This window comes from Candidatus Pelagibacter communis (assembly GCF_001179985.1).
Lineage (GTDB): Bacteria > Pseudomonadota > Alphaproteobacteria > Pelagibacterales > Pelagibacteraceae > Pelagibacter > Pelagibacter ubique_J.
Window position 1 is genome coordinate 172,560 of the sequence record NZ_CVSI01000058.1, and the last position, 57,671, is coordinate 230,230.

Sequence of the window (57,671 nt, forward strand, 5' to 3'; positions counted from 1 at the left end):
TACTTCAGGAAGATATGATATCTCAACAAGTGTTACTAAAACACCTAAAAGAGCAGAAGTTGCAGGCTTTACTGACACTTACTATAAATATGGAACAGTGCCCCTTGTTCTTAAGAAAAATTTAAAAAAATTCCCAACTTGGGACTCTTTAAATGATAGTAAAGTAACGATTGCAACTACACTTGGAACTTCACAAGAAGAAAAAGCAAAAGAATTTTTTCCAAAATCAAAACTAAATTCCGTTGAAGCACCTGCAAGAGATTTTCAAGAAGTTTTAGCCGGTAGAGCAGATGGAAATATAACCAGCTCAACAGAGGCTAATAAATTAGTCATTAAATATCCTCAATTGGCAATTGTTCCAGATGGTGAAAAAAATCCTGCATTTTTAGCAATGATGGTTGGTAAAGGTGATGATAAATGGAAAAATTACGTTAATGAATGGATAAGTAATAAAAAATCGTCTGGTTTTTTTACAGAACTTTTAGCAAAATATAATCTAAAGAGCTTATAATAAATTAGATATTAATATTTAATACTTTATAAATATATGTGTGAAAAATATTATTTTTCTAATATTTATATTATTATTTCTTAATTCTTGTTCTAAACAAGAGTTAGACTGGTTAATTTTATCTCCAAATAATGTAGATGGATTAACAAATCTGAAATTTCTCATAAGTGGATTTACAACAACAATATACATATCCTTAGTTTCAATATTTATCTCAATAATTCTAGGTCTAATAATTGCAATTCCATCATTAGCAAAAAATAAATTTCTTACTTATATAAATATTGGCTATGTAGAAATCATTAGAGCGATACCATTATTAGTTTTAATCTTATGGATTTATTATGGTTTACCAATAATGACAGGTATAAGTTTTAGTCCATTTGTGTCTGGTATTATAGCTTTATCAATAAGTGAAAGTGCTTTTCAAGCTGAAATATTTAGAGCTGGAATAAATTCAATTAAAAAATCTCAATGGGAAGCTGGTAGTTCTCTTGGGTTCTCTTTTTTTAAAAAATTAAGACTCATAATATTACCACAAGCTATTAAAAATATACTTCCTGCTATTGGTAATCAATTTGTATATGTTTTAAAAATGTCATCCCTTGTTTCAATTATAGGAATTGGTGATTTAACGAGAAAAGCAAATGAGCTTGTTGTTACAACTTATAGACCATTAGAAATTTATACTTTTTTAATATTTGAATATCTAATTTTAATTTTAGTAGTTTCTTATTTTGTAAGAAAATTTGAAAAAAAATTAGCAAAGTCTAACTAGTTTTTTTAAATACTGAATTAAAAAAAGATCCAATAAAGATTAATATGCAAAATCCCATAAACCAATTAGTGAACAACAAAGTATAGAAAATATCTTCATATGATCCATCTTTAATATTTATTACATACCATAAACATAAAAATGGTAGAGCTGTTAATCTTAAGATACCAAGGTATAAACTATATATTGGCCTTTTTACTGATTGAAATAAGGCTGTTGTTATAAAGAAAGTAGGATAAATGGGACCTATCAAAGCTGCAATTTTTAAATAAATTGTACCATAACTAATTGTATTCAAATCTTCTGTGAATAAACTTATGAGAAATGATGCATTAAAATAAATTATGATACCTGCTAATGTCATAAAAGAACAACCAAATTTGAGAGCTTTTAAATATAATTCTCTAATTCGCTCATAATTTTTAGCTCCAAAATTTTGACTTGAGATAGAAAGTACAGCCGTATTTAATCCAATAACTGGTAACAAAAAAACTTGTTCAATTCTTAAAGCAGTACCATAACCAGCTGCAGCCAAATCGCCAAATTTTCCTACAAAATATAAAACATTAAACAATCCAACACCAATTAAAAGCATACTAAACATAACTGGAACAGATTGAAATATTAGGTTTTTAAAGTAAAAAATTTTTGGTTTAAAGCATTCAAAAAGTAGATACTGTTTTAATTTACAACAATAAACTTTGTAAATTAAATAAGTTGCACCTAAAAATTGGCATATAACTGTTGCTATGGCAATTCCAGAAATACCAAAGGCAGGTATAAAACCATATCCAAATATGAATATAGGATTTAAGATTATGTTTAAAAAAAAGGTAAAAACCAAAACATTTCTGTAACTCTTTGTATCTCCTTGAGCATTTAGAGTGCCATTTAAAGATGTTTGTATTAAAACTAAAACAGTGCAGTAAAATATTATATCCAGATACTCTCTTGTTAATAAAATATTTTCTAAACTAGAACCCATTAGTCCCAATAAAAAATCTGATATATTTAAACCAACATAGGTAACTAAAAGAGAAACGAAAACAGCATATAGAAAAGATTGCCCAACAAACATTGATGCTCTTTTTTCATTCTTTTCACCAATTGAATTTCCGATTAAGGTATTTGTAGCAGCGCCTACTCCAACACCAATTGCAATTATGATAAAATATATTGGAAAAGATTTAGCCAAAGCACTAAGAGCTTCAGGTGATATTTTACCAGCGAAATAGGTATCAACTAAATTATAAAAAGTTTGAAATAATGATCCAATACTAGCAGGAACTGTTACTTTTCTTAATAATGGCCAAATGGGATCTCTTAATAAATTAATTTTTTTATACATATTATTTTATTTTTCAATTTGATAAAAATATTTTTGACCTTTCTTTTTAGATAGGTTGATTTGTTTTTGTCTCATACGAAATCTTTGTTTTTGTTTATCAGTTAATTTATGAAAACAATTAGAACAGCTGACTCCTTCCTCATATTGCTTGTTTTTTTTTTCTAATTTCGTAATAGGTTCTCTACAACCAGCACAAACTTTTAAATTACCAGGTTTTAGACCATGTTTTACCGATACTCTATTGTCAAAGACAAAACAATCACCTTTCCATAAACTTTTTTTTTTATCAATTTTATTTAAATAATTAATGATACCTCCATTTAATTGATAAACATTTTTAAAACCTTTATTTCTCAAATAAAAACTTGCCTTTTCACATCTAATACCACCGGTACAAAACATACCTATGTTATTATTTTTTTTTAGTGATTTAAAATATTTTGGAAAGTCTCTAAAATTATTAAGTTTTGGATTTATTGATCCTTTAAAAGTACCAACTCTAAATTCAAAACTTTTTCTGGTATCAATAATGACAGTGTTTTTTTTTTTAATAAAATTATTCCAATTTTCAGGATCAATTTGATTATCAATAATTCTTTTTTTTAATTTAATACCAATAGGAACAAGTTCTTTTTTAATTTTAATTTTACCTTTGTGAAAAGCTTGATATTTATAATGTGATAAATTTTGGCTATCAAAGTTCTTTAAATTTAAAATTTTTTTTATATTTTTTCTTATTGAAATATATCTATCAATTTTAAAGTTTATTGTTCCATTTACACCTTCAGGGGATAATATTATAGTCCCTCTAAAATTTTCTTGTTTTAGATAATTATCAAGTAATTCCTTTTTCTTTCTAAGATTTGTAATCTTTTTAAATTTGTAAAAACCAAAAATATTATACATTATAATTTTCTACAAATTGATAAACCATCACCAATTGGTAAAATGATATTTTCTACTCTATTGTCTTTATCGATATGTGAATTAAATTCCCGAATTTTAATAGTAAGTTTGTCATTTTTATTTTTGTCTATAACGTCACCGTACCATAAAACATTATCTGTTATAATTATCCCTGATTTTTTTAACATTTTTAAAGATTTTTCAAAATAATTTATATAATTTTCCTTATCAGCATCAATAAATACTAAGTCAAAAACTTCTTTGTTTTCAAGAAGCTCATCTAGTCCATCACTGGCATTTTTTAATAAAAGATTTATTTTGTTTTCAAGATTAGCTTTAACAAAAAAATTTTTAGCTATTTCAGATGTTTGTTTGTTTTTGTCTATAGCTATTAAATTTGAATCATTATTCATAGCTAATCCCATTGTTAAAGCGCTTAAACCTGTAAATGTTCCAATTTCTAAAATTTTTTTTGGATTATATAATTTTATTATAAGGTGTAATAGATGGCATTGACTTAATGAAATTTGCATTTTTTTCTTTTCACCCAAAGTTTTGTTATATTTAATAATCTCCCTCTGAATCGGATTGAGTTTATAAGAATGATTGTTTATATATTCTTCGAGTTCGTTTGTAATCTTAATGTTAGAACCCATTTTACTTAAATTTTTTTTTCAAAATTTCATTAACAAGTTTTGGATTTGCTTTACCATTTGAATTTTTCATAACTTGACCAACAAAAAAACCAAATAATTTGTCTTTTCCTGATTTATAAGCTTCAACATTTTTTGGGTTTTCGGTGATTACTTTATCAATTAAATTTTCTAATTCCTTAGGATCACTTTGTTGTTTTAAACCTTTTTCTTCTACAATAGTTATTGGATCTTTATCTCCATCTCTCATTATTTCAAACACAGATTTAGCAATCTTGCCTGAAATAGTTCCATCTTTGATTAAATTAATTAATTTTGATAAATTTTTTGAGGAAATTGGACTTTCTGTTATTTCAATATTTTTTTCATTTAATAATGCAAATAACTCTCCTGTTATCCAGTTTGTAGCTAATTTTACATCAGAGTTTTTTGAAACTTCCTCAAAATATTTTGAAATTTCAATGTCTGAAACTAGTATATTTGCCTCATAAGGTGATAGTTTAAATTTTTCAATAAATCTTTTCTTTTTTTCATCAGGAAGCTCAGGAATATCTTTTTTTATTTGATCTATATAATTATCATTTAATTCAAGCGGTAAAAGATCCGGATCTGGAAAATATCTATAATCATGTGCATCTTCTTTAGATCTCATAGATCTTGTTTCATTTTTTTTGGTATCAAATAATCTTGTTTCTTGATCAATAGAGCCACCCTCTTCAATTACGTCTACTTGACGATTAGCTTCGAAATCTATGGCCATTTGCATAAATTTAATAGAATTGACATTTTTAATTTCACATCTTGTGCCTAGTTTTTTATCTCCTTTTTTTCGAACAGAAACGTTTACATCAGCTCTTAATGAGCCTTCTTGCATATTACCATCGCAAGTTCCTAAATATCTCATTATCGATCTTAATTTTTTAATATATGCATTTACTTCATCTAAAGATCTTAAATCAGGTTTGCTAACTATTTCCATTAAAGCTACACCTGATCTATTTAAGTCAACTAATGTGCTTTGAGGATCTATATCATGAATACTTTTTCCTGCATCTTGCTCCAAATGAAGTCTTTCAATTCCAATATTTTTTTCCCCATTCGGCATATCTAATGTAACAGAACCCTCACCCACAATTGGATTTTTATATTGAGAAATTTGATAACCTTGAGGCAAATCAGCATAAAAATAATTTTTTCGATCAAATATTGATCTTTTGTTAATCTTAGCTTTTAATCCAATACCTGTCTTAACAGCTTGTTTGATACAATGTTCGTTAATTACTGGCAACATTCCAGGGAATGCTGCATCGACCAAGCTAACTTGAGTATTAGGTTCTGATCCAAATTTTGTTGATGAAGTTGAAAATAATTTAGACTCAGATAAGACTTGTGCATGAACTTCAAGACCAATAATAACTTCATATTTGTTATCATTTCTTATTATTAGATATTCACCATTATTTTTACTCACTTAATCCACCAATCAGTTATATTATTTTTAAAGCTTATATTTTTTTCTAAAGCAAATGCGATATTTAAAATACTTTGCTCATCAAATGCCTTTCCAATAACTTGTAAACCTAGTGGGTAACCTTTTTTGTCATGACCCGCTGGAATTGATATAGCAGGTAAGCCTGCAAGATTAATTGGAACTGTGAAAATATCATTCAAATACATTGATACTGGATCGTTTAATTTTTCTCCAATCTTAAAAGCAGAGCTTGGTGTAGATGGAGTTAATATAGCGTCTACTTTTTTATAAGCCTCATCAAAATCATTTTTGATTAGTCTTCTTACTTTTTGAGCTTTTAAATAATATGCATCGTAATAACCTGATGATAAAACATATGTTCCAATCATAATTCTTCGCTTTACTTCATCACCAAAACCCTCTGATCTTGTTTTTTCGTACATGTCTATAAGATTTTCACCTTTTGATCTAAAACCATATTTTACACCATCGTATCGAGCAAGATTTGATGAGGCTTCTGCAGGAGCTACAATGTAATATGTTGGTAAAGCATAATTGGTATTAGGTAAACTTATTTCAATAATTTGACCTCCATTTTCTTTAATAATTTTTATTCCTTTTTCCCATAGCTCATCAATTTCTTTTGGCATTCCATCAACTCTATATTCTTTTGGTATGCCTATTTTTTTTCCTTTAATATTCTCATTTAAATTAGTTAAATAATTTTCTCTTTTGAAATCAACAGAAGTTGAATCTTTTATATCGTAAGTACTCATAATTTCGAACATCAAAGAACAATCTTTGACATCATGAGTCATGGGTCCTGCTTGATCCAAAGATGATGCAAATGCTACTATACCATACCTGGAGCAACTACCGTATGTTGGTTTTAAACCAACTGTACCGGTAAAGGACGCTGGTTGTCTAATAGATCCACCTGTATCTGTACCTATTGTTGCTGGAGTTAATTTTGCAGCCAATGCTGATGATGATCCACCAGAAGATCCACCAGGTACTAAATTCTCAGATACTGGATTTTGAACGTTCCCAAAATAACTTGTTTCATTAGAAGAACCCATTGCAAATTCATCACAGTTTAACTTTCCAATTATAATACCTCCTTCATCTAGAATATTTTGGGTTACTGTTGACTCATAAGTTGGAACGAAATTTTCAAGAATTTTACTTCCGGCTGTAGTTCTAATATTTTTTGTACAAAACAAGTCTTTTACGGCAATAGGTATACCAGGTAATTTTTTTTTAAAGTCTGGTTTTTGATCAAATATTTTTGCTTTTTTAATTGCATTTTCATAATTTTCAGAAATATAAGTATTAAGTTTTTTTGATTTTTTCGATCTTTCAATAAAAGCAATAGTTACCTCGGTTGACGATAATTCTTTTTTTTTAATTTTGTCTACAAGTTCAACTAATTTTAAATCTGTTATATTGCTCATCATTCAACTACCTTAGGCACAACAAAAAAATCTTTATTTTTGTCTGGTGAATTTTTTAAAATATCCTCACGAATATTTTCAGATTTTATCTCGTCTTTACGTAGTTTTAATGTAGTTTCAGCAATTGAGGTTAATGGTTCAGTATTTTTTGTATCTAATTCATTTAATTTTTCAATAAAAGAAAAGATTGAATTTAAATCTTTGCCTAATTTTTTAGCTTTATTATCATCGATTGAAATCCTAGATAATTTAGATATGTGCTTTACTGTTTTAAGATCAATTGTCATATGATATGAATATCAAAAACTATCATTAAATCTGAAAAATACAATATGATCACTATTGAGAGTCTTAAGAAAAAAATTGACATTAATGCGAGATTAATTGGTTTGGATTTAGGGTCAAAACGTATAGGTGTAGCAATTTGTGATGATAGAAGAAAAATATCTACTCCATTTAAAACAATAGATTATAAGAATATGCAATATCTATTGGATCAATTAACAAACATTATTTATGAAAATAACGTGTCTGGAATTATAATTGGATACCCAATTAATATGGATGGCAGTTTAGGAAGAGCAGCTCAATCTGTTACCGATAAAGCAAATATGATATCGAAAAACTTAGAGATTGATGTTGTACTTTGGGATGAGAGAATGTCAACCAAAGGTGCTTTTAATATCTCTAAAGAATTAGACGTTAATGTAACCAAAAGAGAGAAAAAAATTGATGAAAACGCTGCATCATTCATTTTACAAGGGGCAATCGATTATCTTAATAATTAAGCTTGCATTAAACATGCTTTGAAGTTATAGAGTTAGTTTTAATGGCCAATTCAAAAAATGCTGTTAAAATTTCTAAAAAACATCTTTTAGGTATTCAGGATCTATCAATCTCTGATGTAAAGACTATTCTTTCAGAATCAAAAAACTTCATAGCTTTGAACAAAAGCAAAAATAAAAAAATAGATATCTTGAGAGGTAAAACACAAATAAATTTATTTTTTGAACCATCTACTAGAACTCAAAGTTCATTTGAGCTTGCTGGAAAGAGATTGGGTGCTGATGTTATGTCAATGAATATAACTAATTCAGCAATTAAAAAAGGAGAAACTTTAGTAGACACTGCAATGACTTTAAATGCGATGCACCCTGATATTATTGTTGTAAGACATCAAGACTCAGGTGCCTCAAATTTATTGTCACAAAAAGTTAACTGTGCGGTATTAAATGCAGGCGATGGCAGAAGAGAACATCCCACTCAAGCTTTGCTTGATGCTTTAACAATTATGGAAAAGAAAAATAAAATAGAAGGTCTTAAAATTGCAATTTGTGGAGATATACTTCATTCAAGAGTTGCTAGATCAAATATTTATTTATTAAATATGTTGGGTGCAGATATAAATATAGTTGCACCATCTAATTTGATGCCAAAAGATCTAGAAAAATTTGGTGTCACCACTTTTACAAATATGAAAGAAGGAGTGAAAGATTGTGATATTGTGATGATGTTAAGATTACAAAATGAAAGAATGACAAGTTCATTTCTCTCATCAAATAGAGAGTATTATGAATATTATGGGCTTACACCAGATAAATTAGAGAAAGCAAAAAGTGATGCAATAATTATGCACCCTGGTCCTATGAATAGAGGAATAGAAATAGATACAAAATTAGCTGATGATATTAATAAAAGTGTAATTAAAGAACAGGTTGAATTAGGTGTTGCTGTAAGGATGGCCTGTCTAAAGTTATTTTGTGAATGATGAAAAAACAATATTTTTTAAATGCAAAAATAATAGATCCTAAAAACTCTATAGATGAAATTGGCGGTTTGATTATTGGTGAAAATGGAAAAATTGAAGCAATAGGTAAAAAAGTAAATCAGAATAATATTCCTTCAAGAGAAAAATATGTAGATCTTAAAGAAAAATTTATATTTCCTGGTCTTGTTGATATGAGGGTATTTGTAGGTGAGCCAGGCTACGAATATAAAGAAAATTTCAGAACATTAAGTAATGCAGCGCTAGCTGGGGGTGTTACATCAGTAGTTACAATGCCTAATACTTCACCTGTTATAGATAATGTTTCTATGGTTGACTTTCTTAAAAGAAGAGGAAGAGATAAATCAAAAATTAATATATTTCCAACCGCAAGTTTAACAAAAAGTCTGGAAGGAACTAATATGAATGAATTTGGTCTTTTAAATAAAAAAGGAATAATAGGTTATACAGATGGTACGCAAACTATTCAAAATACAAGATTAATGTCCAGAATTATGAGATCTGCTTTTGATTTAGATGCATTAGTAATACAACATGCAGAAGATAATGAATTATCAAAAGATGGACAAGTAAATGACGGGATAATCGCAACTAAACTTGGTCTTCAAGGCATACCTGACTACGCAGAAAAAATTATTATCGAAAGAGATTTGACTTTGCTAGAGGATTTCAATTGTAGATATCATATAGCTCAAATATCATCAGAAAAGTCTGTTGAAATAATTAAAAATAGAAAAGAAATTGTAAAATTTACAACTGGTGTTTCAATTAATAATTTATCATTAAACCAAAATGATATAGGAGACTTTCGTACTTTCCTTAAATTATCCCCTCCTCTAAGGACAGAAGAGGACAGATTGTCTCTAATAAAGGGTATAAACCAAAATTTGATAGATGTAATTGTCTCAGATCATAAACCTGAAGATGAGGAGTCAAAAAGATTAACATTTTCACAAGCTGCAACAGGTGCCTCTGGTATAGAAACTCTTTTACCACTTGCATTAGAATTATTTCACAACGGATCAATAAAATTAAATAAGATAATTGAGTGTCTGACATGCAACCCTGCTAAAATTTTAAAAATTAATAAAGGAAGTCTTTCTGTAGGAAGTGATGCAGACTTTTGTATTGTTGATATATACAAGCCATGGGTAGTTAAAAAAGAAAAAATGATATCAAAATCTAAGAATACTTGTATAGAGGACAAAAAACTACAAGGTAAAGTATTAAGCACTTTTATTAATGGAGTAGAGTTATTTAAATGTTAAATTTAGAAATTACTTTTATTATTATTATTTCTTATTTATTTGGCTCTATTCCATTTGGGCTTATCTTAACTAAAATTTTTATCGGTAAGGATATTAGAAAAATAGGTTCTGGAAATATTGGAGCGACTAATGTTTTAAGATCAGGAAATAAACTTATAGGATACTTAACATTAGCTCTTGATATTTTAAAAGCTGTAGTGCCTATTTTGTTTATTAATTTTTATTATAATGATCAATTATACTTAGCTTCTTTATCAGTTTTTATAGGTCATGTTTTTCCGGTTTGGCTTAAATTTAAAGGTGGTAAAGGTGTAGCGACTTATGTTGGAATTTTATTTTGTTTAAATTATTTGTCAGGAATAGTGTTTTGTGTAACTTGGTTATTAATTTTTTTTATATTTAAATACTCTTCTTTAAGTTCAATTGTATCAAGTTTTTGTATACCTATTTTTCAATTTTTTTTAATTTCAGATCCCTTTTATTATTTCTACTTTATAATGTTCATAATGATTTTTTATACACATAGAGAAAATATAAAACGCCTAATAAATAAGACAGAATCTAAGACAAAAATTTATTAATTTGACTATCTAGGTCTTTAATGTACTTTTATTATAATGAATTTAGTCATTGTTGAAAGTCCAGCCAAAGCAAAAACAATAAATAAATATTTAGGTAAAGATTATACAGTTCTTGCAAGTTACGGTCATATAAGAGATTTACCATCTAAAAATGGATCTGTAGATCCAGAAAATAAATTCAAAATGATATGGGAAGTAGATAGTTTTTCGAAAAAATATTTAAAAGAGATTACAGATGTTGCAAAAGACTCTGATAAAATTATTTTAGCTACCGACCCTGATCGTGAAGGAGAAGCAATAGCATGGCATGTCAAAGAATTTTTAGATGAAAAAAAAATACTTAAAGATAAAAAAATTGAAAGAGTAGTATTTAACGAAATCACAAAAAAAGCAGTTATAAATGGCATAGAAAATCCTAGATCACTTGAAGGTCAACTTGTTGATGCTTACATGGCAAGAAGAGCTTTAGATTATTTAGTAGGTTTTAACATTTCACCAATATTATGGACTAAATTACCAGGCTCTAAGTCAGCTGGTAGAGTTCAATCAGTAGCTTTAAGATTGTTAACTGAAAGAGAACATGAAATTGAGGTATTTAATCCAGAAGAATTTTGGACAATAAATGTAAATTTTATTACTTCTTCAAAAAATATTTTAACTTCATCAATATCTGAATTAAACGGAGAAAAAATTGAAAAATTTAGTTTTAGAAACAAAGAAGATATAAATAGTGCCATTTCAAAAATTAAGGAAAAAAAATATTTAATTAAAGATATAACTTCAAAAATATATACAAGGAACCCGTCAGGTCCTTTTACAACTTCAACTCTCCAGCAATCTGCTTCAAGTAAATTAGGTTTTGGTGCTTCAAGAACAATGCAAATTGCACAAAGACTCTATCAAGGTATTGAGATAGACGGGGATACCAAAGGTTTAATAACTTATATGAGAACTGATGGCACTAATATATCCAAAGAAGCTATTCCATTATTTAGAAAATATATAGAGGAAAATTATGGTGATGATTATCTTCCCGAGCAAGCCAATAATTATTCTGGTAAAAAAGCAAAAAATGCACAAGAAGCACATGAAGCAATAAGACCAACGGAAATAAAAAATTCACCTGAAAGTATAAAAAAATATTTAAGTACAGATCAGTATAAATTATATGATCTTATTTGGTCTAGAGCTCTATCATCTCAAATGCAGCCAGCTAAATTCGATAGAAAAACTATATTAATTACCTCAGAAGATGGGAAGAACATATTAAAATCTAGTGGTTCAACTATAAAATTTGATGGGTTTTTAAAACTTCAAAAAATTGATGAAAATGATGATGAAAAAATATTACCTGAAGTATCTAAGGGACCTATCGAAATAAAAGAATTTAATGATGAGCAACATTTTACACAACCACCTCCACGATTTTCAGAAGCAAGTTTAGTTAAAAAATTAGAGGAATTAGGAATTGGTCGTCCTTCAACATATGCAAGTATTATCTCTGTTATATCTAATAGAGGATATGCTGATATAGTAAATAAGAGATTTTTCCCAACCGATAGAGGAAAATTACTATCTGCCTTTTTGGAGAAACTGTTTTCAAGATATGTTGACTATGATTTTACTGCTAAACTTGAGGATCAATTAGATGATATCACCTCTGGGAAAGAAAATTGGATAAAAGTTTTAGATCAATTTTGGATAGATTTTAATAAGAATGTTTTAAATGTAAAAGAAAAGAGAACACGAGAAGTACTTGATTTATTAAATGAAAGTTTGGGAAAGTTAATATTTGATACAGATGAAAATGGTAAAATTGATAGAAAATGTAAGGTTTGTCAAACAGGAGAATTAAGTTTAAAAAATAGCTTTAGAGGAGGTGCATTTATTGGGTGTTCTGGTTATCCAGAGTGTAAATTTACAAGACCTCTTTCTAAAATTAAAGCATCACAACAAGTGAATCTAGCAGAACCTAAATTAATAGGAAAAAATGATATCGGAAAGGAAATATTTTTAAAAAATGGAAGATTTGGTCCTTATTTGCAATACGAACTAAGCGATGAAGAAATAGAAAATATTAAAAAAACGAAAACTAAAACCAAAAAGAAAAAGAAAGAAGAAAGTAACTATAAAAATGTATCAATACCAAAAGGTTTAGATATAGAAAATGTTGATCTTGATAAGGCAAAATATTTATGTTCACTTCCCAAAATAATTGGTAAACATCCAGATTTAGAAAAAGATATTACAATAAATGTTGGTCGATTTGGTCCATATTTGAAATGCGATAATAAATCTGCAAGATTAGAAAGTATTGATGAATTGTTTAATATTGGATTAAACAGAGCAATAACTTTAATATCAGAAGCTAAGCCAGGTAGAATTTCATCTTCTATTATAAAAGATTTAGGTGAACACCCAGAAGACAAAAAACCTGTTAGAATTATGAAGGGTCAGTACGGACCTTACATTAAATACAAATCATTAAATGCTACAATTCCTGAAGAGAAAGATCCAGCTGAAATAACAATGGAAGAGGCATTGATTTTGATTGAGAAAAGAAAAGAATACGATAGAAGTAAAAAGAAAAAAAAATAAATGAGTGCTGATAAAAAATTAAAAGAAAATAAGATTGTTTTACCTGAAGCACCAACACCAGTAGGATCATACCTAGCAAGTAAAATTGTTGGAAAATTATTATATATTTCAGGACAAATTTCTATGAACTCAAACGGTGAGTTAATAAAAGGTAAGTTAGGTAAAGATTTAAATACAGAAGAGGGATATAAAGCAGCAGAAAGATGTGCGCTAAGTATTTTAGCTCAAGCAAAGAAAATATTATCTGGAGATCTAGATAAAATCAAATCTTGTGTAAAAATAGTTGGTTTTGTTAATTCGACAAATGATTTTATTGAACAACCAAAAGTAATTAATGGCGCGTCTGATATGTTGGTGAAAATTCTCGAAGATAAAGGAATGCATACTAGAGCGGCAGTTAGTGTTAATAGCTTACCGTTAGGTGTTGCGGTCGAGATTGATGCAATTTTTGAAATAAAATAACTATCTTCCTATACCAAAATAGTTAATACCTTTTTTTTTCATTGATTTTGGAGAATATAGATTACGCATATCAAACACCTTAAAATTGCTCTTTTTAATTAATTTTTTAAAATTTAAAGTTTTAAATTCATTCCATTCAGTGTGAAGAATTATTAAATCTGATCTAAGGCATGCTTGAGATACATTTTTACAATATTTAACTCTTTTAAATTTCTTAAATTCATTTTTTTTACCTGACGGATCAAAATAATTGATAATAGCTCCCTTTTTTAATAATTTTGGTATCATATATAAACTCGATGCTTCTCTCATATCGTCAGTGTTAGGCTTAAAAGTAACTCCTAAAAAAGTTATTAATTTATTTTTTAGATTATTATTTAAAATTTTGTATACTTTTTCTGTTAATAATTTTTTTCTATCTTCATTTGATTTAATTACAGCTTTTATAATTGATAAATTTGATTTGAACTTATTTGAGGTGTCTATTATTGCTCTAGTATCCTTAGGAAAACATGAGCCTCCGTATGCCGGGCCAGCTCTTAAAAATCTATCCCCTATTCGTTGATCTGAACCCATACCTTGAGAAATTTCTTTAATATCAACATTTGTTTTTTCACAAAGATTTGCTAATTCATTGATATAGGATATCTTTGTAGCTAGAAAAGCATTTGATGCATATTTAATTAGTTCAGCTCCACGTCTTGAGGTTCTAAAATATCTGCTTGTCTTTTTAACTATAGGTAAATAAAGGTTCTTAAGATATTTATTTGCCTTATTACTATCAGTTCCGACTACAACTCTATCAGGGCTCAAAAAATCTCTTATTGCCTCACCCTCTCTTAAAAATTCAGGATTAGAAACAACATCTACCAATTTTTTTCTTTTTTGTTTTATCAAAATTTTTTCAATTTTATCACCAGTAGTGACAGGTACTGTGGACTTTGTGATAACAACTTTGTATTTTTTTATGAGTTTTTTTAAATTATTGGCAACATTAAAAACATATTTCAAATCAGCCGAGTTACTATTTTTTTTAGTGGGAGTACCAACACAGATAAATATAATATCAGAGTTTTCTACTGCCTCTTTTAAATTATTAGTAAAAATTAATCTTTTTTGTTTATAATTGCGCTTTAGAATTTCCTCTAAACCAGGTTCATATATGGGCACTATTCCTTTATCAAGAGCATTAATTTTTTCAATATCATTATCTACGCAATAAACAGTATTTCCAAGATCTGAAAAACAAACCCCACTAACCAAGCCAACATAACCTGTTCCTATCATACACAGTTTCATAACTTTGATATTTCTATTCCTGATTTGATATACCCAGACATACTTCCACAATCTAAATATTTACCACGGAATTTATGTCCAATAAATTTATCCCCGTCGTTTATCAATTTTTTAATTGCATCTGTAATATGAATTTCACCACCTTTACCTGGTTTAAGATTTTTTAATTTAGAAAATATTTTTTTTGGAAGAATATATCTACCTATTACTGCATTTGTAGAAGGTGCTTTTTTAATAGTTGGTTTTTCAATTACATCTTTAATAAAAAAATTATCCTTATTAAGTCTTTTGGATACCGAATATATGCCCCATCTACTTACATTGTTTTTTTTTACTTTCATACTCGCCATAACGGAACATCTATTTTTCATGCTAATACTAATCATGTCTTTTGAACAATTTTTTTTTACGATTAAATCATCTGGTAATAACATTAAAAAATATTTATCTTTTATAAATTTTTTTGTTTTAAGTACGGCATCACCAGTACCCAAAGGTTTGTTTTGATATACAAATTTTATCATCTTTTTATATTTTAGGATTTTTCTATACTCGTTAATTATTCTTTTATCACCCTTTTTTTTAATGATTTTTTTGTAAAAATTATCCTTATAAAAATAATCTTTTATCATCATTTTGTTTTTGGAAATTATAAATACAACTTCTTTAATTCCAGCATCAATACATTCATCTAATATATATTCGATACCAGCTCGACCATTCATTGGTAATAATTCTTTGGCAAAAACGCTTGTTAATGGCAGGAGTCTTGTACCAAGACCAGCCAAAGGTATTATTGCTTGTCTAATCATAAATAACTATTATTAGTGGAGTACCATAAATGATTATTTTTAAAAGCATTAATAAACTTAATAAAGAAGTTAATTTTAAGGCAGATATTGGTTTTGTACCAACTATGGGAGCCCTACATGAAGGACACGTGAGTTTGATAAAAAAATCACAAAAAAAATGCAAGAAAACATTGGTGAGTATATTTATTAACCCTGCTCAATTTAATAATAAAAAAGATTATAATAAATATCCAAAAAATATTCAAAATGATCTTAAATTGTTAAATAATCTCAAAGTGGACTATGTTTTAATACCTAGCATTAAAGATGTTTATGGAAATAAAAAAAAAAGGAAGTTTAAAATTAGCAAATCGAATAAAATATTATGTGCAAAATATAGACCAGGTCATTTTGAGGGAGTTTTAAGTGTAATTAATCAATTCATCAAAAAATTGAAAATAAATAAAATATTTTTAGGTGAAAAGGACTATCAGCAATACATACTAATTAGAGAATTTTTAAAAAAAAATTCGAATGTAAAAACCATATTATGCAAAACTATTAGAATGAATAATGGACTTGCTTATTCATCAAGGAACGTATTATTAAATCAAAAATCTATAAAAGAATCCGCTTTGCTTATTTCAAAAGTAAAAAAATTATTCATCCTGTTAAGAAAAAATTTAAATAATAAACTTATAATAAATAATTTTATAAATAAAAATAAACAATTTAATATCGAATATTTAGAATTAAGAAATAAAAATAACTTAAGTAAAAAAATAAATAAAAAAAACGTAAAAATTTTTATAGCTTTCTATATTCAGGGTATAAGGTTAATTGACAACTTTTAATTATAAAAAAAATAAGCGCCTATTCCTAAAAACGAAAGAAAACCAATAACATCTGTAATTGTTGTTACAAAAACACTTGATGCTATTGCAGGGTCTATATTAAATTTCTTAAGTGTAACTGGTATCAAAATTCCAAATAAACCAGCTACAATCATATTTAAGATCATAGAGACAGAAATAATTATAGATAATATATAATCTTTAAACCATAGCTGTACAATTAACGCACTGATAATTGCAAAGATTATTCCATTTAGAACTCCGATATTAAATTCTTTTAAAACAATCTTTAAAAAATTACTGTCTGTTAAGTCGTTCGTAGCAATTCCTCTTATGGTTACAGCTAAAGTTTGCATGCCTGCATTACCACCCATTGAAGCAACTATAGGCATCAAAAAAGCTAGGGCAACCATTTGTTCTATAGTTGCACCAAATTTACTAATTACCCATGTTGCAAGAAAAGCAGTAAATAAATTTAATAATAGCCAATTAAAACGTCTTTGAGTTTTTTTAATAACTCCATCTGTAATCTCTTCATCACCTACCCCTGCCAATCTTAAAGTATCTTCTTCTGCTTCCTCTTTTAAAACAGTTAATATGTCATCACTTGTGATCATCCCTACTAATTTTCCATTTTTATCTATAACAGCTGCTGAATTTAAGTTATAGTTTTCAAATAACCTTCCAACTTCTTCTTTGTCCATTTCTACTGGTATTGTAACTTGCGACTCAAGCATTATATCAATCATTTTTGTTTCTCTTGAAGTTCTCAAAACTTTAGATGAAGGAACAGTTCCGAGTGGTTTAAATTCATTGTCTATAATGTAGATTTCTAAAAATTGATCTGGTAAATCTTTATTTTCTCTAAGATAATCAATTGTTTGACCCACAGACCAGTTGCTAGGAATAGCTGTGAATTCTCTTTGCATAATTCTAGCGGCAGTGTCTTCGGGATAACTTAAACTTTCTAAAAGCACAAATCGGTCTTTAGGAGGAAGAGAAGATAGAATTTGGTTTTTATTTTCTTCTTCTATATTTTCTAGTATTTTAATAGCGTCATCTGACTCTAAATTTTTTAGTATAAAAACAATAGACTCAGAAGACAGCATTTTTACTATCTCGGATTGAATATTTTCATTTAATTCAACGAATATCTCAGGATTGATATTAAAATTGTTTAACTTAATCAAATTTTCACGATCATTCTGATTTAAATGTTCGATAATATCAGCAGCGTCAGCAGGGTGCATTTCCTTAAAGGAATTTGATAGAAAATCGACATCATTATTTTGAATTTTTTCTACAATAACTTTTATATATTCTTTATTAAATTCAAAATTTACTTTTTGATCTTTATTTTTTTTCAAAGTGGACATTTTTTTACTATTTAAAAATTTATTAGAACTATTAATACAAAATACATATAATACAATTTTTAAATGGATATAGAGATCAAAAAATCAATAAAACCGGTATATTATAAAACGGCAATTAATATACTAGAAAAAAGAGTCCATAATTTAGCACTAAAAAATGGAAGAGAACTCATATGGTTTTTAGAACATAAATCAATTTTTACAGCAGGAACAAGTTACAAAGAGAATGATATTATTGAAAAATCAATAAAAATTTTTAAAACAAATAGAGGTGGAAAGATTACATGGCATGGTCCAGGTCAAATAATTTGTTATTTGGTTATTGATTTAAATAAAAGAAAAAAAGATATTAGAAGATTTATATCAGCAATAGAAAAAAGTATTATCAATACATTAGAGGAATTAGATATGAAATCTTTTAATGACAGAAAAAATATTGGAATATGGATAAATCATAATAATCAAATTAAAAAGATTGCAGCAATAGGAATTAGAGTAAAAAAATGGATCGCTTTTCACGGATTTTCTATAAATTATTCGAACAGTTTAGAAGAATATAAAAAAATTGTTCCGTGCGGAATAAGAGATAAAGGTATTATAAATATAATTAATATCAAAAAAGTAAATAAAGAAAAAATTTTGAATAAATTAAAAAAGAATCTATTAATTAATTTAGATTATTAATCTTTTTTTATTTAAATAATTATTAAAATAATCAGGAAGTTTGGCTTGAAAATTAAATTTCTTGTTATTTATTAAAAATTTTATCTTGTAAGAATGAAGCATTAATTTTTTTTGATCTTTATTTTTAGATTTAATATTATTATATTTAACATCTCCGACTATAGGATTACCCATAAACGAAAGTTGTTTTCTTAGTTGATGTTTTCTGCCAGTAACTGGTTTTAGTTCAAGGAAACTAAAAAAATTGTTAGAACTAATTACATTATAATTGGTAATCGCTAGTTCTGAAATTTTTTTTTCTTTTTCATATTTAATCAAATTACCTCTTATTTCACCTTTTTTATTTTTAAATATTCCATGACAAATAGCTAAATATGTTTTATGAACTTTTCTTAATCTAAATAATGAAGTTAATAATTTTGCACTATTATAATTTTTAGCTATAATCATAACACCTGAGGTTTCCTTGTCTAACCGATGAACTGAATAAGGTTTAGTATCTTTAAATAAATTACTATTAGAAAAAATGTCTATTAAATTATTTCTAGATTTTGTGCCACCTTGTACGGAAACACCAGCCTTTTTATTTATTACTATAAATTCATCATTATCCTCAATTAATGATTTTTCATTTTCATCTAAATTTTTTTTGGAAGGTGTATATTTGATAGATTTTACTTTTTTGAATTCATAATTGAAATTATAAAAACTTACTTCATCTCCTATTTTTAGTTTATATGAAGAGTTTGTTTTTTTTTTATTTAATTTGATTTTTCCTTTTCTAATTGATTTTTCTAGCAATGATTGAGGGTATTTACCTATATTATTTTTAATCCACCTATCTAATCGCATAGTAGCATGAATTGGTTTTATTTTATAAGACCTATTCATTTATCTTGAGTTGATTATGCTGGTATTTGTTTTTTGTTTTTATCTTCTGTTTTGGGGTCTTCTTTTTTTTTCTTTTTAAATTTTCTTTTAGCCTCAATATCTCTATCTACAAATTCTATGACTGCCATAGGTGAATTATCTCCATATCTATAACCAGCTTTAACTATTCTAGTATAACCACCAGCTCTTTTCTCATATCTTTTTGATAGGGTATTTAAGATTTTATTAGCGTTTGTTTTGTCTTGTAATTTAGAAATTAAAACTCTGGTGTTAGTCAAGTTTTTTTTTTTTCCTAAAGTTATTAGCTTTTCTGCTTGTGGTTTTATAAGCTTTGCTTTTGGTAAAGTTGTAATTATTTGCTCGTATTTGATTAGTGAATTAAGCATGTTTTTTATTAAGGCTTTTCGATGCTCAGATGTTCTGTTAAGCTTTTTATACCCTAGTTTGTGTCTCATTTAGATGCTTTCTTCCAATTTTTTAGATAATTCGGCTATGTTTTCAGGTGGCCAATTAGGTATTTCCATACCAAGATATAGTGACATTCCATTAAGAATTTCTTTAATCTCATTCAATGACTTTCTTCCAAAGTTAGGTGTTCTTAACATTTCGCCCTCAGATTTTTGCACTAAATCGCCAATATAAATTATATTGTCATTCTTTAAACAGTTCATAGATCTTACTGAAAGTTCAAGTTCGTCAACTTTTCTAAGAAGATTTCTATTAAATTCTGGTTCTTTAGGAGACTCTGTAATTGCAACCTCTTGAGGCTCATCAAAATTAATAAACATTGAAAGTTGATCTTGAAAAATTCTTGCAGAATAAGCTAAAGCATCCTCAGCTGAAATCGAACCGTTTGTTTCTACTTCCATGATAAGTTTATCATAATCAAGTGCCTTACCTTCTCTAGCAGTACTTACTGAATATGAGACTTTTTTAACTGGGCTAAACAAAGAGTCGATTGGTATTAATCCAAGAGGTGGTTCTTCTGGTTTATTTAAGTCTGCGGATACGTACCCTTTTCCATTTCCAACAGTCATCTCCATATGGAAATTGGTATTTTCATCTAAATTACAAATTACAAGATCAGGGTTTAATATTTCGATTTCATTTATCGGTGTTATGTTTGATGCTTTAATTACACCTGGACCTTTTGCATCTAAGATTAATTTTTTTGTTCCCTCTGAATTACCTTTTAAAGCTAAAGATTTAACGTTTAAAACTATATCTGTGACGTCTTCTCTAACACCTTTAATTGAGGTGAATTCATGTAAAACACCATCAATTTGAATTGAGGTAACAGCTGTACCTCTTATCGATGATAATAATATTCTTCTTAACGAATTTCCTAATGTTAAACCATATCCCTTTTCTAAAGGTTCAGCTGTTATTTTTGCATATGTTTTATCTTCGCTTAAATTAACATCAAGCTTACTAGGTTTTATTAATGATTTCCAATTTTTTGGGTTTATTTCAGCGTTTTCCATTAAACTCTCCTTTTTTTTGGTGGTCTTGTTCCATTATGAGGCATTGGTGTAGTATCTTTTATTGATAATATTTTAAATCCTCTTGATTGTAATGCTCTAAGAGCTGTTTCTCTACCAGAACCCGGACCTTTTATCTCCACTATTAATGTTTTCATACCATATTCTAAAGCTTTTGTTGCAGCAGAGTCTGCCGCAATTTGAGCAGCATAAGGTGTTGATTTTCTTGATCCTTTAAATCCTTTTTGGCCTGCGGATGACCACGAAATAACGTTACCTTCGCTATCAGCAATTGAAACAATTGTATTATTAAATGTTGATTGTACGTACGCTATGCCATTAGGTATATTTTTTTTAACCTTTTTTTTTTTTGAGTAAGAGCTTTTTTTTGCTACTTTCTTGTCTTTAATCTCGTTTTTATTATCAACTTCTTTTTTTGACATAAATTATTTTTTTAATGGTGTTAACTTTTTCCCTGCAATAGCTATTGCTTTTCCTTTTCTTGTTCGTGCATTACATCTTGTTCTTTGACCACGGACAGGTAATTTTTTTTTATGCCTAGAACCTCTATAGCATGCCAAATCAATTAACCTTTTAATACTCATTGAGTAATCTCTTCGTAAATCACCCTCTACAGAAAAATGTTTATCTATATATTCTCTTATTTTTAATATTTGATCATCAGTTAGTTGATTAACACGAGTTGGTTTTGCAATATCCAAATCTTTACAAATTTGTTTTGAAAATTTATCCCCAATACCATAAATATAAGTAAGTCCTACCTGGACGATTTTGTTTTGCGGAATATTTACACCTGCGATACGAGCCATAATTATGAGATAAAATCTAGCCTTTTATATAAGAAGTTAATTTAATGTCAACTTTTAAACCTCTAAAAAACTGTTGATTTTATTGGTAATTTCAGTGATTTTTAACCCACCATCAATTTCATTAAAATTAGGTTTGATTGAGTAATAATCTAAAACAGGTTTTGTGGTCTCCATATAAGTGTCATATCTTTTAATAAATGTTTCTAGATTGTCATCAGATCTTTTTTCTATAATTTTTCTTTTTTTAATTCTTTCAATGATAATGTTTTTATTTACATTAAGAAAAAAAATAAAATCTATTTTTTGATCTGAGTCTGTTAACCATGAGTTTAAATTTTTTGCTTGTTCTAATGTCCTAGGATAACCATCAAAAATAAGTTTATTTTTTTTTTGTTTATCAAATATAATTTTTTTTATAAGTTTATTGATAATTTCATCATCAACGAATTTACCATCGTTCATACAACTAATTATTTTTTTTCCAATTTCAGTTTCTTTTTTTATTTCGTCGCGCAATATATCACCTGTAGAAACTTGGTAATTATTCAATTTATTTTTTAAATATTTAGCTTGAGTTCCTTTACCAGCGCCTGGTGGCCCAAATAAAATTATATTCACTTTTATCTTCCAAATTTTGTTTTTTTAATTAATTGTTCGTATTGAGCACTCATTAATCTTGTTTGTATTTGAGTAACTGTGTCTATAGCTACGACTACAACAATTAGTATAGATGCACCTCCTAAATAAAAAGGAATGGGATACCTTGAGATTAAAAATTCAGGCATTAAGCAAACTAAAGTTAAATACAAAGCTCCAATGGTCGTTAATCTTGTTAAAATTTGTTCTATGTAAATAGCTGTACTTTCTCCTGGTCTTATGCCTGGTATAAATCCTCCATACTTTCTTAAGTTCTCAGCAGTTTCAACTGGGTTAAAAGTTATTGATGTATAAAAAAAAGTAAAAAAAATAATTCCGGTAGCGTATAATAGCATATATAGTGGTTGACCTTGGGTAAAATAAGACGCAATTGAAGTTACAGTATCATTAGTTGAAAAATTGAAATTCGATAAAGTTACGGGTAAAAGTAATAAAGCTGAAGCAAAAATTGCTGGTATAACTCCAGCAGTATTAATTTTTAGTGGTAGATGTGAAGACTCACCACCATACATCTTATTGCCCATTTGTCTTTTAGGGTAATTTATCAAAATTTTTCTTAAAGCTCTTTCCATAAAAACTACGAACATGATAGTGCATATTAATAATATAAATATTAAAATTATCATTACAGTTGAAATTGCTCCTGTTCTACCTAATTCAAATGTAGTAACCAATGCTCTAGGTATTTCTGCTACTATGCCAGAAAAAATAATTAAAGAAATTCCGTTACCAATACCTCTTTGGGTAATCTGTTCACCTAACCACATTAAGAAAACAGTTCCAGCAACAATTGTTGTAACTGTAGAAATTTTAAAAAATATTCCGGGATTAATTACTAAACCTTGTGATGCCTCAAGACCTACAGAAAGACCGTATCCTTGAATAGTTGCAAGTAGAACGGTTCCATATCTAGTTATTTGGGTAATTTTTTTTCTTCCAATCTCGCCTTGGCTTTTTAGATTTTTAAAATAATCAGAAACTCCTGTTAATAACTGAACTATTATAGCTGAAGAAATGTAAGGCATAATGCCGAGAGCAAAAATAGCCATCCGACTTACTGCACCACCTGCAAAAACATTAAACATTCCTAAAAGCCCTTTTTGATTACCCTCCATCATTATTTTTAGCTGATCAGGATCAATACCTGGTAAAGGGACAAAAGTTCCAAACCTATAAATCGCAAGAATGAATATAGTAAAAATTATACGATTTTTTAAATCTCCAGATTGGGCAATAGAGCTCATTTTAAAGTTATTTATTAATAATTTTTATACTTGAACCTGATTGTTCTAACTTGGTTTTTGCTGAGTCTGATAAGAAATTAACTTCAATATTCAATTTTTCTTTGATCTCCCCTTTGCCAAGTACTTTAAGTTTTTTATATCTCTTTTTAATTATATTTAGTTTCTTTAAAAGAGCCAAATCAATCCTGTCACTTGTTTTTATTTTTTTTTGTTCTATAAAATATTGAATTTTAGCAAGATTTAGAGCACCTATATCTTTAACTCTTATTGTGTTAAAGCCTCTTTTAGGTAGTCTTCTATATAATGGCATTTGACCACCTTCAAAACTTTTAATGGCAACACCAGACCTGGATTTTTGACCTTTTATACCCCTTCCTGAAGTTTTTCCTCTTCCCGATCCTATACCTCTTCCAACTCTTATTTTTTTTTGTTTAATTTTTTTTAAGTTGTTAAGCATCTAACCTCTTTTTTCGATTATTTCAGCAATTTTTTTATTTCTAATAATAGATATTTGTTTTGGTGAATTTTGTTTTTTTAATGCCTTTAAGCAAGCTCTTATAACATTATGTGGGTTTGCAGTGCCTAACGATTTTACGACAATGTCTCTAATACCTAATACCTCACAAACTGCTCTTACTGGACCTCCAGCAATTATTCCTGTTCCCTTTGGAGCAGCTCTCATTTTAATTTTTCCTGCACCATCTTTGCCAAATACATCGTGATGTATTGTCCTACCCTCTCTTAAAGGTATCTGAAATAAATTTCTTCTTGCTAATTCATTTGCTTTTTTTATAGCGTCAGGCACTTGTTTTGCTTTAGCATGAGCAATCCCAATTTTACCATTTTGATTTCCAACAACAACTAGAGCTGAAAAACCAAATCTTCTCCCACCTTTAACTACTTTAGTTATTCTATTAACATGAACTAGTTTTTCTATAAAATCATCATTTTTCATCTAAAATTCCATTCCATTTTTTCTTAAAGTTTCAGCAAATTCTTTTACTCGACCATGATATTTGAATTTACCTCTATCAAAATAGATTTTCTTAATATTTTTATCTAAGGCTTTTTTTGCCAATTTTTCAGCAACAATTTTAGAAAGTGATATTTTGTTTGTTTTAGGTAATGCTTTAACATCTTTCTCAATAGAAGAGGCTGATAATAATGTTTTATTGTTTACATCATCAATAATTTGAGCAGAAAAATTTTTTAAACTTCTTGATACACTTAATCGATATCTATCTTTAGTTGCATTTTTTTTAAGTTTATTTCTAATTCTAAATTTTTTTCTTTGAATAGTATCTAGTTTCATTATTTCTTTTTTCCCTCTTTTTTCAAAACATACTGACCTTTTTCCCTTATACCCTTGCCCTTGTACGGTTCAGGAGGTCTAAATGATTTTATTTTTGATGCAACCATTCCTACTTTTTGCTTATTTATCCCAGTAATCTTAATTGTTGTTTGCTTTTCTACACCAATTTTTATTTCATTTGGTATATCAAAGTTAATGTCATGGCTGAATCCTAGCTGAAGGTTTAATTGATTTCCTTTTAATGCTGCTCTGTATCCTACGCCTGACAATTCAAGCACTTTTTCAAATCCTACACTCGAACCTATTATTGCATTATTTAGCAAACTTCTGTTCATTCCCCAAAGTCTTTTAGTAGTTTCATCTATTTTTTTTGGTTTTAAAGAAATATCTTTTCCATCATTTACTTTTAAATCGAACAAGTCTAAGTTAATCTTAATAGATTGTTTACCTAAAGGTCCCTCAATGTTAACTTCTGATCCAGAAAGTATCACCTTTACTTTATCTGGTATTGATATATTTATTTTTCCTATTTTTGACATTTAAAAAACCTTACAAATAACCTCTCCACCCACTTTTTGCTTTCTTGCTTCTAAGTCGGTCATAACACCCTTGGGCGTTGAAACAATAGCAATGCCCAGGCCATTGTTTATTTTCGGTAAACTCTCAGCACTAGAAAATATTCTTCTACCAGGTCTTGAAACCCTTTCGATAACCGATATGACTGGTGATCCTGAGTTATATTTCAAATCTATTATTAAAATATTTTTATTGTCATTATTATCTACATTAAAGTTATTTATATAACCTTCGTTCTTTAAAACATCAGCAATTTTAGTTTTAAAAATTGATGAAGGCATCTCCACTTTTTTATGATTTCTCATTTGAGAATTCTTTATTCTAGCTAACATATCTCCGATTGGATCACTTAAACTCATAATATTTCCTTTCTACCAACTTGATTTTACCATTCCAGGAATTTTTCCTTGAAGTCCCAACTGTCTTAAGGCAATTCTGGAAATTTTTAGTTTTCTATAAACACCATGAGGTCTACCAGTAATTTGGCACCTATTTCTTACTCTATTTTTTGCTGAGTTTCTTGGTAATTTAGACAATTTTTGTTGCGCTTTAAATCTCTCCTCTAAAGAAAGTTTTTTATTCATTATTATTTTTTTTAACTTTGTTCTTTTCTTAAAAAACTTTTCTGAAAGTTTAATCCTTCTATTATTTTTATTTATTGAACTTAGTTTCGCCATCAATTACTCCTTTCAGATTTAAATGGAAAATTAAATTTTTTTAATAATTCTAAACTGTGCTCTTTTGAAATAGATCTGATAACAATCGTGATATCTAATCCTCTGATTTTATCTACTTTATCAAAATTTACTTCAGGAAAAATAATATGTTCCTTAACACCAAATGTGTAATTACCAAATTTATCAAAACCTTCGGTTGATAAACCTCTAAAATCTTTAATTCTAGGTAACGCAATATTTACTAATCTATCAATGAACTCATACATTTTATTTTTTCTTAATGTTACTTTTAAACCAGCCTTAGTAGCTTTTCTGGTTTTAAAATTTGAGATTGATTTTTTGAATTTTGTTGTAACAGGTTTTTGTCCAGTTATTTTTGACAAATCTTCCTCACATGATTTCATGATCTTGTTATCATTGCCATCTATTCCTAGACCCATGTTAATAACTATCTTATTTAACTCAGGCGACATATTTAAATTCTTAAAACCATACTTTTCCTTTAGTGAAGTTTTAATTTCTTTTTTATAAAGTTCTTTTAATCTTGGTATCATTTTTGTTTATTTGATTCTTTTTTTTTTCATTTTTTAAAATAGAGATGTTAGAAATATGTATAAAGTTTTCTTTTTCAAATATGCCACCTTTTTTATCCTTCGTTGTCTTTACGTGTTTTTTAATCATATTTGCTCCTTTAATTTTCACACGATTATTATTTCTATCAACTTCTATAATTTCACCTGTTTTGTTTTTATCTTTGCCAGTTAATATTTTTACGTTTATTCCTTTTGTGATCACTATATTACCTCCGGAGCTAGTGATATAATTTTCATTTGACCTCTTCCACGTAACTCTCTTGTTACTGGGCCAAAAATTCTTGTGCCTATTGGCTCGCCTTTGTCGTCAGTCAAAACTGCAGCATTATTATCAAATTTTACTTTTGAACCGTCATCCCGATGAATTCCTTTTTTTACTCTTACTACAACAGCTTTATGAACAGATCCTTTTTTAACTTTGCCTTTTGGTATTGCCTCTTTAACAGCAACAACAATAGTATCACCTATACTGGCATATCTTCTTTTTGATCCACCTAGAACTTTGATGCACTCAATTCTTTTTGCACCAGTGTTATCAGCAACACCTAACTCGGTTTGTACTTGAATCATCTTTTGTCCTCCATAACTTGAAATTTTTTAGTTTTTGAATAAGGTTTGCATTCAATAATTTTAACTTTATCTCCATTTTTAAATATATTTTTTTCATCATGAGCACTAAATTTTTTTCTTACTTTTATTACTTTTTTAAATAAAGGATGTTGATATTTTCTTTCAACTAAAACTGTGACTGTTTTATTTGGTTTATCACTTACCACTATTCCACTTAGAATTTTTTTAGGCATTTTTTTTCCTATCTATAAATGTTAACAATTTAGCAATTGTTTTCTTAGTTGAGTTAAATTTAGAAGTATTAGTTAATTGACCATTGGTTTTTTGAAATCTTAAATTAAATAGATCCTTTTTATTTTTCTCAAGATCTTTTTTTGCTTTATCTAATGTTAATTTCTTAAATTCACTTTTTTTCATTATGCAAACCTCCTAATAAATTTTGTTTTAATAGGTAATTTTGCTGAAGCTTTATAAAGTGCCTCTTTTGCAATTTGTTCTGATACACCATCTACTTCAAATAAAATTCTACCAGGCTTAACTCTACAAGCCCAAAATTCAGGTGATCCTTTGCCTTTTCCCATTCTAACTTCTGTAGGTTTTTTTGAAACTGGTATATTTGGAAATACTCTTGTCCAAACTCTACCTTGTCTTTTCATATGTCTTGTTAAAGCAACTCTGGCTGCTTCAATTTGTTTTGATATAACTCTATCAGGTTGTAATGCTTTTAAACCAAAAGAACCATAATTCATTATATTGCATCTTGAAGCATTACCGTGAATTCTGCCTTTATGAGCTTTTCTAAATTTTGTTCTGGTTGGCTGTAACATAATTATTTTTTATTTGTCTCCTGATTGAATTCTCTTGAAAAAATTTCTCCTTTGTAGATCCATACTTTTATTCCTATTATGCCATAAGTTGTCAATGCTTCGGATTCTGCATAATCAATATCTGCTCTAAGTGTGTGTGAGGGTATACTTCCTTCTCTTAGCCATTCGGTTCTCGCAATTTCATTTCCTCCCAATCTTCCACTAACAGAAACTTTTATACCTTTAGCACCTAATCTTAATGCAGACTGCATAGCTCTTTTCATTGCTCTTCTATATGATATTCTTTTAACTAATTGTTGGGCAATATTTTCTGCAACAAGAAAACCATTCGTCTCAGGTTTTTTAACTTCTTTAATATTTAAATTTACTTCATTTGTTGTTAAAGCTGAAAGTTTATTTTTAATTTTTTCTATATCGCTACCCTTTTTGCCAATTACGAAACCAGGTCTTGATGTATAAATAGTTACAAAGCATTTTTTTGATGTTCTTTCTATCATAACTTTAGATACACCAGAATTAATGACGTTTTTTTTTATATATTCTCTAATTTTAAAATCTTCTATTAAGAATTTACCAAAATCTTTTTTTTTAGCATACCAAACAGAGTCCCAACCTCTGTTAACGCCAAGTCTATATCCTACAGGATTAACCTTTTGTCCCATGTTTATCCTTCTGATCTTTTGTTGATTCTGATAATATTATAGTTAAATTCGAATAAGGTTTCATTATTGGAGAAGCTCTGCCTTTTGCTCTTGGTCTAAATCTTTTCATTACAACCTGTTTTCCACAATAAGCCTCTTTAATAATCAATTTATCTATATCATATTGAAAATTATTTTCTGCATTAGCAATAGCAGATGAAAGAGTTTTTTTTACTTCACCACATATTCTTTTATTTGAAAACTCTAAGTCTCTAAGTGCAAAGTCGACTTTTTTGCCAACTAATGATTTTAAAATTGGTTTTAATTTTCTTGTGCTCGATCTAACATTTTTGTTAACTGATCTAACTAAATTAATTCCATTATTTTTGTTTGCTTTATCCATCTATTTTTTTTCCTTACTTTCATCCTCTTTAGCTTTTTTATCTGCTGGAGTATGGCCAAAAAATTGTCTTGTAGGAGCAAACTCTCCAAATTTATGGCCAACCATGTCCTCAGAAATTGTTAATGGTATAAATTTTTTTCCATTATATATCAAAAAACTCAACCCAATAAAATCAGGAATAATTGTAGACTTTCTTGACCAGGTTTTTATTGGCTTTTTATTAGTGTCATTTTTTTGTTTCTCAACCTTTTTAATCAAGCTTTCTTCAACAAATGGACCTTTCCAAACTGACCTTGCCATAAATTATCCCTTCTTCGTTTTCCTTCTTCTAATTATATATTTATCTGTTCTTTTATTGTCTCTTGTCTTTAAACCCTTAGCTGATTGACCTGTTCGTGACACTGGATGTCTTCCACCAGCAGATTTACCCTCACCACCGCCATGAGGATGATCAACTGGGTTCATGACTACACCTCTGGTGTGAGGTCTTCTTCCAAGCCATCTTGATCTTCCAGCTTTACCTATTTTAATATTTTTTTGATCAGGGTTTGAGAGAACTCCAATTGTAGCTAACGATCTAGAGTCAATTCTTCTTACTTCACCTGAGGCCATTTTAATAATAGAATAATTTCCATCTGTTCCTGAAATTGAAACCGAGGTACCAGCTGATCTTGCAATTTTTCCACCTCCGCCTGGATTAATCTCTACATTGTGAATATTTATTCCAACAGGTATTTCAGATAATGGCAAGCAGTTTCCAACTTTTATCTCTGAGTCACCACCATTTGATACCTTGTCTCCAATCTTTATTCCTTGCGGTGCCAAATAATAATATTTTTCACCATCTTCAAATTTTACTAACATAATATGACATGATCTGTTAGGATCATATTCAACTCTTTCAACTTCCGCCATCAATCCTTTTTTTTTTCTATAAAAATCTATTAATCTATATTTTTGTTTATGACCACCACCTATATTCCTTGCTGTAATCCTTCCTTGATTATTTCTTCCACTTGATGAGTATTTAACAGATGTAAGAGGTTTGTAAGGTTTGCCTTTCCAAACTTTATTTCTGTCAACAAGAATTGTACCTCTTGAAGATTTTGTATATGGTTTAAATGTTTTTAAGCTCATTAAATACCTGTTGTTAAATCAATACTTTGACCTTTTTTAAGAGTGATAATCGCCTTTTTGTAACCTTTGACTTTGACTTTTCTCCCTCTCGTAAATTTAGTTCTGTTTCTTTTATTAATAATATTTATTTTTGTAATGTTAACTTTAAAAATTTTTTCTATATTTTTTTTAAATTTTTTTTATTAGCAGAGTCAATTACTTTAAACACAATTTTATTTAGAGATGATAAATTAGTAGACTTTTCAGTAATAACTGGACCAACTATTGAGTCATATAAATTAATTTTAGTCATTTAGTTATACCTTTTTTCTAATTCTTTTAATGATGTTTCGGTAAAAATAATTTTTTTGTACTTAACTATATCAAATGCACTGAAATGATTTATATCAGTACACTTTACATTTGGAATATTTCTAACAGCTTTATCAATGTTATTTTTTGAGGACTTGTCTAAAATAAGAATACTATTTATAGCGTGGAATTTTTTTAAAATTAAATTCATTTCTTTTGTTTTTTTAATTACTTTTGAGAAATCATTAAATATTATTAAGTCATTTAATTTATGTTTTTTTGTCAATATTGAAGCGATACTTAATCTCTTTTCATTTTTATTTAACTTTCTTTTCTTATATTTTGTTTCACCTTTTGGACCATGAGCAACACCTCCACCAACAAATATTGGGGCTTTTCTACTTGCATGTCTAGCGTTACCTGTACCTTTTTGAGCATATATTTTAGATGTGGATCCAATAATCTCATTTTTTTGTTTTGTTTTAGATTTTCTACCTTTGTAATTTGCATTTGTTTTATAAATCACTTTACTTATTAACTTTTCATTAACTTTAGATGAGAAGATTTTATCCATAACTTCAATTGATGTTTTTTTTCCGTCTAAACTAATTTTGTCTAACTTCATTTATTTTTTCTTTTTTTCTGGTATTTTTTTTAATTTCTCAATTTTCTCAATTTTTTCACTCATTGTAAGTTTTCTTACATTTTTAACAGACTCTTTTACTACAACCTGGGTATTTTTTGAGCCAGGTATTGACCCTTTTAAAAATAATAAATTATTTTCAGGATCAGATTTAATTATTTCAATATTTTGCATTGTTCTAATTTTATCACCCATATGTCCCGCCATTTTCTTGTTTTTAAATACTTTTCCTGGATCTTGGTTTTGACCTGTTGATCCGTGTGCTCTATGCGATATTGAAACTCCGTGGGATGCTCTTAATCCCGCAAAATTGTGTCTTTTCATAGCTCCTGCAAAGCCTTTTCCAATTGTTTTTGATTTAATGTCTACAAATTTTGTATCTTTAAATATTTCTATACCTATTTCATTTCCCTCTTTAAAATTTTCTAAACTTTTAACTCTAAATTCCTTTAATACTTTTTTTGGCTCAGTATTTTTTTTTGCAAAATATCCCTTCATTTGTTTCGATAGTTTTGAATTTTTAATTTTTCCAAAACCTATTTGAACAGCATTGTATCCATTTTTTTCCTTTGATAGTAATTGTATCACTCTACCTGTATCAAATTTGATTACAGTTACAGGGACAGATTGCCCAGTTTTGTAAAATTCTCTAGTCATTCCAATTTTTTTTCCAATTAAGCCTATTTCAGTCATTAAATTTTAATCTCCACATCTACACCTGAGGCTAAATCTAATTTCATTAATGCCTCTACAGTTTGTGGTGTTGGTTCAATAATATCTATTAATCTTTTATGAGTTCTTGTTTCAAATTGTTCCCTACTTTTTTTGTCAATATGAGGGGATTTCAAAACGGTATATCTTTCGATTTTAGTTGGTAAGGGTATTGGGCCTTTAATATTAGCACCGGTTCTTTTAACAGTATTTACTATTTCCTCGGTTGACTGATCTAAAACCTTATTATCATATGCCCTTAACTTAATTCTAATATTTTGTTTTTCCATTTATTAAGATCCTGTTTTTTTTGTCACTTCATCTTGAACATTTTGAGGAACTTTATCATAATGGTCAAAGAACATTGAATATTGAGCTCTACCTTGTGACATTGATCGTAGAGCGTTTATGTAGCCAAACATATTAGCTAAAGGTACCATTGCGGTAATAACTGTTGCATTACCTCTTTGCTCTTGAGTATTTATTTGACCTCTTCTACTGTTTAAGTCTCCTATGACATCTCCCATGTAGTCCTCTGGAGTTACTACTTCTACTCTCATAATGGGCTCTAATAGTTTTAATGTTGCTCTATTACATGCTTCTTTAAAACATTGTCTTGAAGCTAGTTCAAAGGCCAGAACACTTGAGTCAACGTCATGATGCAATCCATCTAAGATGGTCACTTTATAATCAATTATTGGAAAGCCTGCTAAAATACCAGAGTCTGAAACACTTTCTATTCCTTTTTCAACACCTGGAATAAATTCTTTTGGAATTGCTCCACCTTTAATTTTGCTTTCAACTTCTCTACCTTTTCCGGGCTCCAAAGGTTCAACAGATAATTTCACCCTAGCAAATTGACCTGCTCCACCACTTTGTTTTTTATGTGTATAATCAAACTCTGAATTTTTTAAAATTGTTTCTCTATATGCTACTTGAGGTGCACCAATATTTGCTTCAACTTTGAATTCTCTTTTCATTCTGTCAACTATAATATCTAAATGAAGTTCGCCCATACCTTTAATTATTGTTTGTCCTGACTCCTCATCTGATGTAACTCTAAATGATGGATCTTCTTTAGCTAGTCTTCCTAAGGCTTCACCCATTTTTTCTTGGTCACCTTTAGTTTTGGGCTCTACAGCAATTTCAATTACTGGATCTGGAAACTCCATTGGCTCAAGTAAAACTGGACTGTCCTCATCAGCTAATGTGTGTCCTGTTATAGTATATTTTAATCCTGCTAAAGCAACGATATCGCCAGCATTAGCTTCTTTTATGTCCTCTCTAGAGTTCGCATGCATCAACAACATTCTACCAACCCTTTCTTCTTTGTCCTTAGAGGTATTATAAATTCCAGTCCCAGATTTTACTGTTCCAGAATAAATTCTTATAAATGTTAAAGAACCTACAAAAGGATCATTTGCAACTTTAAATGCTAATGCAGAAAAAGGCGCATTATCCTCAAATTTCATTTCTACAATATCCTCGGAATTTGGTTTAGTTCCATTAATCGAACCTATGTCAACTGGGCTTGGTAAGTAATCTACTACAGCATCTAATAGAGGTTGGACACCCTTATTTTTAAAGGCTGATCCAGTCAAAACAGGGACAAAATTAAAACTTAAGCATCCTTTTCTTATACATTTTTTTAAATCTTCTGATTTTATCTCTTCTCCATTCAAATAACTTTCCATTAACTTTTCGTCTTGTTCAACTGCTGTTTCTACTAATTCTTGTCTATATTTATCCGTGATTTCTTTTAAATCTGAAGGTATATCTTTTTCCTCCCAAGCAGCTCCTAAATCTTCGTTTTTCCATACGATTGCTTTCATTTTTACAAGGTCAACTACTCCTTGCAGTGAGGCCTCAATACCAATAGGAATTTGCATTACCAAAGGTTTTGCACCAAGTCTATCTTTAATCATATCTACACATCTAAAAAAATCTGCACCAGTTCTATCAAGTTTATTGACAAAACATATTCTTGGTACTTTATATTTATCTGCTTGTCTCCATACTGTTTCTGATTGAGGCTCAACACCTGCAACTCCATCAAAAACAGCAACTGCTCCATCGAGTACCTTTAAAGATCTCTCAACTTCAATTGTAAAATCCACGTGACCAGGTGTGTCGATGATATTAATTCTATGATCTTTCCAAAAACAAGTAGTTGCTGCTGAAGTTATAGTAATACCTCTTTCTTGCTCTTGTTCCATCCAATCCATGGTAGCAGCACCGTCATGTACCTCACCAATTTTATGACTTTTTCCAGTATAGTATAAAATTCTTTCAGTAGTTGTTGTTTTTCCAGCATCGATATGTGCCATAATACCAATGTTTCTATATTTATCTAATTTGTGTGTTCGTGTCATTTAATATTACCATCTAAAATGAGCAAAAGCTTTGTTAGACTCTGCCATTTTGTGAGTGTCCTCTTTTTTTTTAATTGCTGATCCTCTGTTTTGATATGCATCATAAATTTCATTAAAAATTTTATCAGACATTTTTTTATCTTTTCTTTTTCTTGATGCATCTATAAGCCATCTTATCGCTAATGCTTGTGATCTTTTAGATTTAACCTCAACAGGAACTTGATAAGTAGCTCCACCTACACGTCTTGATCTAACTTCAACAGTTGGTTTAATATTCGTAATTGCTTGATTGAATATTGTTATAGGCTCATCTTTAGATTTGGATTTAATTTTTTCTATGGCATCATATACAATTTTTTCAGCAATAGTTTTTTTGCCATCATACATAAGAGAATTTATTAATTTTGGAATTATCGCAGATTTATATTTTGCATCTAATGAAATATTTTTTTTTGAGGAGCTTTTTTTACGAGACATTTTATTTACCTTTTTTTGCTCCGTATTTAGATCTTTGCTGTTTTCTTGCTGTTACACCCTGTGTATCTAAATTACCTCTCAAGATATGATATCTTACCCCTGGTAAATCTTTTACTCTGCCACCTCTGATAAGAACAACCGAGTGTTCTTGCAAATTATGACCTTCGCCAGGTATATAAGATGTTACTTCGTGTCCATTAGATAATCTTACTCTTGCTACTTTTCTTAATGCAGAATTTGGTTTCTTAGGTGTGGTTGTATAAACTTTTAGACATACACCTCTTTTCTGGGGAGATTTTTCAAGCGCAGGAACTCTGTCTCTAGCCTTTGGTCTAGTCCTTCTTTTTTTCAACAATTGATTTATCGTCGGCATAATATAGTAATGATTAAGGAAGAAATTAAAGTAGTCTAATGTCTGTGGTCGCGTTTAGTACCTAAATAGCACTACTATCCAACCAAAATCTTGGTGAAAATACTATAGTTTTTGAAATTGTCAAATTAAAACAATAAAAAAAACGCTCTATTATTATGGATTTGCAGGCGTTTCAGCTTGTTCTACTTTTTCTTGCTCAGATAAGAATTTTTGATCGTCTTCTAATGCTTTTTTATTCCATTTGTTTTTAATTGAACCGGTTCCAGCAGGAACTAATCTTCCAACAATTACATTTTCTTTTAATCCAGCTAAAGTATCAACTTTTCCTTTTATAGCAGCGTCTGTGAGAACTCTTGTTGTTTCTTGGAAAGATGCAGCTGATATAAACGACTCTGTTTGTAAAGATGCTTTTGTTATTCCCATTAATACTCTCTCTCCAACAGCTGGTTTTTTTCCATTTTTAACTAATTCTTCATTCACATTTTCCAATTTAAACCTATCTATAATTTCACCAGGTAGATAATCTGAGTCTCCAGAGTTTTTTATTTCAACTTTTTTAAGCATTTGTCTTAAAATAGTTTCGATGTGCTTATCATTAATTATAACACCTTGTAGTCTATAAACTTCTTGAACTTGATTTACAAAATATTCTGTTAGTTCTTTAATACCTAAAATTCTCAATATATCGTGTGGTAATGGTTGACCATCTAAAAGATATTCTCCCTTTTTGATTTCTTCACCAGGATTAAAATTAATATGTTTTCCTTTTGGTATTAGGTAATTTGAAGTTTCACCAGAGTCTGATACGATTGATACTTTTTGTTTTCCTCTTACTTCTTTTCCAAACATAACTTTACCATCGTTTTCTGCTATGATTGCACTGTCTTTAGCTTTTCTTGCTTCAAACAATTCAGCTACTCGTGGCAATCCTCCTGTAATATCTTTCGTCTTTGAAGTTTCCTTAGGTAATCTTGCAATTACGTCTCCAGCGCTTATTTTTTGTCCATCTTTTACTGATAAGATTGAATCTGGAACTAAATAATATCTGGCTTCATTATCGTCTGCTTTTTTAACAACATTACCTTTTTCGTCTCTTAGAGTAATTCTAGGTTTTAGCTCAGTATTTTTAGATTGAGATCTCCAATCAATAACTGATTTGGAAGATATACCTGTTGTATCATCTTGAGTTTCAGAAAGAGAAACTCCATCTATTAAATCTACGAAATTAACTATACCGCTTTTTTCAGCGATAACTGGTGTTGTATACGGATCCCATTCACAAACTTTTGAATTTTTTTTAACTTTGTCTCCATTTTTAAAGAAAAGTTTTGATCCGTAAGGAACTTTATAAATTGCAATCTGCATTCCTTTTTCATCTTCCAAAGAAATTTGTGTATTTCTTCCCATTACTATTTGGTTTTTTTTGGAATCCTCTAATAAGTTTGTATTAATTATTTTTAAAACACCATCGTTTTTAACAACTATTTGAGAGTCTTGTTTAATTTGAGCGGTACCACCAACGTGAAAAGTTCTCATTGTTAATTGTGTACCTGGTTCACCAATTGATTGTGCTGAAATCATTCCTATAGCTTCACCTACGTTAACCATTTGACCTCTTGAAAGATCTCTTCCATAACACATCGCACAAACACCTTCTTTAGAACCACAAGTTATAACAGAGTATACATTTATAGCTTTAACACCAGCTGCATCAATTTTTTCACAACCAGCCTCATCTATCATTTCACCTTTTTTAATTATAACTTCACCAGATATTGGATTTTTGACATTATCAGCAACGACTCTTCCTAGAGCTCTTTCTGATAAACTGACGATAATATTTCCACCTTCAATTATTTCAGATAAAGTAATACTTCCTTTACTTTTACAATCACAATCTTTTTTTGTGATTGTTAAATCCTGAGCAACATCACATAATCTCCTAGTTAAATATCCTGAATTAGCAGTTTTTAATGCAGTATCTGCAAGACCTTTTCTGGCACCGTGAGTAGAGTTAAAGTATTCAAGCGCAGTTAGGCCTTCTTTAAAATTGGAAGTAATTGGTGACTCGATAATCTCACCAGATGGCTTTGCTATTAAACCTCTCATCCCTGCTAATTGTTTCATTTGAGCAGCAGAACCTCTGGCACCTGAATCTGCCATCATAAATACAGAGTTTATATTAAGTCCTTCATCGGTTTTTTCCGTAGCAGATATACCTTTCATCATTTCAGATGCAACATTGTCTGTACATTTTGACCAAGCATCGACAACTTTATTATATTTTTCACCTCTTGTAATTAAACCCTCTGAATATTGATTTTCGTAGTCTTTAATTAATTTTTTTGTTTCCTCTATTAATGATTCTTTGCTATTCGGGATAATCAAATCATCTTTACCAAAAGATATTCCCGCTTTAAAAGCATGCTTAAATCCTAAGTCTTTAAGTTTATCACAAAATATAACTGTACTTTTTTGGCCAGTAAATCTAAAAACAATATCTATTATTTCAGAGACAACTTTTTTAGGAAGTATTCTATCAATTAGACTGAAGGTGATGTCTTTGTCTTTAGGTAATAGATTGGCTAATAAGAATCTTCCAGCTGTACTTGTATGTTTTTCAAATTTTATTTTACCATTTTCATCAACAGTCTCAAATCTAGATATAATTCTTGAATGAATTTTTATACTGCCAGATTCTAAAGCTTGTTCAATTTCAGAATTATTTACAAAATAACCTTCAACTTTTTTTTCCTGGTATGGAGGCAAAGACAAGTAATAAATTCCTAATATCATATCTTGACTAGGTACAATTATAGGTTTTCCATTAGAAGGGCTTAAAATATTATTTGTTGACATCATTAATACTCTTGCTTCAAGTTGTGCCTCTAAACTTAGAGGTATATGAACTGCCATCTGATCACCATCAAAGTCTGCATTAAAAGCTGCGCAGGTTAATGGATGTAATTCGATAGCATCTCCCTCTATCAATTTAGGTTCAAAAGCTTGAACACCAAGTCTGTGTAGTGTTGGAGCTCTATTTAGTATAACAGGGTGCTCTCTCACAATAAGTTCTAATGCATCCCAAACTGCATTTGTCTCTCTTTCAACTAATTTTTTTGCTTGTTTAATTGTTGAAGCTAAGCCTAATTTATTTAATCTTGCGTATAAAAATGGTTTAAACAATTCTAAAGCCATTTTTTTTGGAAGCCCACACTCATGCAATTTTAAATCTGGCCCAACTACAATTACAGATCTACCTGAATAATCAACTCTTTTTCCAAGCAAGTTCTGTCTAAATCTACCTTGTTTACCCTTAAGCATCTCTGCTAAAGATTTTAATGGTCTTTTTCCAGTTCCAGTTATTACTCTACCGCGTCTACCATTATCAAAAAGGGCATCGACAGATTCTTGTAACATTCTTTTTTCATTTCTAACTATTATGTCTGGAGCCTTTAAATCCATTAATCTTTTTAAACGATTATTTCTGTTTATTACTCTTCTATATAAATCATTTAAATCTGAAGTAGCAAATCTACCACCGTCTAATGGTACTAAAGGTCTTAACTCTGGAGGAATTACAGGTATTACGGTAAGAATCATCCACTCTGGTTTGTTTCCTGTTTTAATAAAGGAGTCAATTAACTTTAAACGTTTTATAGATCTTTCCTCAGAAACTTTAGATTTTGTCTCATTAATCGTCTTGACCAATATTTCTTTTTCTTGCTCAAGATTTATCGATTTTAAAATTTCTAAAATAGCTTCGGCGCCTATTCCAGCAGTAAAAGATTCTTCTCCAAATTCGTCTTGATATTTAATTAACTCCTCCTCAGATAGCAATTGGTTTTTCTTTAGACCAGTTAATCCAGGTTCAATTACAATAAAATTTTCAAAGTATAATACTCTCTCCACTTCTTTCAATTTCATATCGACTGCTAAAGATATTCTGCTTGGTAGCGATTTTAAGAACCATATATGAGCAACAGGTGTTGCTAGATTTATATGTCCCATTCTCTCTCGTCTTACATTTGATTTTGTTACTTCAACACCACATTTTTCGCAGATTATGCCTCTAAATTTCATTCTTTTATATTTTCCACATAAACACTCATAATCTTTGATCGGACCAAATATTCTTGCACAGAACAAACCGTCTTTTTCAGGTCTAAAGGTTCTATAGTTTATAGTTTCAGGTTTCTTAATTTCTCCATAAGTCCATGATTTAATTTTTTCAGGACTCGCTAGAGAAATCTTAATACTATTAAAATTTTGAACATCTGATATCTCACTACTTTTAAAAATGTTACTTAAATCTTTTTTCATAATTATTGCACGAATGAACTAAGTTTATTTTTCCAATTTTTTCCTTCTTTTGATACAAATAATGCTACTGCTTCTATTTCTTTTTCAGATAATTTATCTTTATAAGCTGGCATCACGCCATATCCATTGGTTACTATATTTACAACATGTTCCTTTGAAAGTTGATTGTTTCCACCATCAGCTGCATTTAAAATATGACAATTTACACAAGCTTCTTTGTTGTAAAATATTTCTTGTCCAATTTTTATAAAATCTTCAGCGAATAGATTTGTAGGCATTAATAATAAAGTTAATAAAGTTATTTTTCTCATAATTAATTTAATTCGACATTTAATGCTAAGGATTTTATTTCTTTAACCAAAACGTTAAATGACTCAGGTATTCCTGACTCAAAATTTTCTTCACCCTTAACAATTGTTTCATAAACTTTTACTCTTCCAGCTACATCATCTGATTTAACAGTTAATATTTCTTGCAATGTGTATGATGCTCCATAAGCTTCTAAAGCCCAAACTTCCATTTCACCAAATCTCTGACCACCAAGTTGTGCTTTACCACCTAGAGGTTGCTGTGTTACTAAACTATATGGTCCTGTCGATCTAGCATGAATTTTATCTTCGACTAAGTGATGAAGTTTTAGCATATAAATTGTTCCAACAGTTACGGGTCTATCAAATTTTTCACCTGTTCTACCATCCCAAAGATCTGTTTGACCTGAATTGGGTAACTTTGCTATTTCTAACATCTTGGTTACATCTCTCTCTTTTGCTCCATCAAAAACTGGAGTCGAAATTGGAACACCATTCATAAGATTTTCACATAGATCTGAAAATTCAGTTTTAGATAATTTTTCAATTGAATTTCCAAGTATTTCTTGACCATAGATTGATTTTAAAAATTCTTTTATTTTTTGATTTAACTCAAATTTTTTTTGATTTTCGGTGATTAGTGATTTTAATTTTTCTCCTAACTCAGTACATGCCCATCCTAAATGAGTTTCTAAAATTTGACCAACATTCATTCGACTTGGTACACCCAGAGGATTTAATACTATATCCACAGGTTTGCCATTTTGTCTGTAAGGCATATCTTCAACAGGGACAATTTTACTTACAACTCCCTTATTTCCATGTCTACCAGACATCTTATCTCCAGGTCTAAGCCTTCTTTTAATTGCAACAAAAACTTTTACCATTTTCATAACGCTAGGTAAAAGGTCATCGCCTTGTCTAATTTTTAAAACTTTATCTTCAAACCTTTCTTTTATATCGAGACTAGCCTCATCGTACTGATCTTTGAGTTTGCTAAGTATTTCATTCTTCTTTAAATCATTTAGATCTATTTTAAAAATATCTGAAATTGATAAATCTGCGATATTTTGCTGATTAATTTCGTCACCTTGATTTAAATTTTTAATTTTTTTTGCTAATCTATGACCGTTCAAAATTTGAAGTGTTCTTTGTTTGATACTCCTGTTTAAAATTTCTTCTTCAACAATTCTATCTTGCTGAACTAGATCAATCTCTGCTCTTTCTATAGTAATTGATCTCTCATCTTTTTCTATACCGTGTCTGTTAAAAACTCTTACGTCTATAACTGTTCCACCACTTCCACTAGGCATTTTTAGAGAAGTATCAGTAACATCAATGGCTTTTTCACCAAATATAGATCTTAATAATTTTTCCTCTGGCCCTGAAGCAGTATCACCTTTAGGGGTTACTTTTCCTACAAGTATGTCCCCAGGTTTTACTTCGGCACCTATATAAACAATTCCAGACTCATCTAAGTTTTTTAAAGCTTCCTCGTTTACATTGGGGATATCTCTTGTGATGTCTTCTTCACCTAATTTTGTGTCCCTTGCCATTACTTCATACTCTTCAATATGGACAGAGGTAAAGACATCGTCAGTTACACATCTTTCAGAAATTAAAATCGAATCTTCGAAATTATATCCCTGCCAAGGCATAAAGGCTACTGTAACATTTTTTCCAAGAGCAAGTTCACCAATTTTGGTGGAAGGTCCATCAGCAATTATATCTCCATTTTTTACTTTATCACCCACCCTGACTAAAGGTTTCTGATTTATACAAGTATTTTGGTTCGATCTTTTAAACTTTTGTAAATTGTAAATATCAACACCAGATTTAGAGTAATCAGTCTCACCCGTAGCCTTTATAACAATTCTTTTTCCATCAATTTTATCTACAATACCGTCTCTTTTTGCAACAATTGTTACGCCTGAATCTAAGGCTACATCACTTTCAATTCCTGTTCCTACTAATGGAGACTCTGGTTTAAGTAATGGAACTGCTTGTCTCATCATATTAGATCCCATTAACGCTCTGTTTGCATCGTCATTTTCTAAAAATGGTATTAAAGATGCAGCTACAGAAACTAACTGCTTTGGAGATACGTCAATGTAATCAATATTTTCAGGTTTAGATAAAATAAAGTTCAAATTTTGTCTGCTTGATACCAAATCTTCTGTTAATTTTCCGTTTTTATCAATTTTTGAATTTGCTTGAGCGATTGTATATTTGGTCTCTTCCATAGCTGATAAATATTCTATTTTTTCCTGAACAACTCCATCAACAACTTTTCTATAAGGAGACTCTATAAAACCATATTTGTTAATTTTTGAGTATGTTGATAAGCTATTTATTAATCCAATATTTGGTCCTTCTGGTGTTTCGATTGGACATATTCTTCCATAATGTGTTGGGTGAACGTCTCTTACTTCAAAGCCAGCTCTTTCTCTTGTTAAGCCTCCAGGACCTAATGCAGAAACTCTTCTTTTGTGTGTAATTTCAGATAATGGATTTGTTTGATCCATGAATTGAGAAAGTTGAGACGTAGCAAAAAAATCTTTCAAAGAAATTGTCAATGGTTTAGCATTAATCAAATCTTGTGGCATAGCAGACTCAACATCAAGAGTTGTCATTTTTTCTTTAATTGCTCTTTCCATACGATAAACACCAATTCTAGCCTGATTTTCTACAAGCTCACCAACTGATCTAACTCTCCTATTTCCTAGGTGATCAATATCATCAACCTCATCTTTACCATCTCTGAGATCGAGCATTTTTTTAACTATTGAGATAATATCATCGTTTCTTAATATTGTAATTTTATCAGAACAATCTAAATTTAATCTTGAATTTAATTTAACTCTTCCAACATCTGATAAATCGTATCTGTCAGAACTAAAAAATAAATTATTAAAAATCTGTGAAGCTATTTCAATTGTCGGAGGTTCACCAGGTCGCAATACTTTATAAATTTCATTTATTGCTTCATGTTTTGTCTCATTTTTATCATTAAAAATCGTTTGTAACAAATAAGGACCTTTATTAATAGAACTTGTAAAAGCAGTTTCAATAATAGTAAGGTTTTCCTCAATAGCTTTTTCTATTATGGTTTCATTTATTTCGGTTCCAATTTTAAAAACATCTTTACCTAGAGAAAATTGTTTAACAATGTATTTGCCATATAAAAACTGGCTATCAACATATATTTCTTTTAGTCCATCGGAATGTAATTTTTTTGCTTTTAAGTAATTAATTTTTTCACCTTTTTTAATAATTATTTTATTTGTTTTTGCGTCAATTATTTCTTCTGAAAAGTTTTTTGATTTGAAATGGTCTGGATTAAATTTTGTTTTCCATTTTTTTAATTTACTATCAAAATGATAAGTTTCTTTATCATAAAATTCATTTATCATATCTGATTTACTAAAACCCAATGCTAATAATAAAGTTGAGACAAGGATTTTCTTTTTTCTATCTACTCTAAAATATAATAAATCTTTAACATCATACTCAAAATCTAACCACGATCCTCTGTTTGGTATTACTCTACAATTAAATAATAATTTTCCACTTGCATGAGATTTCCCTTTATCATGATCAAAGAACACACCGGGACTTCGGTGCATTTGATTCACGACAACTCTTTGAACACCGTTAGTAATGAAGGTTCCACTATTTGTCATCATAGGAACTTCACCCATATACACTTCTTGTTCTTTGGCTGATAAAATATCTTTTGTATTATTTTCCTGATTTATTTCATAAACAACCAATCTTAACATACACTTTAATGCAGAAGAGTAAGTAAGACCTCTTTGTATACATTCATCAACGTCAAATTTAGGTTTTTCAAGTTTATAGCTTACATATTCAAGTGTTGCTTTATCATTAAGATCCTCTATAGGAAAAATACTTTTAAAAACTCTATCAAAACCTTTGATAAACTGTGGATCTACATCTTTTTTAAATTCGGTAAGTTCTTTGTATGAGTTTTTTTGGACCTCTATAAGATTTGGAATAGAAAGACCTTCTTTTAATTTTCCAAAGTTCTTTCTAATATTTTTCTTTTTAGTAAAAGATAATTCCATTTAATATCAACCGTTAAAAATCAAATTAACAGCTTTTTTTATAAATTTTGTTTATTTAAGTTCTACTTTTGCACCAGCTGCTTCGAGTTTTTTTTTCATCTCTTCAGCATCTTTTTTATTAACACCCGATTTAATTTCTTTTGGTGCTGCCTCAACTAAATCTTTTGCTTCTTTTAAGCCTAATGTAGTAATAGCTCTAACTTCTTTTATTACATTAATTTTTTTGTCTCCTGCTGAAGCTAAAAAAATTGTAAATTCATCTTTTTCTTCTGCGGGTGCACCTCCAGCTGCAGCTCCTGCTGCTGGCGCTGCTACAGCTGCTGCTGCAGTAACTCCCCATTTTTCCTCTAATTGTTTTGATAATTCTGCTGCCTCAACAACAGTAAGTTTCGATAGTTCGTCTATGATTTTGTTTAGATCTGCCATACTTCTTCCAAGGTTATTTTTTTGATTTTTCGAGCGCTAAAATAGCGATTTTTGAGGCTGGCGCAAGTAAAATACTTGCGATTTTTTGAGCTGGAGACCTCAATATTCCTACAATTTTAGCCCTTGCCTCATCCAGAGAAGGTAATGTTGCAACATTTTTTACTCCAGCAACATCTAAAATGTCTCCTCCCATGATTCCACCAAGAATTTTTAAATGAGAGTTTTCTTTTGAAAAGTTTGTTAAAATTTTTGCTGACGTAATAGCATCAGAAGATAAAGCAACTGCAGTAGGTCCTGTAAAAAATTTTGACAATTCTTTACACTTTGTTTTTTCTAAAGCTAGTTTGGTAATCCTATTTTTAGTAATCTTGAATTGAATACCATGTTCTCTCATTTTTTTTCTTAATTCATCTAATTGTTTTACTGTAAGTCCTTGATAATGAGCGACTATAACAGCCTCAGATTTATCAAATTGATCTGTCATCTCTTTTATATAAATTTGTTTTTTTTCTTTACTTATCATTACTATATACTCTTACCTATTTTAACTTTATAAGAAACACCCATTGTTGAGGTTATAAAAACATTCTTTATTAAATCACCTTTAATTGTTAGGTTCGATTTCTCTTTTTCTAAAGTATCTATCACTGTATTAAAATTTTTGATCAGATTCTCATCAGAGAATGATTTTTTTCCAAAACTTAGACCAATATTCCCATCTTTGTCATTCTTAAGTTCAATTTGTCCTGCTTTTGCATTTTTAACTGCGTCTGAAATATTATCTGTTACCGATCCTAACTTTGGGTTTGGCATTAAGCCTTTTGGTCCTAAAATTTTACCAAGTTTCGAAAGTTTAAGCATCATCGATGTTGTGCTGATTAATTTTTCAAAATCCAATTCCCCACTTTTGATTTTTTCAATTAAATCATCTCCACCAACTAGATCAGCGCCTGCATCTTTTGCTTCTTTTTGTTTAACTTCTTCAGCTACAACAGCCACTTTTGTTTTTTTTCCTGAGCCACTAGGAAGATTAACCGCTGTTCTAATATTTATTTCACTTTTTTTTTGTTTATTGTTAATTAAAATGTTTAGATCTATTGATTCATCAAATTTTGTTGTACAATTTTTTTTAACAATCGGTATCAAATTGTCTATTGACTGAGGTTTTTCTAAATTAGTTTTTTTTGGTAATTTTTTATATCTCTTTGAATTCATCAATCTTTTACCTCTATTCCCATAGATCTTGCTGATCCTGCTATAATTTTAACTGCCTCATCAATATCATGAGCATTAAGGTCTTCCATTTTCTTTTTTGCTATTTCCTCAGCTTGTTTTTTTGTAATTGATGCCACAATATTTCTTCCAGGTTCTTGAGATCCACTTTTTAATTTTGCTGCCTCCTTAATAAAGTGTGAAGCTGGTGGAGATTTAATTACAAAGTCAAATTTTTTATCTTTATAAACTGTGATGATTACAGGTACTGGCTTTCCCATGAAATTTTTAGTTTTATCATTAAAAGCTTTACAAAATTCCATTATATTTATTCCTCTTTGTCCTAAAGCCGGTCCAACTGGCGGTGCTGGATTTGCTTGTCCGCCCTTAATTTGTAATTTTACATATCCGCTTATTTCTTTTTTTGCCATTAGCTTACCTTTTCGATTTGATTAAATTCTAGATCAACTGGTGTTGGTCTACCAAAAATAGAAACTGAAACTTTCACTCTAAGTTTTTCTTCATCTATATCTTCAATTAATCCTGAGAATGATGCGAACGGTCCGTCGACAACTTGAACTTTTTCCCCCACTGAATAATCAATAGTAGATTTAGGCTGTGCTACACCATCTTTCATTTGTCCTAAAATCTTTTCAATCTCTTTATCAGAAACTGGAACTGGTATGCCTTTAGATCCTAAAAATCCACTTACTTTTTTTATTCCTTTGATCATATGATAAATATTATTATCCATTTCACTTTTTATTAACACATATCCTGGAAAATACTTTTTTTTTCTTTGTACTCTTTTTCCTCTTTTTACCTCGGTTACATCATGTGTTGGAACGACAATTTCCTCAATTTTGTCTGATATTTTAGCTTTATCAGCCTCCTCCTTTATTAATTGGGCTACTTTGTTTTCAAAACTTGAGTGTGATTGAACTATGTACCAGTTTTTCATCAAAATCCTATTTTTAATATTAATCCCAAAACAAATTGAAAAAATTGATCTAAAAGTAAAAAGAAAATTGATGCTATGATAGCCATCGCAGCAACCATTAAAGTTCCTTGTAATGTTTCTTTACCCGTTGGCCAAGTAACTTTAAATGCTTCTTGTTTTACCTCTTGTAAAAATTTAACAGGGTTTTTCATATCTTCCTTTAATCTGGCAGGAGCGGAGGGACTTGAACCCCCAACCTCCGGTTTTGGAGACCGGCGCTCTACCAATTGAGCTACACTCCTATAGGTAGCTTACTTAATTATTTTTGTTACTACTCCTGCACCTACAGTTTTACCACCCTCACGAATAGCAAAATTTAACTTTTCACTCATAGCAATAGGTGTAATTAATTTGACTGTAAATTTAGCATCGTCACCAGGCATAACCATTTCTGTGCCAGAGGGAAGTTCAACTTCTCCTGTAACATCTGTCGTTCTAAAATAAAATTGAGGTCTATACTTAGTAAAGAAAGGAGTATGTCTACCACCCTCTTCTTTTTTTAAAACATATGCTTGAGCCTCAAATTCTGTGTGTGGAGTTACAGAGCCAGGTTTCGCTAACACTTGACCTCTCTCAACATCTGTTCTTTCAACACCTCTTAATAGTGCTCCAATATTATCTCCGGCTTCTCCGGTGTCTAAAATTTTTCTGAACATTTCAACACCAGTACAAACTGTTTTTTTAGTGTCTCTAATACCAACAATTTCTATTTCTTCACCTGTTTTTACAACGCCTTGTTCAACTCTACCAGTTACAACTGTACCTCTTCCTGAAATTGAAAATACGTCTTCAACTGGCATCAAAAAAGGTTTGTCTTTTGGTCTATCAGGTTGTGGGATGTGTTCATCAACCGCCTTCATTAGTTCCATTATAGCTTTTTTACCAATTTCCTCATCTTTACCTTCTACGGCAGCTAAAGCTGATCCTTTAATAATTGGAGTTTTGTCACCAGGGAATTTGTAAGAAGTTAATAACTCTTTTATTTCCTCTTCAACAAGTTCAATTAATTCTTTATCTTTTACTTGATCAACTTTATTTAAAAAAACAACAATAGCTGGTACTCCAACTTGTCTTGCTAAAAGAATATGTTCTCTAGTTTGAGGCATTGGACCATCTGCAGCATTAACTACTAATATTGCACCATCCATTTGAGCTGCTCCTGTAATCATGTTTTTAACATAGTCGGCGTGACCTGGACAATCTACGTGAGCGTAATGCCTTTTTTCAGTTTCATATTCAACGTGAGCAGTTGAAATTGTAATTCCTCTTTCTTTTTCCTCTGGGGCTTTGTCAATTTGATCATATGCTGTAAATTGAGCTCCACCAGTCTCCGATAATACTTTTGTTATCGCAGCAGTTAGTGTTGTTTTACCATGGTCTACGTGCCCAATTGTGCCAATGTTACAATGTGGCTTGGACCTATTAAATTTTTCCTTTGACATTACTGTTTTACCTCACTTTAATTTTTTTAATATTTTGGAGCGGGTAAAGGGAATCGAACCCTTACATCCAGCTTGGAAGGCTAGCGTTCTACCATTGAACTACACCCGCATACCCAAGTTAATACTCCAAGTTATTTTATTACTTTAAAAGAATGGTGGAGGGGGAAGGATTCGAACCTTCGAAGACCGAAGTCAACGGGTTTACAGCCCGCCCCATTTGACCGCTTTGGTACCCCTCCTAAATAATAGGAGTAGCGTCACCTTGTTCAATTAAAGCTTTAAACAACAGGGGTTTTATATATTTTTATTGAACAAATGCAATATGAGAAATAACAAGAAAATGAGTAAAAAATTAAGTAAAATTAAGGAAAATTATGTCAAATTCTAACTTTTATATCGTTGGGAAACATCCAGTTATTGAGGCTTTAAAAAATCCAAATAGAAAAGTAACTAAACTTTTTCTTACAGAGGAAAGCAAAAAAGCAATTCATAGGGAAAACAACAAGGTAAATCTTTTAAAAGATATTAAAGTTTATTTCAAAACTAAGAAGGAGCTAGATAAATATTGTAAGAATGAAAATATTTTACACCAAGGGTACGTCGCGGAAATAGAAAAACTAGAGGATTTATCTTTAAAAGAGTTTATCAAAATGAAAAAAAATAAAACTCTATTGTGCCTACAGGGGGTTACAGATCCGAGAAATATAGGTTCAATTATTAGAAGTGCTCTAGCATTTAAAATTGATGGTATTGTAGTTAAACAGAGACATTATCCTGAAACAAGTAAGACAATGTATAAAGCAAGCAGTGGAAGTATTGAGTATATGAATATATTTAAAGTATCTAATATTAATACGACTTTAAAATTTCTTAGAGAAAAAAATTTTTGGGTGTATGGTTTTGACTCTCATGCAAATAAAGATTTTTCAGAGGTTGAATGGAAAGGTGATAATGTTCTCTTATTTGGGTCAGAAGGTTTTGGATTAAACGAAAAGACTGAAAAGTATGTTGATTATTTTGTGAAAATAAAAATTAACAAAGACTTAGAAAGCTTGAATATATCTAATAGTGCATCAATAGTTTTTTTTCATATAAACAAAGCAAAAAAAATTGTTGATTAGTGCTAAATATATTATAAAAAACATGCAATGCCCTTGTAGCTCAGCTGGTAGAGCAATTGATTTGTAATCAATAGGTCCGCGGTTCGAATCCGTGCGGGGGCACCATCACTCAATAAAATCAACGTTAATTTTTTTAAAAATTTTATTTTTAATCAAATTTCTATTTTAACTGTGACGCTAGTGTGACGAATTTATAAACTGAATTTGAAGTTTTTAATTCTCTTGTTTCGAGAAACTACAAAATTCGACAAACTTTCTTTATATAATCTATATTGGTTTGTGTCACTTGGAAGAGAAGACTCCTCAAAACTCTTAAATGGGATAAAATATTTTATTTCTGAATAGTTATTATCAACTAAGTCTTGTAATAAAAAAAAGTCAACGTAGCCTTGAAAATTAACAAACAACGTAAAAAATGATGAATATCTTTTTAATGTTTCATTTAATGGGTTATCTTCGTCTCTATAATATCTTCTAATACACTCTAAAGTTAAATCAAATCTATCCCGAATTTTTTTATTTATACCTCTGGCTCCATTAATTGTCATTTTATTGTTTATTCTTTCAGATGGAAAAATTATGTATCCACCAATAGTACTACATAAAGAGACAAATTTTTTTATCTCTTCCGTTTTTATATTTTTGATAATATTTTGTGTGCTTTTAATTTTGCTATAGGTGTTTGCAATAGAGTCACTTGATAAAATAAACTCACCTGACTCTGATTTGTGATAGAGACGCATTGAAATAGTCTCATTTAGTTTAAATAATGTTCCATTGGGAAGTATTTTGCTCCATAAGTTTTTATGATAATTTCTTAAGGTAGGACTATAGCTATCTGGATCCTTCCCTTTTGGTGTGTCTGAATAAACGTTAAAGTTAATATCTATATTCACCAAAAAGCTCTATCACTTATTTTTTAAAAAGTTTTTATAATCAACTTGTATTTTTTCTTTAAATTCTTCCAAGCTAGGGCATCCATACTTATGGATCATTCTATGACAGTTCGCACATAGTATAGCAAAATCTTTTTCATCTCTACCTAACTCCTCATTTAAATCTATTTTCTTCAATATTTCTGACTTAGGAACTATGTGATGTGCTTCAACATAATCCAATTTATCGTTATACTTTCCATAAATCTTCTCAAATTTTAGATTGCAAGCCTGGCAAGTATAATCAAATTTTTTCTTTAAACTTTTGATAAACTTTGGGTCAGTTTTAATATAATACTTTTCGTGTTCTCTATGTTTCTTTAAAGCTTTTTTTTCTGATCCACTTAAATCTTTTATAATTTCTACTTCTTCTGGATCAATATTTTCGATTAATTCACTAGTACCACCTCTTTGAATAATATTTTCATAAATGTTTAGAATATTTTTAGCATCGTTAATTAATTCATTATTAGACGGCAAATTTTTAACATCATAGATTTTGCCAAAGGCACAAGACTTAACCCAAACTTCTCTTTCTTTATCACTTTTAAGTGTGATTTTAGTTCCGTGTACATTTTTAAATCCAAACTTTTTAAAATCACCTGCTTTATTCTTTAAAATTATCCCTCTAGATATTAAGATATCATCTGCTTCATTTTTATATTCTGATTTTATATCTCTGTATCCTTGGCCTAACGAAAGCATAATTTTTTTTCCATTCTCAAAAAAAGAATAGACTGGATAATACCCTCTAGTAGCAGTCTCTGACACTCTAGGGTCTAACAACACTATCCAAGCAACCCTACTCCAATTTCCAGCATGTTTAGCAACAAGCACTTTGTATTTTGAAATGATATAACCTAAATCATTTTTAAAAGATTTCGGAACTTCGGATCTAATAAATTTAGCTAAAGGATGATTTTTTAATGTTTGTTTCTTCGCTTCAGGGTATTCTTTTGCAATTTTTTCAAATACAGATCTAATATCCATTTTAAAACTCTATCACTGTGACGCTAGTGTGACTAGATCTAAGTTAAATGTCAAATTTCGTTGGAAATAAATATCTATTTAAAGTTTTATCATTGATTTCTAATCAATAGGTCCGCGGTTCGAATCCGTGCGGGGTCATCACGATTATTTTGATAATCAGGTTTTAAATTTTAATTCTAAGTGTTTATTAATTACTTTTGAAAAATGAATACAAACAAAGGTAAATAATAAAATCTTAATAGAATGAACAATAAATGCTTTTACTGCGTAAATTAAAGTGTACCTATCTCCCCCCTCTATATAAAGGCTATTTATACAGATAAATATCAAAAATAAATAAATGTACTTAAATTTGACATTTGATTTTATAATGAAAGGCAATGTAAAAATTAAAAACACTAAACCGTAATCCCAATTCGAAAAGAAAAGAACTCTACCAATAAAAATACCACCACCACAAATAAAAAGTTTTTCTTCTAAATTAAATTCATTAGATGTCTTTTTTTTACCAAAATCAAAATTGTAGTAAAATATTGCAATTGAATAAATACAAGCCAGAAAAATAGCTAAATTTTTAAAGTAAATATAATTATTTTCATTAATAAATAAATCATATCTTATTGAAAAGTAGGAAATTCCTTTAATAATAGATGTTATGCCGTGAACGATTATCAATGCATAATCTACAGAGTTTTTCATAATAAAGAAAATTTCCTCTCGAATTAAAAGTAAAAAAAACAGTGATAAAACTATAATTGTATAAAAAATTATTTGTTTTTTCATAAAAACAAAAATTGAAAAAATAGGATATAACTTTAAATAAATTGAAAAAAAGAAAATTGGAATCTTTAAATAATTATTATTAATAATACAGGTTAGGTAAATTAATATAACTATTGCTATTTCAATATTTAATCTTTCTAACAATAATAAATTAGATGTTGAAAAAAAAAATAAAACTAAGAAAAAAGAAAATATTCTTGAATTAAATTTAAAAGCTAAATCAACTAAAATGAGAGTGTAAAAATATATTAATATAAAATTGAATATTCTGAATTTTGTAGGATCATTAAATCCAAAAAATTCAAAAATAATTAACCAGATTTTAGTATAGGAATATGGTTTTTGAATAAGATCATAAGGATTATAAAGATAAGGATCGAAACCTTCTGAACTTGCTTTCAATGCTCTTGAGATTGAATCCAAGTCTGAAAATGGAGGTATTTGATATGGTATATTTACAAATTTCCAAAAAACTTTCCAGTTTTCAATATCCAAAGATATGTAAACTACAAAAGATGAAACTAAGAGAGGAATTAAAAACAGAGAGCAATATTTTAATTTCATAAATTTATTTTTTAATTTTGTATCTTTTTTTTATAATGAAAAGTTTTATTAATCCTATAAACGAGTTAACAATTAACTTAAAATTAACACTACTCTCACCTCTGATCCTATTAACAAAAATAGTGTTCGTTTCTCCAATGCGTAGTTTATTAATATTTAAAGCTAAAAGAAATTCCGATAGGATAATAAAACCGTCACCAATTTTACCGCACTTATTTAAAATAATATATACAGCCTTACTTGAGTAAATTCTAAATCCATTCGTGTAATCACTAACATTAACTCTTAATACTAATTTGGCTAAAATGTTTGATAACTTTGAAAAAATTTTCCTAGATATAGGCCAGTTAATTATTTTACTATTTTTTAAATATCTACTTGAAATTAATAAATCATAATTTTTTTTTTTGAATAATTCGATATTTTTTTTTAGCTCAACCGGTCTATGAGAAAAATCAGCATCCATTTCTATAAAAATACATTTTTTACCTTTGCTAAAATTTTTTCTTAAACCAAATAAAACAGCTGAACCCCTACCTCTGGCATTTTTTCTATGATAATAATTAACGCGTAAATATTTATTTTTTTTAACAATTTTGCCAATTTCGTTATCTATTGAATCGTCAACTATTACAATGTGAGCTTTTGGTACTACTTTTTTTATGTTTTTGATTAAACGATGAATATTTTCTTTTTCATTAAATGTTGGAATAATTATACTTATGTCTTTCATTAATAAAAGTATTTAATATTATCTTTAAATCTTGATGGACGCCATTTTGTTTTTAAAAGTTTATTATTATTAGAAATTAGATAAGTTGGTCTATGTGTATTTTTAAAAACAATATCTTTATTTTTTTTGTTAAATAATTTGACAATTTTTCTCAAATCAAATTTTTTTCCGCTTCCTATATTGTATATACCAAATTTAGAAGTTTTCATTAGTATATAAATAGCCGATATAATATCATTAGTATTCAAAAAATCTCTGAAGTGATTTATATTTTCAAAAATTATTTTCTTTTTTGAATTATTCAATTTTTTTTTTATAGCAGGAATGACAAAAGGCTCTTTCTGTTTTTTATCAGTAAAGCTAAAAATTCTACCAATACATACCTTAATTGGATATTTCTTTAATTTTTTTAACAATAATTTTTCAGCTAATATTTTAGTTTTTCCATATTTACTAGCAGGATTTAATTTTGATTTTTCAGAAATTTTTTTAAATTTATCTAATGGTTTATAGACATGAGATGTTGAAGAAAAAAAAAGCCATTTTGGCTTATTTTCTTTTTTTTTTAATGAATTTATTAAATTATTTGTACCAATAACATTTACTTTATATGCTTTTTTGTAATTTTTATTAACTAAATTGGTTGGTACTAATGCAGCAAGATGAATTAATATATCGAAATCTTTTTTTTGTATCCATTGATTAACTTTTTTTTTGCTCGTTATGTCTCCACGAAATTCATAAAATTTTAATGGTAACTTTTTTTTTAGTTTTGAACCTAAAACTCCTCTAGATCCTGTTATTGCACAAGTAAGCATTTTAAATTTTAGAAACTTTTAATAATAATTCTGCCAATTTTTTAGCCACAATGTCCGAAAGCTTTGTGGTTGGCAATCCAATAAAAAAACCTCTCTTATCAATTTGTTTAGAGTTTTGTAATTTTTTTAAATTGTAACTTATATTATATAACTTGATAGCAGGCTGATTTACAAAATTTCCGCTAATGATAGGTCTGGTTTCAACTTTATTTTTATTTAAATAATTCAAAAATTTTTCCTTTTTTTTAATATATTTTGTATCAAGTAAAATCGGTAAACCAAACCAACTTGGTTTTAAATTTTTATGTGGGTAAAAAAAACTAAATTGTTTATGCCAATTTTTTGATTTTTTAATAAAATTTATTATCTTATTTCGATTATAATTTCTTATGGACATCATTTTTGAAAGTCTTTTGAATTGATTTAATCCTATCGCCGCAGAGATTTCTAAAGGCCTTAAATTAAAACCTGAGTTTATAAAGTTAAATTTTTTATTAACTCTTTCTTTTTGAATATCTCTATCCCAACCATGTGCCCTTAAGGTTTTGAGTAATAAATAATCATCTTTAGTTTTACAAGCAATCATACCACCTTCACCTGAAGTTACTTGATGTGAATAATAAAATGAAAATGAGCTAAAATCACCAAAAGAACCTAAATATTTATTTTTATATTTTGATCCTAATGACTCGCAATTATCCTCAATCAAATATATTTTTTTCTTATTAGCAAACTTTTTAATCTCATCTATATTTGAAGTATTTCCTAAAACGTTAATTATCACTATAGCTTTAGTTTTTTTTGTTACATTTTTTTTTATAGTGTCTAAATTTATGGTAAAAGTGTTTATATCTACATCAATTAATTTTGGTTTAAGTCCAGCTTGAACTACGGGCCACAATGAAGTAGACCAGCAAATTGATGGCACTAAACATTCATCACCTTGATTTAATCTATTTTTTTTCTTTGGATTAATTAATGCAAATAAAGCTAATAAATTTGCAGAAGAACCAGAGTTAACCATCATGCAGTAATTAAGTTTAAGTTTTTTCTTGAAATATTCTTCAAACTGTTTAGTTTTTTTTGACATTGTGAGCTGCCTACTTTGTAAGACTTTAAACCCTTCAGCCAAATCATCTTTACTTAATGCATTCTCATGCAGTGGGTAATGAAATCTATTATTATTATCTTTTTTTATTAAAAGTTTTAATATTTTTTTTTTCAAAATTTATCCTTGTATCTATTATTGCTAATTTATCTCTTTTCGAATTTGTTCTAACTTAATTTTTTTTTGTAAACTTCTACTAATGTCGTAAAGTAAATTAAACTTTAATCTTTTATTTGTTTTAATTTTAATTGTCCTAGCATTTCTTACTTCGATGTTATCAGCAACTGCACTAATAGGTCTTTTTTTGATATTTAAGTTTGTAATTGTAATTTCAGAATTATCACTTACTATTTTCCCTTTCCAGCGTCTGGGTCTAAACGGACTGATAGGAGAAATAGAAAGTTTTTTTGAGTTTAAATTAAGAATGGGCCCATGAACAGAAAGATTATAAGCTGTACTTCCGGCGGGAGTTGAAACTAGAACACCATCAGAAATTAACTTTTTGATAATATCTTTTTTTCCATTTTTAATTGATAAATTAGCAGCTTGTCTACTTTGTCTTAAAATTGAGACTTCATTTATTGCTATTGAAGTTTTTGAGAGACCAGTTTTATTTGTGACTCTCATTTCAAGAGGAGAGATTGAAATCAATTTTGCTTTTTTTAAGTTATTTAAAATATTCTTTTGTGAAAATTTATTCATTAAAAAGCCATAGTTTCCAGAGTTAATACCGTAAAAAAATTTTGAACTACCTTTATTTTTTTTTAAAGTTTTCAGCATAAAGCCATCACCACCTATTACTATATTCAAGTTGTCATGTTTCAGATTATTATTTTTTAAAATTTTGAGTAGTTTTAATTTAATTCTTAAAGATGACTTATTTTTGTCAGAGGTAATAACAATTTTTTTCATTTAATGGTGCCCTCGGCCAGACTCGAACTGGCACTCCATAAATGGCAAGGATTTTAAGTCCTTTGTGTCTACCAATTTCACCACGAGGGCATTAATGAATTTCATGAGTGTTTATGCCAATATTTATAATTGAACAAGAGGAATAAGTAAATTTTTTTTATTTTATCTTTTTAGGTACTGGTCTGGTACTGGTTATCCTAGAAGGTCCTATAACTTATATAAAGGTTTATATTAAATTAATTTTTGGAATTTTTTTTATCAATTTTTGTGTTTCCACTGAAATATGAATTATTTTTAACAATAAATTAAAAGAATAAGACGGATCTTTCATAGCTTCTTTGTTAAATTCATTAATATCATTTGTAAAACCAGTTTTATCATCCTTTTTAACTGAATGTCGTTCCATTATCCATTCGATAGCAGATTTTCCACTTAATCTATAATCATAAGCCTCAAGTGGTATATCTTTAATAGTAATATAATTATTAAATTTAATTTGAGTTTTATCAGGACTAGATCTTGTACCAACAAAATTTATTTGAGATATATTGTAAAACTCTTCTTTGGGATATTTTTTTTTGTTATTATGAAAATCCACATTAAATTTTGCACTATATAATCTTTGATTATCAAAATCTAAATGTAGGTTTGATAGTTTTTTTCCTATATCATTGATTTGCATAAAATCTTTATACTTTACTATTGGAATTCTAGGCATTCCCTTTATTAAATTATTATGAAATTTTTTCCTGTAATGATCTGAATGTAAAATTCCATATACATAATAAAAAATTTGGTCCTCAGTTACTTTTTTATTTAATTTTTTTTTAAAAAGAGAGACTATTTCTGGATTTAAGTTATTTACTACAGTAGATTTGTCTTGGAATAAACTACTCTGACTATCATCCTCATTATTATTTTTATCATTGTAATAAATATACCTTGGAAATGTATGTGAAGTATTAAGTAGATGATATTCAAAAGGTTTATTTACCATTAAACAACTAAATTCACTAAAACCAGTGGTAATAACTATCGACATATTTTTATGTTTTTTTGGAAAGATTTGTTGGTGTTTTCTAGGTCTTGATACAATAAAATTATCTAAATAACACCATGTAGAAACAAATGGTCGATACAAAACTTTTTGAATTTTTTTTTCATCAAATCTATATTTTTGTTTTCTCCTAAATTGAGCTTCTAATGTACTATCCCACTTTATATCTTTATCCTTAAAATTAATCTTATTATAATTTATTTTTTGATCAATTAAGCTATTAAATTTTTTTGTCATATTTCTTGTTATATTTATTAATTTTGATTTAGAAAAATTAATAGCATACGAGTCTCTTGCTGATGCAAAACCACTTGATGTAATTGAA

67 protein-coding genes, 5 tRNA genes and 1 pseudogene (2 of these 73 cut by a window edge) are annotated in these 57,671 nt (G+C 28.9%); 12 read left to right on the forward strand and 61 right to left on the reverse strand.

The features are described from left to right. Positions 1–511, forward strand: partial view of a transporter substrate-binding domain-containing protein gene (locus tag AMN80_RS03220; RefSeq protein ID WP_075520550.1) — the 3' portion only. It extends 254 nt beyond the left edge of the window; only the last 511 of its 765 coding nucleotides appear in the window; the start codon falls outside the window, past its left edge; it ends in the stop codon at positions 509–511. A gap of 40 nt (positions 512–551) precedes the next feature. Continuing rightward, a complete protein-coding gene (locus tag AMN80_RS03225) occupies positions 552–1,289 on the forward strand; it encodes an amino acid ABC transporter permease (RefSeq protein WP_075520551.1) in 738 nt (245 codons plus the stop codon). Here the strand turns inward: AMN80_RS03225 and AMN80_RS03230 are convergent. Genes AMN80_RS03230 through gatC form a run of 6 tightly spaced genes read right to left on the reverse strand, consistent with a single transcriptional unit; the run spans position 1,282 to position 7,408 of the window. Beyond that, complete coding sequence (locus tag AMN80_RS03230; protein ID WP_075520552.1) at positions 1,282–2,637, reverse strand: MATE family efflux transporter; 1,356 nt, start codon at positions 2,635–2,637, stop codon at positions 1,282–1,284. The two genes, AMN80_RS03225 and AMN80_RS03230, sit on opposite strands and share 8 nt — an antisense overlap. 6 nt (positions 2,638–2,643) lie before the next feature. After that, positions 2,644–3,543: an oxygen-dependent tRNA uridine(34) hydroxylase TrhO gene (locus tag AMN80_RS03235; protein WP_075520553.1), complete on the reverse strand. Its 900-nt coding sequence runs from the start codon at positions 3,541–3,543 to the stop codon at positions 2,644–2,646. Further along, complete coding sequence (locus tag AMN80_RS03240) at positions 3,543–4,199, reverse strand: O-methyltransferase (protein ID WP_075520554.1); 657 nt, start codon at positions 4,197–4,199, stop codon at positions 3,543–3,545. Before AMN80_RS03240 ends, AMN80_RS03235 begins: the two co-directional genes overlap by 1 nt. Before the next feature lies 1 nt (position 4,200). Then, positions 4,201–5,667: an Asp-tRNA(Asn)/Glu-tRNA(Gln) amidotransferase subunit GatB gene (gene gatB, locus AMN80_RS03245; RefSeq protein WP_075520555.1), complete on the reverse strand. Its 1,467-nt coding sequence runs from the start codon at positions 5,665–5,667 to the stop codon at positions 4,201–4,203. Further along, positions 5,664–7,121, reverse strand: coding sequence for an Asp-tRNA(Asn)/Glu-tRNA(Gln) amidotransferase subunit GatA (gatA, locus tag AMN80_RS03250; RefSeq protein ID WP_075520746.1), 1,458 nt, complete (start codon positions 7,119–7,121; stop codon positions 5,664–5,666). Before gatA ends, gatB begins: the two co-directional genes overlap by 4 nt. After that, positions 7,121–7,408, reverse strand: a complete 288-nt coding sequence (gene gatC / locus AMN80_RS03255; protein ID WP_075520556.1) for an Asp-tRNA(Asn)/Glu-tRNA(Gln) amidotransferase subunit GatC — start codon at positions 7,406–7,408, stop codon at positions 7,121–7,123. Before gatC ends, gatA begins: the two co-directional genes overlap by 1 nt. Before the next feature lie 45 nt (positions 7,409–7,453). Here gatC and ruvX point away from each other — a divergent pair, with 45 nt between their 5' ends. From ruvX to AMN80_RS03285, 6 genes are read left to right on the forward strand one after another with little or no spacing between them, the layout of a single operon-like run. After that, positions 7,454–7,909, forward strand: a complete 456-nt coding sequence (gene ruvX, locus AMN80_RS03260; protein ID WP_075520557.1) for a Holliday junction resolvase RuvX — start codon at positions 7,454–7,456, stop codon at positions 7,907–7,909. 41 nt (positions 7,910–7,950) lie between these two features. Then, on the forward strand, positions 7,951–8,889 hold the full coding sequence (locus tag AMN80_RS03265; protein WP_075520558.1) for an aspartate carbamoyltransferase catalytic subunit: 939 nt from the start codon (positions 7,951–7,953) through the stop codon (positions 8,887–8,889). Then, complete coding sequence (pyrC, locus tag AMN80_RS03270) at positions 8,889–10,175, forward strand: dihydroorotase (protein ID WP_075520559.1); 1,287 nt, start codon at positions 8,889–8,891, stop codon at positions 10,173–10,175. Before AMN80_RS03265 ends, pyrC begins: the two co-directional genes overlap by 1 nt. After that, positions 10,169–10,756: a glycerol-3-phosphate 1-O-acyltransferase PlsY gene (gene plsY, locus AMN80_RS03275; RefSeq protein ID WP_075520560.1), complete on the forward strand. Its 588-nt coding sequence runs from the start codon at positions 10,169–10,171 to the stop codon at positions 10,754–10,756. Before pyrC ends, plsY begins: the two co-directional genes overlap by 7 nt. A gap of 36 nt (positions 10,757–10,792) precedes the next feature. Further along, on the forward strand, positions 10,793–13,354 hold the full coding sequence (gene topA, locus AMN80_RS03280; RefSeq protein WP_075520561.1) for a type I DNA topoisomerase: 2,562 nt from the start codon (positions 10,793–10,795) through the stop codon (positions 13,352–13,354). Then, complete coding sequence (locus AMN80_RS03285) at positions 13,355–13,816, forward strand: RidA family protein (protein ID WP_075520562.1); 462 nt, start codon at positions 13,355–13,357, stop codon at positions 13,814–13,816. It abuts the gene before it with no gap. Here AMN80_RS03285 and AMN80_RS03290 read toward each other — a convergent pair whose 3' ends face one another. After that, on the reverse strand, positions 13,817–15,115 hold the full coding sequence (locus AMN80_RS03290; RefSeq protein ID WP_075520563.1) for a UDP-glucose dehydrogenase family protein: 1,299 nt from the start codon (positions 15,113–15,115) through the stop codon (positions 13,817–13,819). It lies immediately after the preceding gene. After that, positions 15,112–15,927: a sugar phosphate nucleotidyltransferase gene (locus tag AMN80_RS03295; protein WP_075520564.1), complete on the reverse strand. Its 816-nt coding sequence runs from the start codon at positions 15,925–15,927 to the stop codon at positions 15,112–15,114. Before AMN80_RS03295 ends, AMN80_RS03290 begins: the two co-directional genes overlap by 4 nt. A 29-nt stretch (positions 15,928–15,956) precedes the next feature. Here AMN80_RS03295 and AMN80_RS03300 point away from each other — a divergent pair, with 29 nt between their 5' ends. After that, complete coding sequence (locus AMN80_RS03300) at positions 15,957–16,760, forward strand: pantoate--beta-alanine ligase (protein ID WP_075520565.1); 804 nt, start codon at positions 15,957–15,959, stop codon at positions 16,758–16,760. On the opposite strand, the gene mgtE is transcribed toward AMN80_RS03300, so the two are convergent. After that, positions 16,757–18,136, reverse strand: a complete 1,380-nt coding sequence (gene mgtE, locus AMN80_RS03305; protein WP_075520566.1) for a magnesium transporter — start codon at positions 18,134–18,136, stop codon at positions 16,757–16,759. The two genes, AMN80_RS03300 and mgtE, sit on opposite strands and share 4 nt — an antisense overlap. A 63-nt stretch (positions 18,137–18,199) precedes the next feature. Between mgtE and lipB the strand changes: the two genes are divergently transcribed. Further along, positions 18,200–18,820, forward strand: a complete 621-nt coding sequence (lipB, locus tag AMN80_RS03310; RefSeq protein ID WP_075520567.1) for a lipoyl(octanoyl) transferase LipB — start codon at positions 18,200–18,202, stop codon at positions 18,818–18,820. Here the strand turns inward: lipB and AMN80_RS03315 are convergent. From AMN80_RS03315 to AMN80_RS03525, 43 genes and pseudogenes are all read right to left on the reverse strand, one after another. Beyond that, entirely contained in the window at positions 18,809–19,711 is a 903-nt protein-coding gene (locus AMN80_RS03315; RefSeq protein WP_075520568.1) for an RluA family pseudouridine synthase, read from the reverse strand. The genes lipB and AMN80_RS03315 overlap by 12 nt on opposite strands. A gap of 14 nt (positions 19,712–19,725) precedes the next feature. Further along, a complete protein-coding gene (gene rplQ, locus AMN80_RS03320; RefSeq protein ID WP_075520569.1) occupies positions 19,726–20,166 on the reverse strand; it encodes a 50S ribosomal protein L17 in 441 nt (146 codons plus the stop codon). Continuing rightward, positions 20,167–21,180, reverse strand: a complete 1,014-nt coding sequence (locus AMN80_RS03325; protein WP_425304129.1) for a DNA-directed RNA polymerase subunit alpha — start codon at positions 21,178–21,180, stop codon at positions 20,167–20,169. It lies immediately after the preceding gene. Between the two features lie 14 nt (positions 21,181–21,194). Next, entirely contained in the window at positions 21,195–21,635 is a 441-nt protein-coding gene (gene rpsK / locus AMN80_RS03330) for a 30S ribosomal protein S11 (RefSeq protein ID WP_082256550.1), read from the reverse strand. A gap of 3 nt (positions 21,636–21,638) precedes the next feature. Beyond that, positions 21,639–22,022 (reverse strand): 30S ribosomal protein S13, encoded by a 384-nt coding sequence (gene rpsM / locus AMN80_RS03335; RefSeq protein ID WP_075520571.1) that lies wholly within the window; start codon positions 22,020–22,022, stop codon positions 21,639–21,641. A 54-nt stretch (positions 22,023–22,076) separates the two neighbouring features. Then, positions 22,077–22,640 carry an adenylate kinase gene (locus AMN80_RS03340; protein ID WP_075520572.1) on the reverse strand — a complete coding sequence of 188 codons (564 nt, stop codon included), beginning with the start codon at positions 22,638–22,640 and terminating at the stop codon, positions 22,077–22,079. A gap of 2 nt (positions 22,641–22,642) precedes the next feature. After that, positions 22,643–23,923 (reverse strand): preprotein translocase subunit SecY, encoded by a 1,281-nt coding sequence (gene secY / locus AMN80_RS03345; protein ID WP_075520573.1) that lies wholly within the window; start codon positions 23,921–23,923, stop codon positions 22,643–22,645. Positions 23,924–23,930: 7 nt separating this feature from the next. Beyond that, complete coding sequence (gene rplO, locus AMN80_RS03350) at positions 23,931–24,380, reverse strand: 50S ribosomal protein L15 (protein ID WP_075520574.1); 450 nt, start codon at positions 24,378–24,380, stop codon at positions 23,931–23,933. After that, positions 24,381–24,878 carry a 30S ribosomal protein S5 gene (gene rpsE, locus AMN80_RS05550; RefSeq protein ID WP_075520575.1) on the reverse strand — a complete coding sequence of 166 codons (498 nt, stop codon included), beginning with the start codon at positions 24,876–24,878 and terminating at the stop codon, positions 24,381–24,383. Next, positions 24,879–25,235, reverse strand: a complete 357-nt coding sequence (gene rplR / locus AMN80_RS05555) for a 50S ribosomal protein L18 (RefSeq protein WP_075520576.1) — start codon at positions 25,233–25,235, stop codon at positions 24,879–24,881. It abuts the gene before it with no gap. Beyond that, positions 25,235–25,774, reverse strand: coding sequence for a 50S ribosomal protein L6 (rplF, locus tag AMN80_RS03365; protein WP_075520577.1), 540 nt, complete (start codon positions 25,772–25,774; stop codon positions 25,235–25,237). The genes rplR and rplF overlap by 1 nt, the downstream gene beginning before the upstream one ends. Further along, a complete protein-coding gene (gene rpsH / locus AMN80_RS03370) occupies positions 25,775–26,170 on the reverse strand; it encodes a 30S ribosomal protein S8 (RefSeq protein WP_075520578.1) in 396 nt (131 codons plus the stop codon). A gap of 12 nt (positions 26,171–26,182) precedes the next feature. Further along, complete coding sequence (rpsN, locus tag AMN80_RS03375; protein ID WP_075520579.1) at positions 26,183–26,488, reverse strand: 30S ribosomal protein S14; 306 nt, start codon at positions 26,486–26,488, stop codon at positions 26,183–26,185. Next, positions 26,488–27,042 (reverse strand): 50S ribosomal protein L5, encoded by a 555-nt coding sequence (gene rplE / locus AMN80_RS03380; RefSeq protein ID WP_075520580.1) that lies wholly within the window; start codon positions 27,040–27,042, stop codon positions 26,488–26,490. Before rplE ends, rpsN begins: the two co-directional genes overlap by 1 nt. Beyond that, positions 27,014–27,283 (reverse strand): 50S ribosomal protein L24, encoded by a 270-nt coding sequence (rplX, locus tag AMN80_RS03385; protein WP_075520581.1) that lies wholly within the window; start codon positions 27,281–27,283, stop codon positions 27,014–27,016. The genes rplE and rplX overlap by 29 nt, the downstream gene beginning before the upstream one ends. Beyond that, a complete protein-coding gene (gene rplN, locus AMN80_RS03390) occupies positions 27,283–27,651 on the reverse strand; it encodes a 50S ribosomal protein L14 (protein ID WP_075520582.1) in 369 nt (122 codons plus the stop codon). Before rplN ends, rplX begins: the two co-directional genes overlap by 1 nt. Beyond that, positions 27,648–27,884, reverse strand: a complete 237-nt coding sequence (gene rpsQ, locus AMN80_RS03395) for a 30S ribosomal protein S17 (RefSeq protein WP_075520583.1) — start codon at positions 27,882–27,884, stop codon at positions 27,648–27,650. The genes rplN and rpsQ overlap by 4 nt, the downstream gene beginning before the upstream one ends. Further along, positions 27,877–28,068 (reverse strand): 50S ribosomal protein L29, encoded by a 192-nt coding sequence (rpmC, locus tag AMN80_RS03400; protein ID WP_075520584.1) that lies wholly within the window; start codon positions 28,066–28,068, stop codon positions 27,877–27,879. The genes rpsQ and rpmC overlap by 8 nt, the downstream gene beginning before the upstream one ends. After that, positions 28,068–28,478, reverse strand: coding sequence for a 50S ribosomal protein L16 (gene rplP / locus AMN80_RS03405; protein ID WP_075520585.1), 411 nt, complete (start codon positions 28,476–28,478; stop codon positions 28,068–28,070). The genes rpmC and rplP overlap by 1 nt, the downstream gene beginning before the upstream one ends. 2 nt (positions 28,479–28,480) lie before the next feature. Next, a complete protein-coding gene (rpsC, locus tag AMN80_RS03410) occupies positions 28,481–29,140 on the reverse strand; it encodes a 30S ribosomal protein S3 (RefSeq protein WP_075520586.1) in 660 nt (219 codons plus the stop codon). Further along, positions 29,124–29,522: a 50S ribosomal protein L22 gene (rplV, locus tag AMN80_RS03415; protein ID WP_075520587.1), complete on the reverse strand. Its 399-nt coding sequence runs from the start codon at positions 29,520–29,522 to the stop codon at positions 29,124–29,126. Before rplV ends, rpsC begins: the two co-directional genes overlap by 17 nt. After that, complete coding sequence (gene rpsS, locus AMN80_RS03420) at positions 29,523–29,822, reverse strand: 30S ribosomal protein S19 (RefSeq protein WP_075520588.1); 300 nt, start codon at positions 29,820–29,822, stop codon at positions 29,523–29,525. It lies immediately after the preceding gene. A 3-nt stretch (positions 29,823–29,825) separates the two neighbouring features. Beyond that, positions 29,826–30,659, reverse strand: coding sequence for a 50S ribosomal protein L2 (gene rplB / locus AMN80_RS03425; RefSeq protein ID WP_075520589.1), 834 nt, complete (start codon positions 30,657–30,659; stop codon positions 29,826–29,828). After that, positions 30,659–30,951, reverse strand: a pseudogene (gene rplW, locus AMN80_RS05725) (50S ribosomal protein L23). The gene rplB and the pseudogene rplW overlap by 1 nt, the downstream one beginning before the upstream one ends. Continuing rightward, positions 30,952–31,575, reverse strand: coding sequence for a 50S ribosomal protein L4 (gene rplD, locus AMN80_RS03435; RefSeq protein ID WP_075520590.1), 624 nt, complete (start codon positions 31,573–31,575; stop codon positions 30,952–30,954). Continuing rightward, the gene (gene rplC / locus AMN80_RS03440; RefSeq protein WP_075520591.1) at positions 31,576–32,286 is read right to left on the reverse strand and encodes a 50S ribosomal protein L3; all 711 of its coding nucleotides are present in this window, start codon (positions 32,284–32,286) and stop codon (positions 31,576–31,578) included. Beyond that, positions 32,286–32,594: a 30S ribosomal protein S10 gene (rpsJ, locus tag AMN80_RS03445; RefSeq protein ID WP_075520592.1), complete on the reverse strand. Its 309-nt coding sequence runs from the start codon at positions 32,592–32,594 to the stop codon at positions 32,286–32,288. The genes rplC and rpsJ overlap by 1 nt, the downstream gene beginning before the upstream one ends. A gap of 3 nt (positions 32,595–32,597) precedes the next feature. Next, entirely contained in the window at positions 32,598–34,676 is a 2,079-nt protein-coding gene (gene fusA, locus AMN80_RS03450; protein ID WP_075520593.1) for an elongation factor G, read from the reverse strand. Between the two features lie 6 nt (positions 34,677–34,682). Then, positions 34,683–35,153 (reverse strand): 30S ribosomal protein S7, encoded by a 471-nt coding sequence (rpsG, locus tag AMN80_RS03455; protein WP_075520594.1) that lies wholly within the window; start codon positions 35,151–35,153, stop codon positions 34,683–34,685. A 1-nt stretch (position 35,154) separates the two neighbouring features. Beyond that, entirely contained in the window at positions 35,155–35,526 is a 372-nt protein-coding gene (rpsL, locus tag AMN80_RS03460; protein WP_075520595.1) for a 30S ribosomal protein S12, read from the reverse strand. Positions 35,527–35,679: 153 nt separating this feature from the next. Beyond that, complete coding sequence (gene rpoC / locus AMN80_RS03465) at positions 35,680–39,849, reverse strand: DNA-directed RNA polymerase subunit beta' (RefSeq protein WP_075520596.1); 4,170 nt, start codon at positions 39,847–39,849, stop codon at positions 35,680–35,682. A gap of 2 nt (positions 39,850–39,851) precedes the next feature. Further along, a complete protein-coding gene (locus AMN80_RS03470; protein ID WP_075520597.1) occupies positions 39,852–40,160 on the reverse strand; it encodes a c-type cytochrome in 309 nt (102 codons plus the stop codon). A 2-nt stretch (positions 40,161–40,162) separates the two neighbouring features. Beyond that, positions 40,163–44,245 (reverse strand): DNA-directed RNA polymerase subunit beta, encoded by a 4,083-nt coding sequence (gene rpoB, locus AMN80_RS03475; protein WP_075520598.1) that lies wholly within the window; start codon positions 44,243–44,245, stop codon positions 40,163–40,165. A gap of 51 nt (positions 44,246–44,296) precedes the next feature. Next, positions 44,297–44,671, reverse strand: coding sequence for a 50S ribosomal protein L7/L12 (gene rplL, locus AMN80_RS03480; RefSeq protein ID WP_075520599.1), 375 nt, complete (start codon positions 44,669–44,671; stop codon positions 44,297–44,299). Positions 44,672–44,684: 13 nt separating this feature from the next. Then, positions 44,685–45,191 (reverse strand): 50S ribosomal protein L10, encoded by a 507-nt coding sequence (rplJ, locus tag AMN80_RS03485; protein WP_075520748.1) that lies wholly within the window; start codon positions 45,189–45,191, stop codon positions 44,685–44,687. Positions 45,192–45,196: 5 nt separating this feature from the next. After that, on the reverse strand, positions 45,197–45,886 hold the full coding sequence (gene rplA / locus AMN80_RS03490; RefSeq protein WP_075520600.1) for a 50S ribosomal protein L1: 690 nt from the start codon (positions 45,884–45,886) through the stop codon (positions 45,197–45,199). Continuing rightward, positions 45,886–46,314 (reverse strand): 50S ribosomal protein L11, encoded by a 429-nt coding sequence (gene rplK / locus AMN80_RS03495; protein WP_075520601.1) that lies wholly within the window; start codon positions 46,312–46,314, stop codon positions 45,886–45,888. The genes rplA and rplK overlap by 1 nt, the downstream gene beginning before the upstream one ends. Beyond that, positions 46,314–46,844: a transcription termination/antitermination protein NusG gene (gene nusG, locus AMN80_RS03500; RefSeq protein WP_075520602.1), complete on the reverse strand. Its 531-nt coding sequence runs from the start codon at positions 46,842–46,844 to the stop codon at positions 46,314–46,316. Before nusG ends, rplK begins: the two co-directional genes overlap by 1 nt. After that, on the reverse strand, positions 46,844–47,035 hold the full coding sequence (gene secE, locus AMN80_RS03505; protein ID WP_075520603.1) for a preprotein translocase subunit SecE: 192 nt from the start codon (positions 47,033–47,035) through the stop codon (positions 46,844–46,846). Before secE ends, nusG begins: the two co-directional genes overlap by 1 nt. Before the next feature lie 14 nt (positions 47,036–47,049). Beyond that, positions 47,050–47,125 (reverse strand) — tRNA-Trp (locus AMN80_RS03510). 9 nt (positions 47,126–47,134) lie between these two features. Then, positions 47,135–48,325: an elongation factor Tu gene (tuf, locus tag AMN80_RS03515; RefSeq protein ID WP_075520604.1), complete on the reverse strand. Its 1,191-nt coding sequence runs from the start codon at positions 48,323–48,325 to the stop codon at positions 47,135–47,137. A 35-nt stretch (positions 48,326–48,360) separates the two neighbouring features. Continuing rightward, positions 48,361–48,434, reverse strand: a tRNA-Gly gene (locus tag AMN80_RS03520). Between the two features lie 44 nt (positions 48,435–48,478). Then, positions 48,479–48,564, reverse strand: a tRNA-Tyr gene (locus AMN80_RS03525). A 135-nt stretch (positions 48,565–48,699) separates the two neighbouring features. On the opposite strand from AMN80_RS03525, the gene rlmB reads away from it, so the two are divergent. Together rlmB and AMN80_RS03535 are read left to right on the forward strand one after the other, a co-directional pair. Next, positions 48,700–49,446, forward strand: a complete 747-nt coding sequence (gene rlmB, locus AMN80_RS03530; RefSeq protein ID WP_075520605.1) for a 23S rRNA (guanosine(2251)-2'-O)-methyltransferase RlmB — start codon at positions 48,700–48,702, stop codon at positions 49,444–49,446. A 29-nt stretch (positions 49,447–49,475) separates the two neighbouring features. Then, positions 49,476–49,551 (forward strand) — tRNA-Thr (locus AMN80_RS03535). 86 nt (positions 49,552–49,637) lie between these two features. Here AMN80_RS03535 and AMN80_RS03540 read toward each other — a convergent pair. From AMN80_RS03540 to AMN80_RS03580, 9 genes are all read right to left on the reverse strand, one after another. Then, on the reverse strand, positions 49,638–50,342 hold the full coding sequence (locus tag AMN80_RS03540; protein WP_082256551.1) for a DUF6994 family protein: 705 nt from the start codon (positions 50,340–50,342) through the stop codon (positions 49,638–49,640). Positions 50,343–50,354: 12 nt separating this feature from the next. Further along, positions 50,355–51,371, reverse strand: a complete 1,017-nt coding sequence (locus AMN80_RS03545; protein ID WP_075520607.1) for an MrcB family domain-containing protein — start codon at positions 51,369–51,371, stop codon at positions 50,355–50,357. 156 nt (positions 51,372–51,527) lie between these two features. Continuing rightward, positions 51,528–52,718 carry a hypothetical protein gene (locus AMN80_RS03550; protein WP_075520608.1) on the reverse strand — a complete coding sequence of 397 codons (1,191 nt, stop codon included), beginning with the start codon at positions 52,716–52,718 and terminating at the stop codon, positions 51,528–51,530. Between the two features lie 4 nt (positions 52,719–52,722). Continuing rightward, positions 52,723–53,451, reverse strand: coding sequence for a glycosyltransferase (locus AMN80_RS03555; protein ID WP_075520609.1), 729 nt, complete (start codon positions 53,449–53,451; stop codon positions 52,723–52,725). Beyond that, a complete protein-coding gene (locus tag AMN80_RS03560) occupies positions 53,451–54,269 on the reverse strand; it encodes an NAD-dependent epimerase/dehydratase family protein (RefSeq protein WP_075520610.1) in 819 nt (272 codons plus the stop codon). The genes AMN80_RS03555 and AMN80_RS03560 overlap by 1 nt, the downstream gene beginning before the upstream one ends. Position 54,270: 1 nt before the next feature. Continuing rightward, on the reverse strand, positions 54,271–55,494 hold the full coding sequence (locus AMN80_RS03565; RefSeq protein WP_075520611.1) for a DegT/DnrJ/EryC1/StrS family aminotransferase: 1,224 nt from the start codon (positions 55,492–55,494) through the stop codon (positions 54,271–54,273). A 24-nt stretch (positions 55,495–55,518) separates the two neighbouring features. Next, complete coding sequence (locus AMN80_RS03570) at positions 55,519–56,289, reverse strand: NAD kinase (RefSeq protein ID WP_075520612.1); 771 nt, start codon at positions 56,287–56,289, stop codon at positions 55,519–55,521. A 4-nt stretch (positions 56,290–56,293) separates the two neighbouring features. After that, a tRNA-Leu gene (locus AMN80_RS03575) sits at positions 56,294–56,379 on the reverse strand. Between the two features lie 136 nt (positions 56,380–56,515). Continuing rightward, positions 56,516–57,671 carry the 3' portion of a type ISP restriction/modification enzyme gene (locus AMN80_RS03580; RefSeq protein ID WP_075520613.1) on the reverse strand. It continues 3,671 nt past the right edge of the window, so the window shows 1,156 of its 4,827 coding nt (coding positions 3,672–4,827); the start codon falls outside the window, past its right edge — the gene reads right to left on this strand; it ends in the stop codon at positions 56,516–56,518.

Bases quoted from the DNA above. Each gene is read 5' to 3' on its own strand.
- AMN80_RS03300 (WP_075520565.1), top strand. From the start codon at position 15,957: ATGATTATTTTTAAAAGCATTAATAAACTTAATAAAGAAGTTAATTTT.
- rpsE (WP_075520575.1), bottom strand. From the start codon at position 24,878: ATGAAAAATGATGATTTTATAGAAAAACTAGTTCATGTTAATAGAATA.
- AMN80_RS03295 (WP_075520564.1), bottom strand. From the start codon at position 15,927: ATGATTAGACAAGCAATAATACCTTTGGCTGGTCTTGGTACAAGACTC.
- rpsL (WP_075520595.1), bottom strand. From the start codon at position 35,526: ATGCCGACGATAAATCAATTGTTGAAAAAAAGAAGGACTAGACCAAAG.
- ruvX (WP_075520557.1), top strand. From the start codon at position 7,454: ATGATCACTATTGAGAGTCTTAAGAAAAAAATTGACATTAATGCGAGA.
- rplK (WP_075520601.1), bottom strand. From the start codon at position 46,314: ATGGCAAAAAAAGAAATAAGCGGATATGTAAAATTACAAATTAAGGGC.
- AMN80_RS03290 (WP_075520563.1), bottom strand. From the start codon at position 15,115: ATGAAACTGTGTATGATAGGAACAGGTTATGTTGGCTTGGTTAGTGGG.
- AMN80_RS03265 (WP_075520558.1), top strand. From the start codon at position 7,951: ATGGCCAATTCAAAAAATGCTGTTAAAATTTCTAAAAAACATCTTTTA.
- AMN80_RS03470 (WP_075520597.1), bottom strand. From the start codon at position 40,160: ATGAGAAAAATAACTTTATTAACTTTATTATTAATGCCTACAAATCTA.
- rplC (WP_075520591.1), bottom strand. From the start codon at position 32,286: ATGACTGAAATAGGCTTAATTGGAAAAAAAATTGGAATGACTAGAGAA.
- rpsG (WP_075520594.1), bottom strand. From the start codon at position 35,153: ATGTCTCGTAAAAAAAGCTCCTCAAAAAAAAATATTTCATTAGATGCA.
- secY (WP_075520573.1), bottom strand. From the start codon at position 23,923: ATGAGCTCTATTGCCCAATCTGGAGATTTAAAAAATCGTATAATTTTT.
- plsY (WP_075520560.1), top strand. From the start codon at position 10,169: ATGTTAAATTTAGAAATTACTTTTATTATTATTATTTCTTATTTATTT.
- AMN80_RS03240 (WP_075520554.1), bottom strand. From the start codon at position 4,199: ATGGGTTCTAACATTAAGATTACAAACGAACTCGAAGAATATATAAAC.
- rplL (WP_075520599.1), bottom strand. From the start codon at position 44,671: ATGGCAGATCTAAACAAAATCATAGACGAACTATCGAAACTTACTGTT.
- gatC (WP_075520556.1), bottom strand. From the start codon at position 7,408: ATGACAATTGATCTTAAAACAGTAAAGCACATATCTAAATTATCTAGG.
- topA (WP_075520561.1), top strand. From the start codon at position 10,793: ATGAATTTAGTCATTGTTGAAAGTCCAGCCAAAGCAAAAACAATAAAT.
- rplQ (WP_075520569.1), bottom strand. From the start codon at position 20,166: ATGAGACACAAACTAGGGTATAAAAAGCTTAACAGAACATCTGAGCAT.
- rplB (WP_075520589.1), bottom strand. From the start codon at position 30,659: ATGAGCTTAAAAACATTTAAACCATATACAAAATCTTCAAGAGGTACA.
- AMN80_RS03545 (WP_075520607.1), bottom strand. From the start codon at position 51,371: ATGGATATTAGATCTGTATTTGAAAAAATTGCAAAAGAATACCCTGAA.
- fusA (WP_075520593.1), bottom strand. From the start codon at position 34,676: ATGACACGAACACACAAATTAGATAAATATAGAAACATTGGTATTATG.
- gatA (WP_075520746.1), bottom strand. From the start codon at position 7,121: ATGAGCAATATAACAGATTTAAAATTAGTTGAACTTGTAGACAAAATT.
- rpsN (WP_075520579.1), bottom strand. From the start codon at position 26,488: ATGGCGAAACTAAGTTCAATAAATAAAAATAATAGAAGGATTAAACTT.
- AMN80_RS03230 (WP_075520552.1), bottom strand. From the start codon at position 2,637: ATGTATAAAAAAATTAATTTATTAAGAGATCCCATTTGGCCATTATTA.
- rpsH (WP_075520578.1), bottom strand. From the start codon at position 26,170: ATGAGTTTAAGTGATCCAATCGGAGATATGTTAGCTAGAATAAAGAAT.
- AMN80_RS03555 (WP_075520609.1), bottom strand. From the start codon at position 53,451: ATGAAAGACATAAGTATAATTATTCCAACATTTAATGAAAAAGAAAAT.
- rpoB (WP_075520598.1), bottom strand. From the start codon at position 44,245: ATGGAATTATCTTTTACTAAAAAGAAAAATATTAGAAAGAACTTTGGA.
- AMN80_RS03315 (WP_075520568.1), bottom strand. From the start codon at position 19,711: ATGAATAGGTCTTATAAAATAAAACCAATTCATGCTACTATGCGATTA.
- rplF (WP_075520577.1), bottom strand. From the start codon at position 25,774: ATGTCAAAAATAGGAAAAATAAATATATCAATACCAGATAAAGTAAAG.
- AMN80_RS03550 (WP_075520608.1), bottom strand. From the start codon at position 52,718: ATGAAATTAAAATATTGCTCTCTGTTTTTAATTCCTCTCTTAGTTTCA.
- nusG (WP_075520602.1), bottom strand. From the start codon at position 46,844: ATGAAAAACTGGTACATAGTTCAATCACACTCAAGTTTTGAAAACAAA.
- tuf (WP_075520604.1), bottom strand. From the start codon at position 48,325: ATGTCAAAGGAAAAATTTAATAGGTCCAAGCCACATTGTAACATTGGC.
- rlmB (WP_075520605.1), top strand. From the start codon at position 48,700: ATGTCAAATTCTAACTTTTATATCGTTGGGAAACATCCAGTTATTGAG.
- rpoC (WP_075520596.1), bottom strand. From the start codon at position 39,849: ATGAAAAAAGATTTAAGTAACATTTTTAAAAGTAGTGAGATATCAGAT.
- AMN80_RS03570 (WP_075520612.1), bottom strand. From the start codon at position 56,289: ATGAAAAAAATTGTTATTACCTCTGACAAAAATAAGTCATCTTTAAGA.
- rplR (WP_075520576.1), bottom strand. From the start codon at position 25,235: ATGAAACTAGATACTATTCAAAGAAAAAAATTTAGAATTAGAAATAAA.
- AMN80_RS03285 (WP_075520562.1), top strand. From the start codon at position 13,355: ATGAGTGCTGATAAAAAATTAAAAGAAAATAAGATTGTTTTACCTGAA.
- rplA (WP_075520600.1), bottom strand. From the start codon at position 45,886: ATGAATTCAAAGAGATATAAAAAATTACCAAAAAAAACTAATTTAGAA.
- rpsJ (WP_075520592.1), bottom strand. From the start codon at position 32,594: ATGGAAAAACAAAATATTAGAATTAAGTTAAGGGCATATGATAATAAG.
- rpsK (WP_082256550.1), bottom strand. From the start codon at position 21,635: ATGTCAAAAAAAGAAGTTGATAATAAAAACGAGATTAAAGACAAGAAA.
- rpsQ (WP_075520583.1), bottom strand. From the start codon at position 27,884: ATGCCTAAAAAAATTCTAAGTGGAATAGTGGTAAGTGATAAACCAAAT.
- AMN80_RS03560 (WP_075520610.1), bottom strand. From the start codon at position 54,269: ATGCTTACTTGTGCAATAACAGGATCTAGAGGAGTTTTAGGTTCAAAA.
- AMN80_RS03235 (WP_075520553.1), bottom strand. From the start codon at position 3,543: ATGTATAATATTTTTGGTTTTTACAAATTTAAAAAGATTACAAATCTT.
- rpsM (WP_075520571.1), bottom strand. From the start codon at position 22,022: ATGGCTCGTATCGCAGGTGTAAATATTCCGCAAAACAAAATCGTCCAG.
- rpsS (WP_075520588.1), bottom strand. From the start codon at position 29,822: ATGGCAAGGTCAGTTTGGAAAGGTCCATTTGTTGAAGAAAGCTTGATT.
- rpsC (WP_075520586.1), bottom strand. From the start codon at position 29,140: ATGGGACAAAAGGTTAATCCTGTAGGATATAGACTTGGCGTTAACAGA.
- mgtE (WP_075520566.1), bottom strand. From the start codon at position 18,136: ATGTCCACTTTGAAAAAAAATAAAGATCAAAAAGTAAATTTTGAATTT.
- lipB (WP_075520567.1), top strand. From the start codon at position 18,200: ATGGATATAGAGATCAAAAAATCAATAAAACCGGTATATTATAAAACG.
- rplN (WP_075520582.1), bottom strand. From the start codon at position 27,651: ATGATTCAAGTACAAACCGAGTTAGGTGTTGCTGATAACACTGGTGCA.
- rpmC (WP_075520584.1), bottom strand. From the start codon at position 28,068: ATGAAAAAAAGTGAATTTAAGAAATTAACATTAGATAAAGCAAAAAAA.
- rplP (WP_075520585.1), bottom strand. From the start codon at position 28,478: ATGTTACAGCCAACCAGAACAAAATTTAGAAAAGCTCATAAAGGCAGA.
- secE (WP_075520603.1), bottom strand. From the start codon at position 47,035: ATGAAAAACCCTGTTAAATTTTTACAAGAGGTAAAACAAGAAGCATTT.
- pyrC (WP_075520559.1), top strand. From the start codon at position 8,889: ATGAAAAAACAATATTTTTTAAATGCAAAAATAATAGATCCTAAAAAC.
- rplV (WP_075520587.1), bottom strand. From the start codon at position 29,522: ATGGATAAAGCAAACAAAAATAATGGAATTAATTTAGTTAGATCAGTT.
- rplO (WP_075520574.1), bottom strand. From the start codon at position 24,380: ATGCTTAACAACTTAAAAAAAATTAAACAAAAAAAAATAAGAGTTGGA.
- rplE (WP_075520580.1), bottom strand. From the start codon at position 27,042: ATGATACCAAGATTAAAAGAACTTTATAAAAAAGAAATTAAAACTTCA.
- rplD (WP_075520590.1), bottom strand. From the start codon at position 31,575: ATGAAGTTAGACAAAATTAGTTTAGACGGAAAAAAAACATCAATTGAA.